General features: G+C 76.4%; 16 protein-coding genes and 1 pseudogene (2 of these 17 only partly in view). 1 reads left to right on the forward strand and 16 read right to left on the reverse strand.

Annotation, left to right across the window (positions count from 1 at the left end):
* From ACLWS4_RS02945 to ACLWS4_RS03020, 16 genes are all read right to left on the reverse strand, one after another.
* Nucleotides 1-9072, reverse strand: partial view of a type I polyketide synthase gene (locus ACLWS4_RS02945; protein ID WP_416873302.1) — the beginning only. Its footprint begins 9237 nt before the window's first position; only the first 9072 of its 18309 coding nucleotides appear in the window; its start codon is at nt 9070-9072; its stop codon lies beyond the left edge, outside the window.
* Nucleotides 9072-18479, reverse strand: a complete 9408-nt coding sequence (locus tag ACLWS4_RS02950) for a type I polyketide synthase (protein WP_416873264.1) — start codon at nt 18477-18479, stop codon at nt 9072-9074. Before ACLWS4_RS02950 ends, ACLWS4_RS02945 begins: the two co-directional genes overlap by 1 nt.
* Before the next feature lie 82 nt (nt 18480-18561).
* Nucleotides 18562-32496: an SDR family NAD(P)-dependent oxidoreductase gene (locus ACLWS4_RS02955; protein ID WP_416873265.1), complete on the reverse strand. Its 13935-nt coding sequence runs from the start codon at nt 32494-32496 to the stop codon at nt 18562-18564.
* A 319-nt stretch (nt 32497-32815) separates the two neighbouring features.
* Nucleotides 32816-33091 (reverse strand): hypothetical protein, encoded by a 276-nt coding sequence (locus ACLWS4_RS02960; RefSeq protein ID WP_416873266.1) that lies wholly within the window; start codon nt 33089-33091, stop codon nt 32816-32818.
* A 190-nt stretch (nt 33092-33281) separates the two neighbouring features.
* Nucleotides 33282-33821: a hypothetical protein gene (locus ACLWS4_RS02965; protein WP_416873267.1), complete on the reverse strand. Its 540-nt coding sequence runs from the start codon at nt 33819-33821 to the stop codon at nt 33282-33284.
* Between the two features lie 446 nt (nt 33822-34267).
* Nucleotides 34268-36154: a hypothetical protein gene (locus ACLWS4_RS02970; RefSeq protein ID WP_416873268.1), complete on the reverse strand. Its 1887-nt coding sequence runs from the start codon at nt 36152-36154 to the stop codon at nt 34268-34270.
* Nucleotides 36151-38223: a hypothetical protein gene (locus tag ACLWS4_RS02975; protein ID WP_416873269.1), complete on the reverse strand. Its 2073-nt coding sequence runs from the start codon at nt 38221-38223 to the stop codon at nt 36151-36153. Before ACLWS4_RS02975 ends, ACLWS4_RS02970 begins: the two co-directional genes overlap by 4 nt.
* On the reverse strand, nt 38220-40778 hold the full coding sequence (locus ACLWS4_RS02980; protein WP_416873270.1) for a hypothetical protein: 2559 nt from the start codon (nt 40776-40778) through the stop codon (nt 38220-38222). The genes ACLWS4_RS02975 and ACLWS4_RS02980 overlap by 4 nt, the downstream gene beginning before the upstream one ends.
* Nucleotides 40775-44335, reverse strand: coding sequence for a tubulin-like doman-containing protein (locus ACLWS4_RS02985; protein WP_416873271.1), 3561 nt, complete (start codon nt 44333-44335; stop codon nt 40775-40777). Before ACLWS4_RS02985 ends, ACLWS4_RS02980 begins: the two co-directional genes overlap by 4 nt.
* Nucleotides 44336-44432: 97 nt before the next feature.
* Nucleotides 44433-46802, reverse strand: a complete 2370-nt coding sequence (locus ACLWS4_RS02990) for a choice-of-anchor X domain-containing protein (protein ID WP_416873272.1) — start codon at nt 46800-46802, stop codon at nt 44433-44435.
* Between the two features lie 129 nt (nt 46803-46931).
* A complete protein-coding gene (locus ACLWS4_RS02995; protein ID WP_416873273.1) occupies nt 46932-47501 on the reverse strand; it encodes a Pycsar system effector family protein in 570 nt (189 codons plus the stop codon).
* Between the two features lie 6 nt (nt 47502-47507).
* A complete protein-coding gene (locus ACLWS4_RS03000) occupies nt 47508-48755 on the reverse strand; it encodes a hypothetical protein (RefSeq protein ID WP_074004768.1) in 1248 nt (415 codons plus the stop codon).
* Entirely contained in the window at nt 48752-51430 is a 2679-nt protein-coding gene (locus tag ACLWS4_RS03005; protein ID WP_198959455.1) for a hypothetical protein, read from the reverse strand. Before ACLWS4_RS03005 ends, ACLWS4_RS03000 begins: the two co-directional genes overlap by 4 nt.
* Nucleotides 51423-52262, reverse strand: a complete 840-nt coding sequence (locus ACLWS4_RS03010) for a hypothetical protein (protein ID WP_416873274.1) — start codon at nt 52260-52262, stop codon at nt 51423-51425. Before ACLWS4_RS03010 ends, ACLWS4_RS03005 begins: the two co-directional genes overlap by 8 nt.
* Nucleotides 52263-52353: 91 nt before the next feature.
* Complete coding sequence (locus ACLWS4_RS03015) at nt 52354-53091, reverse strand: Crp/Fnr family transcriptional regulator (RefSeq protein WP_074004765.1); 738 nt, start codon at nt 53089-53091, stop codon at nt 52354-52356.
* 267 nt (nt 53092-53358) lie between these two features.
* Nucleotides 53359-54117, reverse strand: coding sequence for a thioesterase II family protein (locus ACLWS4_RS03020; RefSeq protein WP_049660158.1), 759 nt, complete (start codon nt 54115-54117; stop codon nt 53359-53361).
* A gap of 286 nt (nt 54118-54403) precedes the next feature.
* Between ACLWS4_RS03020 and ACLWS4_RS03025 the strand changes: the two are divergent.
* Nucleotides 54404-57671 (forward strand): annotated as a pseudogene (locus ACLWS4_RS03025) (SDR family NAD(P)-dependent oxidoreductase) (its annotated part continues 13541 nt past the right edge of the window); the annotation flags it as partial.

A 57671-nucleotide genomic window follows, 5' to 3' on the forward strand; every position in this document is an offset into this window, starting at 1 on the left:
GTAGTCCGCGACAGCGGCGGCGTTCGGGTGGTCGAAGACCATCGTGGAGGCCAGCTTGACACCGACCTCCTTGGAGAGGCGGTTCCGCAGCTCGACGGCTCCGACGGAGTCGAAGCCCAGCTCCTTGAACGCGCGTTGCGGCAGCACGTCCTCCGCCGACTCGTGACCGAGGACCGCGGCCGCGTGACCGCGCACCAGGTCGGTCAGGACCTGGCGCTGCTCAGCGACCGGCATCCCGGCCAACCGGCTTGCCCACGCGCCGACTTCCTCGGTGGTGGACTCGACGGCGGCCTCGGCGGCCAGGACCGCGCGGACCTCGGGCAGGTCCGCCAGCAGACGGCTCGGCCGGTGCAGGGTGTAGGTCGGCACGAACTGCGGCCAGTCGAAGCCGGCCACCACCATCGCACCCTCGCCCGCGTCCAGGACCTGGCCCAGCGCCAGCATGCCCCGACGCCCGTCGATGCCCTCCATGCCGAACTCGCGCAACCGCTCGCCACCGGAGCTCGCGGCCATCCCGACACCGGCCCACAGGCCCCAGGCGACCGAAGAAGCCACCAGGCCCCGGGAGCGGCGGTCCTCGACCAACGCGTCCAGGTGCGCGTTCGCCGCCGCGTAGCCGCCCAGGCCACCGCTGCCCCACACACCCGCGCCCGACGAGAACAGCACGAACGCGTCGAGATCCCGACCCGCCGTCAACTCGTCCAGCACCACAGCACCGCCGACCTTCGCCGACAGCAGCCAGGACAGGTCCGAAGGCTCGATCTCCTCGACCGGCCTACGGTCACCGACACCCGCCGAGTGGACCACCGACGACAACACCGGGCCCGCCGCATCGATACGGTCCAGGACCTCCGCCACAGAAGCGCGGTCGGCGATGTCACACGCCACCACCTCGACTGCCGCACCGCGAGCCGCGATCGACGCCGCCAGCTCCGCCACACCGGCGGCACCCGGACCCGAACGGGACGTCAGCACGACCCGCGAGGCGCCACGATCCGCCACCCACTGGGCGGTGATCGCACCCACGCCGCTCGTGCCACCCGTCACCAGGACCGAGCCACGCGGCGACCACGCCTCACGGACGACCGGACGACCGGCACGCACCAACCGCCGCGCCACCACACCGCCCGCACGCACCGCGACCTGGTCCTCATCCCCGACCAGGACCGACGCCAGCCGCGCACCCGTACGTGCGTCCACGGCAGCCGGAAGGTCGATCAGCCCGCCCCAGCGGCCCGCCAACTCCAGCCCCGCCACGGCACCCAGACCCCAGACCTGCGCCTGCACCGGCCGCACCACATCACCCGCGACCGCACCCACCGCACCCCGCGTGACCACCCACAGCGGGGCCACAACCCCGGCACGATCGAGCGTCCGGATCAGCGCGAGCGTGTCAACACCACCACGCGACACCCACGGGAACGCCTCCTGCGGCGACTCGTCCAGCGCCAGCAGCGACAGCACTCCGCTCAGGTCGGAGCACGCGGCCACCGCCTCACCCACGGCATCCACCGCAGTACGGACCACGGTTGCCCCGTGGGACTCCAGCGCCGCCACGACCGCAGCGGCATCCGGGGACTCCCCCACCAGCAGCCACGTCCCGGTCAACACCCCGCCGGACTCGCTCACCGGCGCCCACGACACCCGGTACCGCCAGTCCGCGACCGCCGACCCGGCCAGGCCACGGCGCCGGTAATCGGCCAGCGCCGGCAACACCTCGCCCAGCCGGTCACCGTCGATGTTCAACGCCGCCGCCAGGCCGTCGGCGTCCCCGCCCTCGACCGCCGCCCAGAACTCGGCATCGATGACGGAGCCCTCGGCAACCTCGGCCACCGCCTCGGGCCAGTAGTGACGGTGCTGGAACGCGTACGTCGGCAGGTCCACCGTCGAACCACCGGCGAGGACCGACACCCAGTCCACCGTGGCGCCCTGGACGTAGGCCTCGGCGAACGACGTCAGCAGGCGGTCCGCACTGCCCTCGTCGCGCCGCAACGTGCCCACCACGACCGGGGACAGCGCCTCCAGGGCGTCACCGATCGCCGGCGTCAGCACCGGGTGCGGCGACACCTCCAGGAACACACCGTGCCCGGACTCACCCAGCAGACGAACCGCCCGCTCGAACTCGACGGTCTCCCGCAGCGACGCGTACCAGTACGCCGGGTCCAGCTCGGAACCCGCCAGCCACTCGCCCGTCAGCGCGGAGATCATCGGGACCTGCGCCTCACGAGGCCGGATCCCCTCAAGGACGGAGAGGATCTCCTCGCGCAGCTCGTCCACATGGGCGCTGTGCGAGGCGTAGTCCACCGGAATCATCCGGGCGCGCGGCGAATCCCCGCACGCCTCGGCGAGTTCACGCAGAGCATCCGCGTCACCGGAAACCACCGTCGCCGACGGACCATTCACCGCCGCCACCGACAACCGGGCACCATACGGGGCGATCCGCGCCCGGACACCCGCCACCGGCTCCGCGATCGACAGCATCCCACCGCGACCGGCCAGGGCCTTCAGGGTCCGGCTGCGAAGAGCAACAACCTTCGCCGCATCCTCCAGCGAAAGAATCCCCGCGACAGCAGCCGCCGCGATCTCACCCTGCGAGTGACCGACCACGGCGTCCGGAGCGACACCGGCCGCCTCCCAGACCGCCGCGAGCGAGACCATCACGGCCCACAGCGCCGGCTGCACCACATCGGCGGCCTCGAAACCGTGCCGACCGGCCAGCACATCGTCCAACTGCCAGTCCACATAAGGCGCCAGAGCCTCGGCGCACTCCGCCAGCCGCGCCGCGAACACCGGCGACGAAGCGGCCAGCTCACGCCCCATCCCGACCCACTGGCTCCCCTGACCGGGGAAGACGAACACCGTCCGCCCCACCCCACCGGGAGCGAGTCCGCCGGTCACGACACCGGGCGCGGGCTGCCCCGTGGCCACCGCCGCGAGACCCGCCGCGAGCTCACTCCGCTCGCCGCCCAGCACCACCGCACGCTGCTCGAACACCGAACGCGTCGTCGCGAGCGACCACGCCACATCTCCGACCGACAACTCCGGCCGCGCCAACACGTGTTCACGCAGTCGACCGGCCTGACCGGCCAGCGCCACCGCACTACGACCGGAGACCCGCCACACCGACGTCCCGCCGGTCAGCACCGGAAGCTCCGGGAGCTCCGGGAGCTCCGGGAGCTCCGGGAGCTCCGGCCCAGGCTCGGACGCCGCCTCGACGGCCGCCGGGGCCTCCTCCACGATCACGTGGACGTTGGTGCCGCTGATCCCGAAGGCCGACACGCCCGCCCGGCGCGGCCGCTCGCCCGCCGGCCACTCCACCTGCTCCTGGAGCAGCCGGACGTTGCCCAGGTCCCAGTCGACGTGCGAGGACGGCTGCTCGGCGTGCAGGGTCTTCGGCAGCACGCCGTGCCGCAGCGCCATCACCATCTTGATCACACCGGCCACACCGGCGGCCTGCTGGGCGTGCCCGATGTTGGACTTCACCGACCCCAGCCACAGCGGCCGGTCCCCGGCGCGTCCCTGGCCGTAGGTGGCCAGCAGCGCGCCGGCCTCGATCGGGTCGCCGAGCGTGGTGCCGGTGCCGTGCGCCTCGACCGCGTCGACGTCGGACGCCGACAGCTGGGCGTTGGCCAGCGCGGAGAGGATCACGCGCTGCTGCGAGGGGCCGTTGGGCGCGGACAGGCCGTTGGAGGCGCCGTCCTGGTTGACGGCGCTCCCGCGGAGCACGCCGAGCACCTGGTGCCCGTTGCGGCGGGCGTCCGACAGCCGTTCCAGCACCAGCATGCCGACGCCTTCGCCGATGCCCATGCCGTCCGCGCCGTCGCCGAAGGCCTTGCAGCGGCCGTCGGAGGAGAGCGCGCGCAGCCGCGAGAAGCCGACGAACTCGCCGGGGTCGGCCATCACGGTCACACCGCCGGCCAGTGCCACCGTGCACTCGCCCGACCGGAGCGCCTGGGTCGCCTGGTGCAGCGCGACCAGCGAGGAGGAGCACGCGGTGTCCACGGTCATCGCCGGGCCGACCAGGCCCAGGGAGTAGGCGATCCGGCCGGAGAGCACGCTCAGCGCGTTCCCGGTGATCAGGTGGGCCTGTACGCCGGCCTCGTCGCCGACCGCGCCGAAGTAGCCGGACGGGGCCGCGCCGATGAAGACGCCGGTCGCCGAGCCGTGCAGCGTCCGCGGGTCGATGCCCGCGCGCTCGACGGCCTCCCAGGAGGTCTCCAGCAGCAGGCGCTGCTGCGGGTCCATGGCGAGGGCCTCGCGCGGGCTGATGCCGAAGAACCCGGCGTCGAACTCCCCGGCGCCGCTGAGGAATCCGCCCTCCACGACGTAGGTCGAGCCCTCGGCGTCGGCGTCCGCGTCGAACAGCGCCTCGGCGTCCCAGCCGCGGTCGGCCGGGAAGCCGCTGATCGCGTCCCCGCCGGCGGCGATCAGGTCCCACAGCTCCTCGGGCGAGCGCACGCCGCCCGGGTAGCGGCAGGCCATGCCGACGATCGCGATCGGCTCCGAGGGCGCGGCGGCCACCGCGACCACCTGGCCGGGGCCCTCCGCCCCGAACAGCGCGCTCAGGATCTCCTCGGCCAGCACGGACGCGCTCGGGTGGTCGAAGACGACGGTGGACGGCAGGCGCAGGCCGCAGGCGGTGTTCAGGCGGTTGCGCAGCTCGACGGCGGTCAGCGAGTCGAAGCCCAGCTCGCGGAAGGCCCGCGTCGCGACGATCTCGTCCGCCGAGTCGTGGCCGAGGACCGCGGCGGCGTGCGAGCGCACCAGCTCCACGACGCTCCGGCGCCGCTCGGCCGCCGACAGGCCGGCCAGCCGCGAGGCGAACTCGCCGCGCTCGTCGGCGGCCGTCGTGGCGGCCGTCTCGGCCCGGGCCTCGGGGATGGTGTCCAGCAGCGGGCGCGGGCGCGCGGCCGTGAAGACCGGCGCGAACTTCTGCCACTCGACGTCCGCGAGGGCGATGAAGGTCTCGTCGTCGGCGAGGACCTCGCCGAGCGCGGTCAGCGCCCGCTGGGTGTCGAGGAAGTTCATGCCCTGCCGCAGCAGGCGCTGGGGCGTCACCCGGCCGGGTGCCTGGTCCATCACCGCGTCGACGGCGTCCCAGTCGCGGGTGTTCCAGACGCCCCACGCGATCGAGGTGCCGGGCAGGCCGCGGGCCCGGCGGTCCTCCGCCAGCGCGTCGAGGAAGGCGTTGCCGGCGGCGTAGGCGCCGTGGTCGTTGCTGCCCCAGGTCGCCGAGATCGACGAGAAGAGGACGAACTCGTCGATGCCCAGGCCGGCCGTGGCCTCGTCCAGGTGGACGGCGCCGGCCGCCTTCGCGCCGAGCGCGGCGACCAGGCCTTCGCGGCTGGTGTCCTCCACCCGGGCCAGGTAGGGCGCGTTGGCGGAGTGCAGGACGGTGGACAGGCCGGGGCCGGAGGCCTCGATCCAGGCCACCAGGCCGGTCGCCTGGCCCCGGTCCGCCAGGTCGCAGCTGACGACCTCGACGGCCGAGCCGCCGTTCGCCACGGCGGCGGCCAGTGCCGCCACGCCGGGCGCCGACGGGCCGGAGCGGGAGGTCAGAACCACCCTCGGCGCGCCGTGCTCGGCAAGCCAGGGGCCGATGCAGACGCCGATCGACCCCGTGCCGCCGGTCAGCAGGACGGTGCCGCGCGGCGACCAGTCAGCCGACTCGACGCGCCGGGCCTCGGCCCGCACCAGACGGCGCAGGAACACACCCGACGGCCGCACCGCGACCTGGTCCTCCCGGCCGTCCGCGAACACACCGACCAGACGAGCGGCGGCCTCGGCGTCCAGCACCGGCGGCAGGTCGACCAGACCGCCCCACCAGTCCGCGTGCTCCAGGCCCACGGCCCGGCCCAGACCCCAGACCTGGGCCTGCACCGGACTGGTCGTCACCTCGCCGGCGCCGACCGCCACCGCGCCACGGGTCAGCACCCACAGCGGGGCCGTGACCCCGGTCTCGACCAGCACCCGGACCAGGTCGACCGTCCCGGCCAGACCGCCCGGAACCGACGGGTGCTCCGCCAGCGGCGCCTCGTCCAGGGCCAGCAGCGACACCACACCGGCCACGCCCTCGGCCAGTGCCGCGTCGACGTCCTCCGGTCCCGCGACGGCGACGACGCTCGCACCGCGGGCCGTCAGCGCGTTCGCGACCGCCTCCCGGTCGGGGCCGTCGCCGACCAGCAGCCAGGTCCCCGACGGCGTGGCGGCCCGGTTCGCGTCGGCCGCCTGCCAGACGATCCGGTAGCGCCAGTCGTCCACCGAGGTGGCCGGGCCGGCGGCCTGGACGGAGGCCACGGCGCCGAGCCAGTAGCGCCGGCGCTGGAAGGCGTAGGTGGGCAGGTCCACGACCGTGCCGCCGCCCAGGAGCGCGGCCCAGTCGACGGGGAGGCCCCGCACGTAGGCCTCGGCGAGCGAGGTCAGAAGACGCCCGGCGCCGCCCTCCTCGCGCCGCAGGGTGCCGACCACGGCCGAGCCCTCGACGTCCTCGACGACGTCGCCCACCGCGCCGGTCAGCACCGCGTGCGGGGAGACCTCCACGAACGCCCCGTGCCCGGACTCGGCGAGGATGCGGACCGCCCGCTCGAACTCGACGGTCTCGCGGAGCGAGGCGTACCAGTAGTCGGGGTCCAGCTCCGGGCCCGAGAGCCAGGCGCCGGTCAGCGCGGAGACCATGGGGATCCGGGCCTCGGTCGGAGCGATGCCCTGGAGAACCGAGAGGATCTCCTCGCGCAGCTCGTCCACGTGGGCGCTGTGGGACGCGTAGTCCACCGGAATCATCCGGGCACGCGGCGAATCCCCGCAGGAGTCGGCGAGTTCGCGCAGCGCGTCAGCGTCACCGGAGACGACCGTCGCCGACGGACCGTTCACCGCCGCGACCGACAGCCGGGAACCGTACGAAGCGATCCGGGCGCGGACACCCGCCACCGGCTCGGCGATCGACAGCATCCCACCGCGACCGGCCAGCGCCTTCAGGGTCTTGCTCCGCAGAGCAACGACCTTGGCAGCGTCATCGAGGGAGAGAATCCCGGCCACAGCGGCGGCGGCAATCTCGCCCTGCGAGTGACCGACCACGGCATCGGGAGCGACACCAGCCGCCTCCCAGACCGCAGCCAGCGAGACCATCACGGCCCACAGCGCCGGCTGCACCACATCAGCGGCCTCGAAGCCGTGAAGCCCGGCCAGAACGTCGTCCAACTGCCAGTCCACGTACGGAGCGAGAGCCGCAGCGCACTCCGCCAGCTTCGCCGCGAACACCGGCGACGAAGCGGCCAACTCACGCCCCATCCCGACCCACTGGCTCCCCTGCCCCGGGAAGACGAACACCGTCCGCCCCACACCCGCGGCATCCACCGAGCCCGTGACCACGCCGGGCGCGGGCTGCCCCGCGGCGACGGCCGTCAGCCCCGCGGCGAGTCCGTCCCGGTCCGGGCCGAGCACGACGGCCCGGTGCTCCAGCGCCGACCGCGTCGTGGCCAGCGACCACGCGACGTCGCCGACCGACAACTCCGGCCGCTCCGTCACGTGTTCACACAGCCGACCCGCCTGACCGGCCAGCGCCGCGGCGCTCTGCCCCGACACCACCCACGCGGGAAGGCCCTCGCCGGACAGGACGCGCGGCGCGGCGCCCGCCACGACCTCCGGGCGTCCCGAGCCCGCCGGCGCCTCCTCCAGGATCAGGTGCGCGTTGGTGCCGCTGACGCCGAACGCGGACACGCCCGCCCGGCGCGGCTGCTCGCCCGCCGGCCACGCCACCGCTTCGCTCAGCAGCCGGACGTTGCCCGAGGCCCAGTCCACGTGCGGCGACGGGTTCCCGGCGAAGAGGGTCTTCGGCAGCACGCCGTGCTGCAATGCCAGCACCATCTTGATCACACCGGCGACACCGCTCGCGCAGCCGGAGTGGCCGATGTTGGACTTCACCGACCCCAGCCAGAGCGGCCGGTCGGCGGCGCGGTCCTCGGCCTGCCCGTAGGTGGCCAGCAGCGCCTGCGCCTCGATCGGGTCGCCCAGCGTCGTGCCCGTCCCGTGCGCCTCGACCACGTCCACGTCCGCCGCGGTCAGGCCGGCGTCGGCCAGTGCCGAGTGGATGACGCGGTACTGCGAGGGCCCGTTGGGGGCGGTGATGCCGTTGGAGGCGCCGTCCTGGTTGACGGCGCTGCCGCGGATCACGCCGAGCACCTGGTGGCCGTTGCGGCGGGCGTCGGAGAGGCGCTCCAGCGCGATGATGCCGGCGCCCTCGCCCCAGCCGATGCCGTCGGCCTCGGCGGCGAAGGACTTGCACCGGCCGTCGGCGGCCATGCCGCCCTGCTGGGAGAACTCGATGTACGCGTCGGGCATGACCAGCACCTCGACGCCGCCCGCCAGGGCGAGGGAGCACTCGCCCGAGCGCAGCGAGCGCACCGCGAGGTGGAGTGCCACGAGCGAGGAGGAGCAGGCGGTGTCGATCGTCACGGCGGGGCCGGTCAGGCCCAGCGTGTAGGAGATGCGTCCGGAGACGACGGCGGTCAGGCCGCCGGTCATCTTGTAGCCCTCGGCGCCGCTGCCGTTGCCGCCCACGCCCGAGCCGTACGCGGTGCCGCTGGCGCCGACGAACACGCCGGTGTCGGAGCCCTTCAGGGACATCGGGTCGATGCCGGCCCGCTCGACCGCCTCCCAGGCGGTCTCCAGCAGGATCCGCTGCTGCGGGTCCATCGCCAGGGCCTCGCGCGGGCTGATCCCGAAGAACCCGGGGTCGAAGTCGGCCACGTCGTAGAGGAATCCGCCGACCCGGGCGTACTCCTCGCCGGCGCGCGCGTCCGGGTTGCCGTAGGCGCGCTCCCACTCCGCCCAGCCGCGGTCGGTGGGGAAGCCGCCCATGGCGTCCGTCCCGGCGGAGAGCAGGTCCCAGAACCGGTCGGGGCCGGTGATGCCCCCGGCGTAGCGGCAGCCGAGGCCGACGACGGCGATCGGCTCGCGCTCGCCGGCTTCCAGTTCCTTGACGCGCTCGCGGGTCCGATACAGGTCGGCGGCGAGCTTCTTCAGAGTGTCGAGCAGCTGCTTGTCGCCGCCCGCCGCCTGCGCACCACCGGTCATCACGAAAGCCCCAATTCCTTGTTGATGAAGTCCAGGACCTCGCCGGCGTCGGCGTCGTCCAGTCGCCCGGCCAGCGTCTGCTGCTCCTGCTCGTCCTGCCGTGGTTGCTCGGTGTCGCCCAGCCAGCGGGAGAGCACGTTCCTCAGCCGCAGGGTCACGTCGCGCCGGGCGCCGCTGCCGCCGGGCACCGCCGCGAGCGCGGCCTCCAGGCGGTCGAGCCCGTCGAGCACCGGGTCGGTGCCGGGGGCGGCCCGGGTGTCGTCGGCGGGCGCGGCTCGCAGGCCGAGTTCGCCGTGCAGGTACTCGGCGAGTTCGGCGGGGGTCGGGTGGTCGAAGACGAGGGTGGCGGGCAGCCGCCGCCCGGTGGTGTCGGTGATCCGGTTGCGCAGGTCGACGGCCATCACGGAGTCGAAGCCGAGGTGGCGGAACGGCCGGCCCTTGGGCAGTGCTCCGGCGGTGTGGCCGAGGACGGCGGCGGCCTGGTCGCAGACGATCTCCACGAGTCGGCGCAGCTGCTCCGCGTGGGGCAGGCCGGCGAGTCGGTCGGCCAGGCCGGTGCCGTCCGGTCCGTCGCTCCCGGTGCCGGGGCCGGAGTCCGCGGGTTCCGGTCGGGTCCCGGCGTCGGGCAGGTCGGCGAGGAGGCGGCTGGGACGGCGCAGGGTGAACGTCGGGCCGAACACCGACCAGTCGATGTCCGCGACGGTGACGGCGTCCTCTCCTCCGTCCAGGGCCTGGCCGAGGGCGCGGACGGCGAGTTCGGGCGCCATGGCCCGGACGCCGTAGCGGGTCAGCCGGGTGGTCACGCTGCCGCCGCCCATGCCGCCGCCGTCCCACAGGCCCCAGGAGAGCGTGGTGGCGGGGCGGCCGGCGGCGCGGCGTTCGGCGGCGAGGCCGTCGAGGTAGCCGTTGGCGGCGGCGTAGCCGGCCTGGTCGCTGCCGCCCCAGACGGCGGCGCCGGAGGAGAACAGCACGAAGTCGTCGAGGCCGCGGTCGGCGGTCAGCTCGTCGAGCCAGCGGGCGCCGCCCGCCTTGGGGGCGCAGACCTCGGCCAGCCCGGCCGCGGTGGTCTCGCCGACGGTGCCGCCCTGGCCGACGCCCGCGGTGTGCAGCACCGTGGACAGGGCCGGGCCGCCGGTGGCGTCGATCCGGGCCAGCAGGGCGGCGACCTCGGCGCGCTCGGCGACGTCGCAGGCGACGACGTCGACGCCGGTGCCGCGGGCGGCGAGTTCGGCGGCGCGGGCGGCGACGCCCTCGGTGGCCGGGCCGCGACGGCCGGTCAGCACGACGCGCCGCGTGCCGCGGTCGGCGAGCCAGCGCGCGACGTGCTCGCCGATGGCGCCGGTCCCGCCGGTGACCAGGACGGTGCCGCGCGGGGTCCACGCGGCGCCGTTCGCCGGGGCCTGCGGCTGCGCGGCGCGCACCAGCCGTCGTCCGTACGCGCCGGACGGGCGCAGCGCCACCTGGTCCTCGCCGTCGCCGCCCGTGAGGACGGCGGCCAGGCGCCGCAGGGCGAGGCCGGTGTCCTCGGGACGCTGCGGCAGGTCGATCAGGCCGCCCCACAGGTCGGGGTGGGCGAGGGCGGCCGTCCGGCCGAGGGCCCAGATCTGGGCGTGGACGGGCGGGCCGGCCGGCTCGCCGTCGGTGGCGGCGGCCGCGCCCCGGGTCAGCACCCACAGCGGGGCGGCGGGCGTGTCGTCCCCGTCCCCGCGCCGGTCGGCGACGGCCTGGGCCAGGGCCAGGGTGGCGGCCAGGCCGCGCGGGACGCCGGGGTGGGCGTCGAGCGGCGCGGCCGCCTCGTCGTCGAGGGCGAGGGCGGAGACGATGCCGGAGAGGTCGGCGACACCGGTGGGCAGCGCGGCGGCGAGCGCCTCGCGGTCGGTGGTGTCGATACCGTCCCCGGGCACCGTGAGGACGCGGGCGCCGGCGGCCGTCAGGGCGTCGGCGACGTCCGGCGCGGAGCCGACGAGCAGCCAGGTGCCGGTCAGCGCGGTGCCGTGCTCGGGCAGGGCCGACCAGGCGATGCGGTAGCGCCAGCCGGCGACGGCCGACTCGGCGCGTTCGCGGTGGCGCCAGCCGGTGAGCGCGCCGAGGGCCGGGTCGGCCGGGTCGACGCCGAGCAGGTCGGCGAGAGCATCGGCGTCACCGCGCTCGACGGCGTTCCAGAAGCCCGCCTCGGCGGGCGTGCCCGCGGTGACCGGCACGGTCGGGGCCTCGGTGGGCTCCGGCCAGAACCGGTCCCGCCGGAAGGCGTAGGTGGGGAGGTCCACAACCGTGCCGCCGCCCAGGAGCGCGGTCCAGGCGACGGGCAGGCCCCGGACGTACGCCTCGGCGAGCGAGGCCAGGAGACGCCCGGCGCCGCCGTCCTCGCGGCGCAGCGTGCCGACCACGGCCGGGGTCCGGTCCGCGAAGGCGTCGCTGATCGCCGGGGTGAGCACCGGGTGCGGGGACACCTCGACGTACGCCCCGTGGCCCGCGTCGGCGAGGATCCGCACGGCGCGGTCGAACTCGACGGTCTCGCGGAGGGACGCGTACCAGTAGGCCGGGTCCAGCTCCGGGCCGGACAGCCACGCGCCGGTCATGGCGGAGACCATGGGGATGCGGGCCTCGGTCGGCGTGATGCCCTGGAGGACGGCGAGGATCTCCTCGCGCAGCTCGTCCACGTGGGTGCTGTGCGAGGCGTAGTCCACCGGGATCATCCGGGCACGCGGGAACTCCCCGCAGGAGTCGGCGAGTTCGCGCAGCGCGTCGGCGTCACCGGAGACGACCGTCGCCGACGGACCGTTCACGGCCGCGACCGACAGCCGGGAACCGTACGGGGCGATCCGGGCGCGGACACCGTCCACCGGCTCCGCGATCGACAGCATCCCGCCACGACCCGCCAGCGCCTTCAGGGTCTTGCTCCGCAGAGCCACCACCTTGGCGGCATCGTCCAGCGAGAGAATCCCCGCGACGGCAGCCGCCGCGATCTCGCCCTGCGAGTGACCGACCACGGCGTCCGGAGCGACACCTGCCGCCTCCCACACCGCAGCCAGCGAGACCATCACCGCCCACAGCGCCGGCTGCACCACATCAGCAGCCTCGAAGCCGTGAAGCCCGGCCAGAACGTCGTCCAACTGCCAGTCCACGTACGGAGCGAGAGCCTCGGCACACTCGGCCAGCCGCGCCGCGAACACCGGCGAGGCCTCCGCCAGCTCGCGACCCATCCCGACCCACTGGCTGCCCTGCCCTGGGAAGACGAACACCGTCCGCCCGACCCCGTCCGGGGCGACCTCGCCGGTGACCACGCCGGGCGCGGGCTGTCCGGTGGCGACGGCCGAAAGCCCCGCCTCCAGTTCGTCCCGGTCCGCTCCCAGCACCACCGCGCGCTGCTCGAAGGCCGACCGCGTCGTGGCCAGCGACCACGCGACGTCACCGACCGGCAGCTCCGGCCGCTCCGCGACGTGCTCGCGCAGTCGGCCCGCCTGACCGGCGAGCGTCTGCCCGTCACGGCCGGACAGCACCCACGCCGGGAGGGGACGCGACAGGACCGGCGCGAGGTCCTCGGCGGCGTCCTCGGGGACGGTCTCCGCCTCGACCGGGGCCTCTTCGATGATCACGTGCGCGTTGGTGCCGCTGATGCCGAACGCCGAGACACCCGCCCGGCGCGGCCGCTCGCCCGCCGGCCACTCCACCGCGTCCTGGAGCAGCCGGACGTTGCCCGTCTCCCAATCGACGTGCGAGGACGGCTCGTCCGCGTGCAGCGTCTTCGGCAGCACACCGGCTTGCAGGGCCAGCACCATCTTGATCACACCGGCCACACCGGCGGCCTGCTGGGCGTGCCCGATGTTCGACTTCACCGACCCCAGCCACAACGGCCGGTCCTCGAACCGCTCCTGGCCGTACGTGGCCAGCAGCGCACCGGCCTCGATCGGGTCACCCAGCTCCGTGCCCGTCCCGTGCGCCTCGACCGCGTCCACGTCCGCCGCCGAGATCCGGGCGTTGGCCAGCGCCGCGCGGATGACGCGCTGCTGCGAGGGCCCGTTGGGGGCGGTGAGGCCGTTGGAGGCGCCGTCCTGGTTGATGGCGCTGCCGCGCACCACGCCGAGCACCCGGTGCCCGTTGCGGCGGGCGTCGGAGAGGCGTTCGAGCACCACGATGCCGACGCCCTCGCCCATGCCCATGCCGTCGGCGCCCTCGCCGAAGGCCTGGCAGCGGCCGTTCGGCGACAGGGCACGCAGCCGCGAGAAGCCGACGAACTCGCCCGGGTCGGCCATCACCGTCACGCCGCCCGCCAGGGCGACCGAGCACTCGCCCGACCGCAGCGACTGCACGGCCTGGTGCAGCGCGACCAGCGAGGAGGAGCAGGCGGTGTCCACCGTCATCGCCGGGCCCACCAGGCCCAGTGCGTAGGCGATCCGGCCGGACAGCACGCTCATCGCCGTGCCGGTCATGCGGTGTCCTTCGGACCCGGCGGTCTCCTCCACCACGCCGAGGTAGGTCGACCGGGCCGCGCCGACGAACACGCCGGTCGCGGAGCCGTGCAGCGACTTCGGGTCGATGCCCGCGCGCTCGACGGCCTCCCAGGAGGTCTCCAGCAGCAGCCGCTGCTGGGGGTCCATCGACAGGGCCTCGCGCGGGCTGATCCCGAAGAAGGCGGCGTCGAACTCGGCGGCCCCGGTCAGGAAGCCGCCCTCGGCGACGTAGGTCTTGCCCTCGGCGTCCGGGTCGGGGTCGAAGAGGCCCTCGGTGTTCCAGCCGCGGTCGGTCGGGAAGCCGCCGATCGCGTCCCCGTGCTCGGCCAGGAGGGCCCAGAGCTCCTCGGGGGTCCGGATCCCGCCGGGGTAGCGGCAGGCCATGCCGACGATCGCGACCGGTTCGGCGGGGGCCGCGACCACGGCGGGCACCGGCCCGGCGCCGGCCGCCGCCTCGGCCCCGAAGAGCCGGGAGAGGATCTCCTCGGCCAGGGCGGCCGGGTTGGGGTGGTCGAACACGACCGTGGCGGGCAGCCGGACACCCGCGGCGCCGCCCAGCCGGTTGCGCAGTTCGACGGCGGTCAGCGAGTCGAAGCCGAGCTCCCGGAAGGCGCGCGTGGTCGGGACCTCGGCCGCGGAGCCGTGGCCGAGGACGGCGGCGGCGTGCGCGCGGACCAGCTCGACCACGGCGCGGCGGCGCTCGGCGGCGGTCAGGCCGGCGAGGGCGCGGAACAGTTCGCCGGTGGCCTCGGCCGGCCGGTCCGACCCGGCGGCGTCCGGGCCCCGGTCCTCCTGCTCCCGGGCCTCGGGGATGGCGTCCAGCAGCGGGCGCGGGCGCGCCGCGCGGAACACCGGCGCGAACTTCTCCCACGTCACGTCGGCGAGCGCGATGAAGGTCTCGTCGTCCGCGAGGGTCTGGTCCAGCGCCGTCAGCGCCCGTTCGGTCTCGAGGAAGTTCATCCCCTGCCGGCGGAGCCGTCGGGGCGTCACCCGGCCGGGGCTGTGGTCCATCAGGTCGTCGACCGCGTCCCAGTCCCGGGAGTCCCAGACGCCCCAGGCGATCGAGGTGCCCGGCAGGCCCCGGGCCCGGCGGTCCTCGGCCAGGCCGTCCAGGAAGGCGTTCCCCGCCGCGTACGGGCCGTGGTCGTTGCTCCCCCAGGTCGCCGAGATCGACGAGAACAGCACGAACTCGTCCACGTCCAGCGCGGCCGTCGCCTCGTCCAGGTAGGTGGCCCCGGCGGCCTTGGCGCTGAGCGCCGCCGCCAGGCCCTCCCTGGTGGTGTCCTCGACCCGGGCCAGGTAGCCGGTGTTGGCCGAGTGCAGGACCGTGGACAGGCCCGGTCCGGTGGCCTCGATCCGGGCGACGAGGTCGGTGACGTCCCGGCGGACGCCGGTGTCGCAGCTGACGATGTCGACGGCCGTCCCGGCGGTCGCCATCGCGGCCGCGAGTTCCACCGCCCCCTCCGCGGACGGGCCGGAACGGCTCGTCAGCACGACGCGCGGGGTGTCCCGCTCGGCGAGCCAGCGCGCGACGCAGGCCCCGATCGAGCCGGTGCCGCCGGTCAGCAGCACGGTGCCGCGCGCCCGCCAGGGGGCACGGCCGGCCGGCCGCGGCTCGGCCCGCACCAGGCGGCGGGCGAGCGTGCCGGAGGGGCGGAGGGCGACCTGGTCCTCCGTGCGGTCCGCGAGGACCGCGACCAGCCGGGCGCCGGTCCGCGCGTCGAACTCCGGCGGGAGGTCGACCAACCCGCCCCAGCTGTCCGGGAGTTCCATGCCGATGACGCGGCCCATGCCCCACAGCTGGGTCTGCACGGGAGCGGTCGTCACCTCGTCCGGTCCGGTCTGCACCGCGCCCCGGGTCAGCAGCCACAGCGGGGCGTCGACACCGGTCCGGCGCAGCGCCTGGACGAGGTCGACCGTCGCGGCGGTGCCGCGCGGGATCCACGGGTACGCCGGGTCGTGGCCCTCCTCCAGCGCCAGCAGGGACACCACGCCGGACACGGGGCCGGTGACGGCCTGGTCGAGCGTCTCGACGCCGGTCCGGACGACCTGCGCGCCGTGGTCGGCCAGGGCGCGGGCGCACGCGTCGGCCACGTCCCCCTCGCCGACGAGCAGCCAGGTGCCGGACAGGGCCGGTACGGCGGCCGGGTCCGCGTCCGCGGGCTGCCAGCGGATCCGGTAGCGCCAGTCGTCGACGCCCGCCGCGCCCGCCGGCCGGGCCGGGGCCGCCGGCCAGTACCGCTGGCGCTGGAAGGCGTAGGTCGGCAGCTCGACCGCCGTCCCGCCGCCGAGCACCGCCGCCCAGTCGACGGCCGCGCCGCCCGTGTACGCCTCGGCGAGCGAGGTCAGCAGGCGCTCGGCGCCGCCCTCGTCGCGGCGCAGGGTGCCCACCACGGTCGGGGAGCGGTCCTCCAGGCTGTCGGCGATCGCCGGGGTCAGCACAGGGTGCGGGGAGACCTCCAGGAACACGCCGTGTCCGGCCTCGCCGAGGATGCGCACGGCGCGGTCGAACTCGACCGTCTCGCGCAGGGAGGCGTACCAGTACGCCGGATCCAGCTCCGGGCCGGACAGCCACTCGCCGGTCAGCGCGGAGATCATCGGGACCTGCACCTCGCGGGGGGCGATGCCCTGGAGCACGGCGAGGATCTCCTCGCGCAGCTCGTCCACGTGCGCGCTGTGCGAGGCGTAGTCCACCGGGATCATCCGGGCACGCGGGGACTCCCCACAGGAGTCCGCGAGTTCACGCAGCGCATCCGCGTCGCCGGAAACCACCGTCGCCGACGGACCATTCACCGCCGCCACCGACAGCCGGGAACCGTACGAAGCGATCCGCGCCCGGACGCCGTCCACCGGCTCCGCGATCGACAGCATCCCGCCACGACCGGCAAGGGCCTTCAGAGTCTTGCTCCGCAGGGCGACGACCTTCGCGGCATCGTCGAGGGAGAGAATCCCCGCGACGGCGGCCGCCGCGATCTCGCCCTGCGAGTGACCGACCACAGCGTCCGGAGCGACACCGGCCGCCTCCCAGACCGCGGCGAGCGAGACCATCACGGCCCACAGCGCCGGCTGCACCACATCGGCGGCCTCGAAGCCGTGAAGGCCCGCCAGGACATCGTCCAACTGCCAGTCCACATAAGGCGCCAGAGCCGCAGCACACTCCGCCAGCCGCGCCGCGAACACCGGCGACGAAGCGGCCAGCTCACGCCCCATCCCGACCCACTGGCTGCCCTGCCCCGGGAAGACGAAGACCGTCCGCCCGGCGCCGCCGGAGGCCACCGACCCGGTCACCACACCCGTCGCGGGCTGTCCCGTGGCCACCGCCGCGAGACCCGCCGCGAGTTCATCGCGCTCGCCGCCCAGGACCACCGCGCGCCGCTCGAAGGCCGACCGCGTCGTGGCCAGCGACCACGCGACGTCGCCCACCGGCAGCTCCGGCCGTGCCACCACGTGCTCGCGCAGCCGGCCCGCCTGACCGGCCAGCGCGGTCGCGTTGCGGCCCGACACCACCCAGGCCGACGCCGCCGCCGGCAGGACGGGCGCGGGGCGCTCCTCCTCCGGCGTCGGCTCCTCGTTCACCGCCGGTTCCCCGGCCGTCGGCGCGGGCGCCTCCTCCAGGATCACGTGGACGTTCGTCCCGCTCGCGCCGAACGCCGACACACCTGCTCGGCGCACCCGCTCGCCCGCCGGCCACTCCACCGGTTCCTGGAGCAGCCGGACGTTCCCCGAGGCCCAGTCGACGTGCGAGGTCGGCTCCCCGGCGTGCAGGGTCCTGGGCAGGGTGCCGTGCCGCAGGGCGAGCACCATCTTCATCACGCCGCCGACGCCGGCGGCCTGCTGGGCGTGGCCGATGTTGGACTTGAGCGAGCCGAGCCACAGCGGCCGGTCCTCGTCGCGGCCCTGTCCGTAGGTGGCCAGCAGCGCGCCGGCCTCGATCGGGTCGCCCAGCTCCGTGCCCGTCCCGTGCGCCTCGACCGCGTCGACCTCGGAGGCCGTCAGGCGGGCGTCGGCGAGGGCGGCCCGGATGACCCGGCGCTGTGCGGGCGCGCTGGGCGCCGTCAGGCCGTTCGACGCGCCGTCCTGGTTCATCGCGCTGCCGCGGATGACCGCCAGGACGCGGTGGCCGTTGCGGCGGGCGTCGGACAGCCGCTCCAGCAGGACGAGTCCGGCGCCCTCGCCCCAGCCGGTGCCGTCGGCGTCCTCCGAGAACGGCTTGCAGCGCCCGTCGGAGGCGAGGCCCTGCTGGCGGGCGAAGTCGGCGAACATCACCGGGGTGGACATCACCATCACGCCGCCGGCGAGGGCGAGCGAACACTCGCCCGTGCGCAGCGAGCGGGCCGCCAGGTGGACGGCGGCCAGCGAGGAGGAGCAGGCCGTGTCGACGGTCACGGCGGGCCCGTTCAGGCCCAGGGTGTAGGAGACCCGGCCGGAGAGCACGCTGATCGCGCTGCCGGTGACCAGGTGGCCCTCGTCGTGGCCGTGTTCGCGCGCGTACCAGTCGTAGCCGGACGCGCTGGCGCCGACGAACACGCCGGTGTGCGAGCCGCGCAGGGCGCGCGGGTCGAGTCCGGCGTGCTCCAGGGCCTCCCAGGCGACCTCCATCACGAGGCGCTGCTGGGGGTCCATCGCGAGGGCCTCGCGCGGGCTGATGCCGAAGAAGCCGGGGTCGAACTCGGCCGCGTCGGGGAGGAAGCCGCCGCGGGTCTCGTAGCCGTGGGCGGCCGCCTCGCCCGGGTCCCAGCCGCGGTCGGCGGGGAAGTCGCCGACCGCGTCGGTGCCGGTGGCGACCAGGTTCCAGAGCTCGTCCGGCGTGCGCACGCCGCCCGGGTAGCGGCAGCCCATGCCGACGACGGCGATGGGCTCGCCGGTCACGGTCTCCAACTCGCGGACGCGCTCGCGGCTCTCGTGCAGCTCGGCCGTGACGCGCTTCAGGAAGTACCGGAGCTTGTCCTCGCTCACGCGTTCCACCTCGGGGTGCTCGGGCTGTGGGTACTCGGTCTGGGCAGCGCTCGGGCGGCCCGCGGGAGGGTCGGCGGTACGGTCATTCGATGCCGAACTCCTTGCCCAGGAGGTCGAAGACCTCGTCGTCGTCCGCGGCGGCGAGGCGCTCGGAGACGTCCTGGCCGGCGGCGGTGCCGGCGCCGTTGCCGCCGCCGGTGGCGGGGCCGCCGGCACGGCGCTGGAGTCGTTGCCACTTGGCGCTCAGTGCGGCGAGCTGCGCCGCGACGGCCTCCTCGTCCCCGTCCGTCCCGTCGCCGTCCTCGCCGAGCCGGTCCAGCAGGCCCGACAACGAGGCGTCCAGCCGGTCGAGTTGGGTGCGTACGGAGTCCGGGCCGGCGCCGAGCTCGCGCAGCAGGTGCGCGGCGAGGGCGGCGGACGTCGGGTACTCGAAGACGACGGTGGAGGGCAGGGTGACGCCGGTGGCGGCGGCGAGCCGGTCGCGCAGTTCGATGGCGGTCAGGGAGTCGAAACCGAGGTCCCGGAAGGCGCGTTCGGCGTCGATGTCGGCGGTGCTCCCGTGCGACAGCACCAGGGCCGCCTGGGCGCGCACCAGGTCCGTCACCGCGGCCGGCCGGCGGGCGACGGGCAGGGCGAGGACGGTGCGGGCGAACTCGGGTGCCGTGCCGCCGTCGGCCGGGCCGGCCGGTTCGGCCGCCGGGGCGGCCGCTTCCGGCAGGTCGGCGAGGAGCGGGCTCGGGCGGTGCAGGGTGAAGGCGGGCGCGAAGGTCCGCCAGTCCACGTCGGCGATGGTGACGAGCGCGTCGCGCCCGTCCATGGCCTGGCCGAGCGCCCGGACGGCGGTGCCCGGGTCCAGGACGCCCAGGCCGTGCCGGACGGAGGACCGGGCGCCGGCCCCGCCGTCGGCCCAGGGGCCCCAGGCGACCGAGGTGGCGACCTGTCCGCGGGCGCGGCGCTGCTCGGCGAGGGCGTCGACGAAGGCGCTGCCCGTGGCGTAGCCGGGCACCAGGGCGCTGCCCCAGGTCGCGGCGACGGAGGAGAACAGGACGAAGTCGTCCAGGTCGAGGTCGGCGGTCAGTTCGTCGAGCCAGCGGGCGCCGGCGGACCGGGCGCCGGCGACGTCGGCGAGTTCCCGTGCCGTGGTGTCGGCGACGGCGGTGGCCTGTCCGGCGCCGACGGCGTGCACGACGCCGCGCAGGGCGGGGCCGCCGTCGGCGGTGATCTGCCGTAGCAGGCCGCCGAGTTCGGCGCGCCGGGTGGTGTCGCAGGCGGCGATGGACAGGGCGGCGCCGGAGGCGGCGACGTCGGCGGCGAGCCGGGCGACGTCGGCGGTCAGCGGTTCGCCGGCGGCGAGGACGACGCGTTCGGCGCCGCGCCCGGCGAGCCAGCGGCCGACCTCGGCGCCGATGGCGCCGGTGCCGCCGGTGACCAGGACGGTGCCGCGCCCGGGCCGGGGGGTGGCGGCGGCCGCGGCGGCGCGGACCAGGCGGCGGGCCAGGATGCCCTGCGGGCGCAGGGCCGTCTGGTCCTCGGCGACGGCGCCGGACAGCAGGGCGGCGAGCCGGCTGCCGGTGCGGTCGTCCCAGGCGCCGGCGGGCGGCAGGTCGACCAGTCCGCCCCAGTGCCCGGGGTGTTCGAGGCCGGCGACCCGGCCCAGTCCCCAGACCTGGGCCTGGGCGGGGCTGCCGCTCTCGCCGGGGCCGGTGGCCACGGCGCCGGAGGTGAGCACCCACAGCGGGGTGCCGGGGGCGCCGGCGCCGAGCTGCTGGATGAGGTCGAGGGTGGCGGCCACGCCCCGGGTCATGGTCGGGTGCCCCTGGTCCGGGGACTCGTCCAGGGCGAGCAGGGAGACCACGCCGGCGGGCGCCGGGTGGGCGGCGAGGGCGGTGCGGTCGGCGTCCGGCAGGGTGCGGACGTCGGTGGCGCCGTGCTCGGCCAGGGCGCGGGCGACCTTCCGGGCGGTCTCCGGGTCGGCGGCCGCGCCGACCAGCAACCAGCTGCCGGTCAGTTGCGGGGGTGCGGGGTTCTCGGCGGTCCGGGTCCAGGTGATCCGGTAGCGCAGGCCGGTCAGCGCGTCGTCGGGCTCGGGGGCGGCGGGCCGGGCCGGTTCGGGCCAGTAGCGGCTGCGCTGGAAGGCGTAGGTGGGCAGGTCGACGAGGGTGCCGGGGCCGTGCACGGCCGCCCAGTCGACGGGTGCGCCGGCCACGTAGGCGGTGGCGAGCGAGGTGAGCAGGCGGCGGGCGCCGCCGTCCTGGCGCCGCAGCGTGCCGGTGACGACCGCCGCCTCGCCGAGGGTGTCCCGGACGGCGCCGGTCAGCGCGGGGTGCCCGGACACCTCGACGAACACCCGGTGCCCGCTGTCGCCGAGGGTCCGTACGGCCCGTTCGAACTCGACGGTGCCGCGCAGGCTCGCGTACCAGTAGTGGGCGTCCAGCTCCCGGCCGTCCTGCCACTGCCCGGTGTACGCGGAGACCAGCGGGACGTCGGCCGCGCGGGGCTCGATGCCGGCGAGGGCGGCGAGGATCTCCTCGCGCAACTCCTCCACCTGGGGGCTGTGCGAGGCGTAGGCGATCGGGACGCGGGTGGTGCGGCAGGTGGGCGGGCAGGCGGCGGCGAACTCGTCGAGCGCGTCGGGGTCGCCGGAGACCACGCAGGAGCGGGGGCCGTTGACGGTGGCGAGCGCGAGCCGTCCCTCGAAGCCGGCGAGCCGTTCGCGCACCGTGTCGGCGGGCTCGGCGACGGAGAGCAGGCCGCCGCGTCCGTCCAGGGTGCGCAGGGCCCGGCTGCGCAGGGCGGCGACCTTCGCGCCGTCCTCCAGGGTGAGGGCGCCGGCGACGGTCGCCGCGGCGATCTCGCCCAGGGAGTGGCCGACGACCGCGTCCGGGGAGACCCCGGCGGCCTGCCAGACGGCCGCCAGCGCCACCGAGACCGCCCAGACGGCGGGTTGGAGCACGTCGGCGGCGAGGAAGTCGTGCTCGCCGGCCAGCACGTCCGCGAGGTCCCAGTCGACGTACGGGCTCAGGGCCCGCGCGCACTCGTCCAGCCGGTCGCGGAAGACCGGTGAGACCTCGGCGAGTTCGCGGCCCATGCCGATCCACTGGCTGCCGTGGCCGGGGAAGACGAACACGGTGCGGCCGGTGCCGCCGGGCGCGACGGAGCCGGTGACGGCGTCGGGCGAGTCCTGTCCGGTGGCCACCGCCGCGGCGGCGGGCAGCAGTTCGGCGTGGTCGGCGCCCAGCAGCACGGCGCGGTGGTCGTGCGGCGGGCGGGTGGTGGCGAGCGACCAGGCCACGTCGCCGACCGGCAGGTCGGGGCGGGCCAGCGCGGACTCGCGCAGCCGGCCCGCCTGGGCGGCGAGGGCGCGCGGGTCGCGGGCGCCGACCGGCCAGGCGACCGGTCCGCCGGTCAGCACCGGGGCGGGGCCGGCGTCCGGCGTCGCGTCCGGCGTCGCGGGCGCGGGCCGGGCGGGGGCCTCCTCGATGATGACGTGGGCGTTGGTGCCGCTGACGCCGAAGCTGGATACGCCGGCCCGGCGGGGCCGCTCGCCCTCCGGCGCCCAGGCGACGGGCCGCTGCAGCAGGGCGACGTGCCCGGCGGTCCAGTCGACGTGCGGGGTCGGGGTGTCGGCGTGCAGGGTGCGCGGCAGCTGTCCGTGCCGCAGGGCCAGGACGATCTTCATGATCCCGGCGACGCCGGCGGCGGCCTGGGTGTGGCCGATGTTGGACTTCACCGAGCCCAGCCACAGCGGCCGGTCGGCGGGCCGGTCCTGGCCGTAGGTGGCGAGCAGGGCCTGGGCCTCGATCGGGTCGCCGAGTTCGGTGCCGGTGCCGTGCGCCTCGACGGCGTCCACGTCGGCGGCGGTGAGGCCGGCGCCGGCCAGCGCGGCGCGGATCACCCGCTGCTGGGAGGGGCCGCTGGGGGCGGTGAGCCCGTTGGAGGCGCCGTCCTGGTTGACGGCGCTGCCGCGGACCACGCCGAGCACCTGGTGGCCGTTGCGGTGGGCGTCGGAGAGCCGTTCGACCGCGAGGACGCCGACGCCCTCGGCCATGCCCATGCCGTCGGCGCCCTCGCCGAAGGCCTTGCACCGGCCGTCGGCGGCCAGGCCGCGCTGCTGGGAGAAGCCGACCAGGTCGCGCGGGGTGGGCATCACGGTGACGCCGCCGACCAGGGCGAGGTCGCACTCGCCGGCCCGCAGCGCCTGGGCGGCGGAGTGCAGGGCGACCAGCGAGGAGGAGCAGGCCGTGTCGACGGTGAACGCCGGGCCCTCCAGGCCGAGGAGGTAGGAGACCCGGCCGGACAGCACGCTGGTGGCGGTGCCGATCATGGCCTGGCCCTCCAGGCGGTGGTCGGCGTGGCCGGCGGCGCGGACGGTGAGGTGGTCGTAGCCGGAGCCGAAGCCGCCGACGAACACGCCGGTACGGCTGCCGCGCAGGCCGGTGGGGTCGATGCCGCCGCGTTCCAGGGTCTCCCAGACGACCTCCAGCAGCAGCCGCTGCTGCGGGTCCATGGTGACCGCCTCGCGCGGGCTGACGCCGAAGAACCCGGCGTCGAACTCGGCGGCCTCGTGCAGGAACCCGCCCTCGCGGGCGTAGAAGGTGCCGGGCCGTTCGGCGGTGGGGTCGTAGAGGGCGGCGAGGTCCCAGCCCCGGTCGGTGGGCAGGCCGGTGACGGCGTCCTGTCCGGCGTCGAGCAGCTGCCACAGCTGCTCGGGGGTGTGGATGCCGCCGGGCAGGCGGCAGCCCATGGCGACGATCGCGACCGGGTCGGCGAGCGGGTCCGCGCCGGTGGCGCGCGGTGCGGCCGGGGCGGCGGTGTCCGGTCCGCCGCCGACCAGCCGGGTGCGCAGGTGCGCGGCGAGCACCTGCGGGTCCGGGTAGTCGTACAGCAGGGTGGCGGGCAGCGGCAGGCCGGCGGCGGTGCTGAGCCGGTTGCGCAGTTCGACGGAGGTGAGGGAGTCCAGGCCGAGTTCGCTGAAGGCGCGGCCGGGCTCGACGTCGGCGGCCGAGGCGTACCCCATCACGGTGGCGGCCTCGTCCCGGACCAGGTCGCAGAGCAGCCGGTCCTGCGCCTCGGCGGAGGTCAGCGCCGACAGCCGGACGGCCAGCGGGTGCTCCGCCTCGGCGGCGCGCGGCGCCGGGTTCGCGGCGTCGGCCGCGTCGGCGGCCCGGATCTCGGGCAGGTCGCGCATCAGCGGGGCGCGGCGCAGCTGTTCGGGGCCGCGGGCGGTGGCCATCGCGGCGAAGTCGACGGCCATCAGCGACAGTACGGCCAGCCGGGGGTCGGGGTCCTCGACGGCGGCGGCGAGGGCGCGGACCGCGTCCTCGGGCTCCATCAGGACCTCCCACTTGTTGCGGGCGAGCCGTCGGCGGGCGCCTTCGCTGGCCTGGCCGACGCCGCCGCCCGCCCACGGGCCCCAGGCCAGCGAGGTGGCGGGCAGGCCGCGGGCGCGGCGCTGCTCGGCGAGGGCGTCCAGGTAGGCGTTGGCGGCGGCGTAGTTGCCCTGGCCGCCGTTGCCGAAGGTGGCGGAGATGGAGGAGCAGAGGACGAAGGCGTCGAGGTCCAGGTGGGCGGTCAGCTCGTCGAGGTGGGCGGCGCCGCCGGCCTTGCCGTCGAAGGTGCGGGCCAGGCGGGCGGCGTCCAGGCGGTCCAGGACGCCGTCGTCCAGGGCGCCGGCGGCGTGCAGCACGGTGGACAGGGCCGGTCCGGTGGCGGCGACGCGGTCGAGCACGGCGGCGAGCGCGGGGCGTTCGGCGGTGTCGCAGGCGAGGACGTCCACGGCGGCGCCGGCGGCGGCGAGTTCGGCGGCGAGCGCGGCGGTGCCGGCGGCGGCGGGGCCGGAGCGGCTGGTGAGGACGAGGCGGCGGGCGCCGCGCTCGCGGGCGAGCCAGCGGGCGGCGTGGCCGCCGATGTGGCCGGTGCCGCCGGTGACGAGGACGGTGCCGCGGGGGGCGAGCGGCCGTCGGTCGGCGGGGCGGGGCGGCCTGGGGGCGTGGGCGAGGCGGCGGGGCCGCAGGCCGTCGGCGCGCAGCGCGACCTCGTTCTCGTCGCGGGCGGCGAGGACGGCGGCCAGGCGGGCGGCGGCCCGCTCGTCCCACTGCCCGGGCAGGTCGACCAACCCGCCCCAGCGGTCGGGGTGTTCGGCGGCGACGGTGCGGCCCAGGGCCCAGACGGGGGCCTGCTGCGGGTCGGCGGCGCCGGTGCCGGGGTCGGTGGTGACGGCGCCGGCGGTCAGCAGCCACAGCGGGGCGGGGACGGCGGCGTCGCCGAGGGCCTGGACCAGGGCCAGGGTGGCGGCGAGGCCGCGGGCCACGGCGGGGTGGGCGGCGAGCGGGGCGGTGTCGAGGGCGAGCAGGGAGAGCACGCCGGCGGGCCGGGCGCCGTCCAGTGCGGCGGTGAGCCGGCGCGCGTAGTCGGCGCGGTCGGCCTCGGCGGTGTCCAGCTCGACGGTGACGGTCCGGGCGCCGCGCTCGGCGAGGGCCGCGGCGCAGGGGTGGACGGGGTGTCCGGCGGGGGTGAGCACCAGCCAGGTGCCGGTGAGCAGCGCGGGGGCGGGCTCGGGGGCGTGGGCCCACTCGGCGAGGAAGCGCCAGTCGTCGGTGGGGTCGGCGGCCGGGCCGTGGGCGGCGGGGGCGGCCGCGGCCGGGCGGGCCGGCGGCCAGAAGCGGCGGTGCTGGAAGGCGTAGGTCGGCAGTTCGACGCGCCGCGCGGCGTCCCGGACGTCGGCGGGGGCGGGCAGCACGGCGGTCCAGTCGACGGGCAGGCCGTGGACGTGGGCGGTGCCGATCGAGCGCAGCAGCCGGTCGGCGCCGTCGTCGTCGCGGCGCAGCGTGTCGATCACCAGCGGGTCGGGCAGGTCGGTGCGGGCGGCCAGCGTCTCCTGGACGGCGGGCAGCAGCACCGGGTGGGCGGAGACCTCGACGAAGGTGCGGTGGCCGGTGGCGGCGAGGGCTTCGACGGCCTCGGCGAAGCGGACGGTCTGCCGGACGTTGGCGTACCAGTACCGCGGCCCCAGCTCCTCGCCGTCCACCAGCCGTCCGTGGACGGTGGAGAACAGCGGGACGGCGGCGGGGCGCGGCCGGATGTCGGCCAGCAGTCGCGGCAGGGTCTCCGCCAGCGGCTCGCACAGCCGGGAGTGCGCCACGAAGTCGGTGACGGGCACGCGCCAGCGCATCGCCTTGCGCTTGCGCAGCACGCGTTCGAACTCGACGAGCGCGTCGGGTTCGCCGGAGACGACGGTCGTGGCGGGGGCGTTGACGGCCGCGACGGCGAGCCGGTCGCCGAAGGGTTCCAGGAGTTCGCGCACCAGCTCGACGGGCAGCACCACGGAGAGCATGCCGCCCTCGACGCCGAGGCCGGTCAGCGCGGCGGCGCGGACGGCGACGATCCGGGCGGCGTCCTCCAGGGTGAGCGCGCCGGCGACGGTGGCGGCGGCGATCTCGCCCTGGGAGTGGCCCACCACCGCGTCGGGGACGACGCCGGCCGCCTCCCAGACGGCGGCGAGCGAGACCATCACGGCCCACAGCAGCGGCTGCATGACGGCGGCGCCGTCGGGCGCGGGGGCGTCGGGCTCGCCCGCGAGCACGGCGTGCGGGTCCCAGTCGACGTACGGGCGCAGGGCCCGCGCGCACTCGGCGAACCGGGCGGCGAACACCGGCGACTGCGCGGACAGCCGCCGGCCCATGCCCTCCCACTGGCTGCCCTGGCCGGGGAAGACGAACACCGTCCGGTCCTCGCGGGCGGCGCTCTCGCCGGTGAGGGCGTGCTCGGTGTCCTGGCCGGTCATCAGGGCGGCCAGACCCCGGCCGAGTCCGGCGGGGTCGGCGCCGACGACGACGGCGCGGTGCTCGAAGGGGCTGCGGGTGGTGGCGAGCGCCCGGGCCACGGCGGCGGGCGGCGGGGTGTCGGCGGCGAGGGCGTACGCGTGCAGGCGGCCGGCCTGCGCGGCCAGGGCGTCCCGGCCGCGGGCGCTGACCGGCCAGGCGGTGACGTCCGTACCGGCGGCGAGCAGCGGCGGTCCGGCCGGGGCGGCCGGGTCGTCCTGCGGCGGGTCGGCGGGGGCGGGGAGGTGTTCGGGGGCCTGTTCGATGAGGACGTGCACGTTGGTGCCGCTCATGCCGAACGCGGAGACGCCGGCGCGGCGCGGCGCGTCCTGCGGGGTCGTCCAGGGCCGCTGCTCGGTCAGCAGCCGTACGGCGCCGGACTCCCAGTCGATCTCCCGGGACGGCTCGTCCGCGTGCAGGGTGCGCGGCAGCGTGCCGTGCCGCATGCCGAGGACCATCTTGACGAGGCCCGCGAGGCCGGCGGCGGTCTGGGTGTGGCCGATGTTGGACTTGGCGGAGCCGAGCCACAGCGGCCGGTCGGCGGGGCGGTCCCGGCCGTAGGTGGCCAGCAGGGCGTGGGCCTCGACGGGGTCGCCGAGGGGGGTGCCGGTGCCGTGCGCCTCGACCGCGTCGATCTGGTCGGGGGTCAGGCCCGAGGCGTCCAGGGCGGCGCGGATCACGCGCTGCTGGGAGAGTCCGCTGGGGGCGGTGAGGCCGTTGGAGGCGCCGTCCTGGTTGATGGCGGTGCCCCGTACGACGGCCAGCACGGGGTGGCCGAGGCGCCGTGCGTCGGAGAGCCGTTCGACGGCGATGGTCGCGGCGCCCTCGGACAGGCCCATGCCGTCCGCTCCGGCGGCGAAGGGCTTGCAGCGGCCGTCGGGGGCGAGGCCGCGCTGCCGGGAGAAGCCGACCAGCTGGCTGGGGGTGGACATCACCATCACGCCGCCGACCAGGGCGAGTTCGCACTCGCCCGCGCGCAGCGCCCGGCCGGCCAGGTGCAGGGCGACCAGGCCGGAGGAGCAGGCGGTGTCGATGGTGAGGGCGGGGCCCTCCAGGCCGAGGGCGTAGGCGACGCGGCCGGAGATGATGCTGCTGGAGTGGCCGGTGACGAGGTACCCCTCGGCGGCCGGGTCGCCGTCGGCCAGGCCGTCGCCGTAGCCGGTCAGGGTGGCGCCGGCGAAGACGCCGACGGGGGTGCCGCGCAGCGATTCGGGGGCGATGCCGGCGCGTTCGAGGGCTTCCCAGGAGGTCTCCAGCAGCAGGCGCTGCTGGGGGTCCATGGCGAGGGCCTCGCGCGGGTTGATGCCGAAGAAGGCGGCGTCGAAGTCGGGGGCGTCGTGCAGGAAGCCGCCGCGGTGGGTGACGGACTTGCCCTGGCGGGCGGGGTCGGGGTCGTAGAGGTCCGGGTCCCAGCCGCGGTCGGTGGGCAGGCCGCCGATCACGTCGGCGCCGGAGGCCAGCAGGCCCCAGTACTGGTCGGGGGTGGTGACGCCGCCGGGGAACCGGCAGCCGATGCCGACGATGGCGAGCGGCTCGTCGGGGTCGGCGGCGGCGCCGTCCCGGGCGGGCGCGGCGGCGTCGGTGCCGGCGCCGGTGCCGGTGCCGAGGGCCGTCGCGGCGAGGTGGGCACCGAGCGAGGCCGGGGTGGGGTGGTCGAAGACGATCGTGGACGGCAGCCGCAGGCCGGTGGCCGTGGCCAGCCGCTTGCGCAGTTCGACGGCGGTCAGCGAGTCGAAGCCCAGGTCGCGGAAGGCGCGGTGGCCGGCGATGTCGCCCGCGTCGCGGTGGCCGAGGACGGCCGCCGCGTGGGAGCGGACCAGGTCGGTGGCCAGGCGCTCCTGCTCGGGGGTGCCGGCGGCGCCGGCCAGGGCGCGGGCGAAGTCGTTCCCGCTGGTGTCCGCGCCGTCGGCGGCGGCCGTGGGCGCCCCGGTGGCGGCCGCGCCGCCGTCGAGGGCCCGGCGGGCGGCGGGGATGCGGTCCAGCAGGGCGCTGCGGCGGGCCGCGGTGAACACCGGCGCGAAGTCGTCCCAGGCCATGTCGGCGAGGGCGAGGTAGGGGCCGGTGGCGCCGGCTCCGTCGGCGAGGACGCGGCCGAGCACGTCCAGCGCGCGGTCCGGGTCCAGGAACCGGGTGCCCTGGCGGCGCAGCACGTCGCCGGTGATGGTGGCGGGCCCGTGCGGGCCGAAGGCGTCCGGCGCGCTCCAGTCGCGGGTGTCCCACACGCCCCAGCCGAGCGAGAGCGCGCCGGCGCCGCGTGCCGCGCGCCGCTCGGCGAGCGCGTCGAGGTGGGCGTTGGCGGCGGCGTAGGCGCCGTGCTCGGCGCTGCCCCAGGCGGCGGCGATCGACGAGAAGAGGACGAACTCGTCGGCGTCGGCGACCAGTTCGTCGAGGTGGTCGGCGCCGGCCGCCTTGCCGGCCAGGGAGGCGGCCAGGCCCTCGGGGTCGGTGTCGTCGAGGCGGGTGAGGTGGAAGGCGTTGGCCGCGTGCAGCACGGTGGACAGCCGCGGGCCGGTGGCGGCGACGCGGTCGAGCAGGGCGGCGAGCGCGGAGCGGTCGGCGAGGTCGCAGGCGAGCACGTCGACGGCGGTGCCGGCCTCGGCGAGGGCGGCGGCGTGGGCCGCGAGCCGCGGGCCCGGCCCGGAGCGGGTGGGCAGCACGAGGCGCGCGGCGCCGCGGCCGGCCAGCCAGGCGGTCAGGTGCGGGCCGATGGAGCCGGTGGCGCCGGTGACGAGCACCGTGCCGCGCGGGGACCAGCCGCCGTCCGGCCCGGCCGGGCCGGGGGCGGTGCGGGGTGCGTGGACGAGCCGCCGGGCGAAGGCCCCGGCGCGGCGCAGCGCCACCTGGTCCTCGGCACCGTCGGCGAGCACGGCGGCCAGCCGGGCGGCGGCCCGCTCGTCCCACTGCTCGGGCAGGTCGACCAGTCCGCCCCAGCGGTCGGGGTGCTCCAGCGCGGCGACCCGGCCGAGCCCCCAGACCTGGGCCTGGACGGGGGCGGGCGGGGCGTCGTCGGCGGCGACCCGGACGGCGCCGCGGGTGAGCGCCCAGAGCGGGGCGTCGACCGCGGCGTCGCCGAGGGCCTGCACCAGGGCCAGGGTCGCGGCGGTGCCGTGCGGGACGGCGGCGGTTGCGGGCGGGGCAGCGGGTGCGCCGGGCAGCGGCCGGGGGTCCAGCGCGAGCAGCGACAGCACGCCGGCCGGCTTCGCGGGCGCCCCGGGGAGGGCGGCGAGCGCGGCCGTGAGCTCGGCGGCGAGCGCCTCGCGCAGCACCGCGTCGGTGCGCAGCACGACGGCTTCGGCGCCGTGCGCGGTCAGGGCCTCGACGTGCCGGGCCGGGTCGCCGTCCTCGCGGGCGACGACCAGCCAGGTCCCGCTCAGGGCGGGGGCGGTGGGGCCGAGCGGCTCCCAGGCCGTGCGGTAGCGCCAGCCGTCCTCGGCGGTCGTGACCGCCGCCTGCGGCGCGGCCTCGACCCGGCGGGGCCAGTAGCGGCCGCGCTGGAAGGCGTAGGTGGGCAGGTCGGCCCGCTCGGCGCGGGGCAGGACGGCGGTCCAGTCCACGGGCGCGCCGTGGGCGTACGCCTCGCCGAGGGAGGCGAGCAGCCGCGCGGCGCCGCCGTCGTCGCGGCGCAGCGTGCCGACGACCACGGGGTCGCGGTCCGCCAGTTCCTCGCCGACGGCCATGGCCAGCACGGGGTGCGGGGACACCTCGACGAAGGTGTCGTAGCCGTCGTCGCCGAGCGTGCGCACGGCACGGGCGAACTCGACGGTCTCGCGCAGGCTGGCGTACCAGTAGGCGGGGTCGAGCTCCGGCCCGGCGAGCCGGCGGCCGTCCATCGCGGAGACCATCGGGATCCGGGCCGTGCGGGGCTCGATCCCCTCCAGGGCGGCGGTGATGTCCTCGCGCAGCTCCTCGACGTGGGCGCTGTGCGAGGCGTAGTCCACCGGCAGGACGCGGGTGCGCACGTCGGGGTGGAGCGCGGCCAGCTCGTGCAGCGCGTCCGGGTCCCCGGCGACCACCGTGGCGGACGGGCCGTTGACGGCCGCGACCGACAGGCGCTCCCCGAACGGCTCCAGCCAGCCGCGGACGGTGTCGGCCGCGCCGTCGACGGCCATCATCCCGCCGCGCCCGGCGAGGGCGGTCAGGATCCGGCTGCGCAGGGCGACGACCTTGGCGGCGTCCGCCAGGGACAGGCTCCCGGCGACGACGGCGGCGGCGATCTCGCCCTGGGAGTGGCCCACCACCGCGTCGGGGACGACGCCGGCCGCCTCCCAGACCGCGGCCAGCGAGACCATCACGGCCCACAGCGCGGGCTGCACGACGTCGGCGGCCTCAAAACCGTGAAGGCCCGCCAGCACATCGTCCAACTGCCAGTCCACGTACGGCGCGAGGACCTCGGCGCACTCGGCCAGCCGGGCCGCGAACACCGGCGAGGCCTCGGCCAGCTCGCGGCCCATCCCGACCCACTGGCTGCCCTGGCCCGGCAGGACGAAGACCGTCCGGCCGGTGCCCTCGGCGCGGGTCTGCCCGGTCACGACGTCCGCGGCGGGCTCCCCGGCGGCGAGCGCGGCCAGGCCCCCGGCCGACTCCGGGTCCAGCAGCACGGCGCGGTGCTCGAAGGCGGTCCGGGTGGTGGCGAGCGACCAGGCCACCTCGGCGGCCCGCGCCCCGGGGCGGGTGGCGAGATGGGCGGAGAGCTTGCGGGCCTGCGCGGCCAGCGCCTGCGGGGTGCGCCCGGACAGCACCCAGGCGCTCGACCCGGGCAGGACGGCCGGGGCGGCGGCCCGCACCGGCTCCGCGGCCGGGGCCTGCGGCTCGGGCGCGTCCTCCAGCACCAGGTGGGCGTTGGTGCCGCTGATGCCGAACGCCGAGACGGCCGCGCGCCGGGGGGCGTCGTCCGCGGGCCGGGGCCAGTCCACCGGCCGCTGCAGCAGCCGCATCCGGCCGGCCGTCCAGTCGACGTACTCCGAGGGCCGCTCGGAGTGCAGGGTGCGGGGCAGCACGCCGTGCCGCAGCGCCATCACCATCTTGATCACACCGGCGACACCGGCCGCGGCCTGGGTGTGGCCGATGTTGGACTTCACCGAGCCCAGCCACAACGGCCGGTCGTCGGCGCGGCCCGCCGCCTGCCCGTAGGTCTCCAGCAGGGCCTGGGCCTCGATCGGGTCGCCGAGCCGGGTGCCCGTCCCGTGCGCCTCCACGGCGTCCACGTCGGCCGCCGTCAGCTGGGCGTTGTCCAGGGCGGCCCGGATGACGACGCGCTGCGAGCTGCCGTTGGGCGCGGTCAGCCCGTTGGAGGCGCCGTCCTGGTTGACCGCGCTGCCGCTGATCACCGCCAGGACGGGGTGCCCGTTGCGGCGCGCGTCCGACAGCCGCTCCAGGACGACCATGCCGGCGCCCTCGCCCCAGCCCGTGCCGTCGGCGTCCGCCGAGAAGGGCTTGCAGCGGCCGTCGGCGGCCAGGCCCTGCTGGCGGGAGAACTCGCGGAACAGCACCGGGGAGGACATCAGGGTCGCGCCGCCCGCCAGGGCCAGGTCGCACTCCTCGGCGCGCAGCGCCTGCACCGCCAGGTGCAGGGCGACCAGGGAGGAGGAGCAGGCGGTGTCCACCGTCACGGCGGGGCCGACCAGGCCGAGGGTGAAGGAGATCCGGCCGGAGAGCACGCTGTTGGCGGTGCCGGTCAGCAGGTGGCCGGTGGCCTCCGCGAAGTCCAGTCCGGCGTCGCTCCCGTAGGCCGCGGCGGAGGAGTAGACGCCCGTGAACACGCCGGTGCGGGAGCCGTGCAGGGTGGCCGGATCGATGCCGGCGCGCTCGACGGCCTCCCAGGAGGTCTCCAGCAGCAGCCGCTGCTGCGGGTCCATGGCGAGGGCCTCGCGCGGGCTGATCCCGAAGAAGGCGGCGTCGAACTCGGCCGCCTCGTACAGGAAGGCGCCCTCACGGGTGGTGGAGCCCGGCAGGTCGGGCGAGTCGTAGAGCCCCGCGGTGTCCCAGCCCCGGTCGGCGGGGAAGCCGGCGACGGCGTCGGCGCCGTCCGCGACCAGCCGCCACAGCGCCTCGGGGCTGTCGACGCCGCCGGCGTAGCGGCAGCCCATGCCGACGACGGCGATGGGCTCGTGCCTGAGCCGGTCCAGTTCCGTCCGGGTGCTGCGCAGTTTGGCCGTCACGACCTTGAGGTAGTCGCGAAGCTGCTGTTCGTCGGCCATGGCGGCCCTGCTCCCCCCGTAGTGAACTGCGAGTCGACGTGCTGACCGCGCGCGTGCACGACGAGCGCGGCCCTGCCACTGGAGTACGTGTTCTTCACGGTGCTGCCACCGCACCGCTCCCGCCGGGCGGGCGGGCACGCGGAAGACCGCGGCCGACCGCTCCTCGCGGCGGCCGCGCTCCTCCCCCGGTGCCCGGCGGTGCTGCGGCGCGGATCCCGCTCGCCTGCCGCGGGATCACTGTCCGGCTCCCGCGCGGTTGCTGCTCGGCGCCCGCGCAGGAGTCGGCCTCAGTCCCCGCGGGGCGGGGACGTGCGTGCCGTCAGGAGACGGCCTCGGCCGCCTCGTTGGCGGCCTCCTCGCCGCCCTCGGCCGCGGCCGGCTGGGCGGGCACGCTCAGGCCCGGGACGGACAGGTCCGGGACGGCCTTGACGGCCTCGAAGCCGGCCTCGATGGCCTCGGCGAGCGTGGCCGTGACCCCGTCCTCGAATTCGATCCGGGTGACCGGGACGTCGGCGTTCGTCGGGAGGGTGTCGTCGACGAACGCGATGTCGGCGCGGCTCGCCTCCTTCAGGGTGACCTTCTCCTGATCGTTCACTTCTCGGTTCAGGACAAGCGAGAATCGGTGCGTCATGATTGGCCGCTCCTCTGGTGGATGCGAGATTATATTTCAGGCAAGGCGCAGGAATACTGCAGGCCGACTTCGACTTTATCGGCGGTCCGACAAAGGCACAAGATCCGACCGGAATTACGGCGGGGATTAGAAATCGATTAACGCCGACGGGAAATCAGCCGGTCCGGCCGAAACCCCCCGCGAAGCCATTCCCCCCGGCCGGCGCGGCACCCTTCGGGGAAACCCCCGGCGCAATGGCGACCCGCTTCACCGGGACGGGCTCCTCACCGCGCTCCAGCCGCCGCCGCACATCGAGCGCCGTCGCGGGCGACACCCCGGCCGTCCTGGCCAACTGGCGCAGCGAGGCCTTCGGGTTCTCCCCGAGGAGCTCCGCCACGCGCAGCCGGCCGGCCGCGCCGTTCAACGGGCGGGACTTGCCGTCCCGGCCGATCCGGAATCCGGATTCCGCCACGGATTCCGACAGGCGCCGCAGCTCGGCAACGGTTCGCGCGCCAAGGCCGGTCGACTCCGCGACCGCCCGGTCGGACAGCGAGGGATGGGCCTGGAGGATCCGCAACGCCGCCTCGGCGCGCGCGGCCCGCTCCGCCGGCCGGCCGCCCCCGGAGGCCGTTTCGGATGCTCCGACCGGACCTCCCGGACCCCGGCCGCCATCCGCACCGACCGGAGTCGGAGCGGTGCGCAGGCGCTCCCCCATGCTGAACTCCCCCTTCAGAACACGCCGACCCAAGTCCCCATCGCGCCGGTACGACACCACCCGCGGAATCACCGGCAAATTGATTGCTTCATTCGCGGAACCCGGAAGCGGGATTCAGAGCCCAATCCTTCCGCCCCTATCCCCGCCCACCCCTCCGCGGCCGACCGGTGTTCAACTGCGAAGCGACATCAGTTGAACACCCGACTGGCCCCCGCCGTCCAAACACCCCCCCGGGGTTCGATCAATATCGAAGCTTTCCGTTGATCATAGGCGCGGCTGTCACGGAAACGCAACACTTTCCTGACCCACCAGTTCACGCCATTCCCTGCACTCACATCCATCACAAGAGTCACGCAAGTCACAGAAGTAACAGAAGCGGAATCCGACATGTCGGATTCCGCTTCGTGGCAGACCCGGCCACCCGGTGCCGGCGGGCGGCCGGCGCGTCAGCTCCGGACGATCCAGATCGTGCCGATGGCCACGAGCGCGGCCAGCAGGAAGAAGAGGACGATGGCGATCAGGTCCCTGTCGTCGCCCTGGTCGGGCTTTCGGGGGTGCCGCCGGCCGCGCGGGGGGAGGAGCGACGGGCCCGCCGGTGCCGGGGCCGGCGGGGGTTGCGGTGGGGGCGGGTCCTCCGGTCGGGTCGGCACCGGGAGGGCCGGGGCCTCGGCCGGTCCTTCCACGGCCGCCTCCTCCGGCGGGGCCGGCCGGGGCGGCGGGCTCGGCGGGGGCGGGGCCGGAGGCGTGTGCGCCCGCACCGGCGCGACCGGTGGGAGTCCGTGGAGCAGCCGCTGCCAGAGCACGGGCGGCAGGTCGGGCGGGAGGCCCTCCGGGGACGGCCCGCCCGGCGGGGGCACCAGGCCGCGGAGCAGTTCGGTCTCCAGGGCGGAGCTGGAGACGAGGAGTCCCGTGAGCCAGCGGTCGAGCGCCGCGGCGTGGCGCTCCTCCCGGACGTACGGCGAGACGGCCCAGGCGAACACCCAGACGGAGCGCCGGGAGAGTTCGCCGTCGTCGGCGCGGGAGCCACCGCCCTGGTCGGGCCCCTCGCGGAAGAGGTAGAGCCGCTGGCGCAGGACCTCCGTGCAGAGTGCGGCCGCCGCCTCGGCGTTCCGGTGCCCCCGGCCCCGGTGCAGGTGACAGAGCAGCTCGGTGGTCGCCCGGTAGGAGAGGTCCTCCTCCCGGAGCAGCAGGAGTGCCTCACGGCCGGTCAACCGGCGGATCCAGCCGTCCAGTTCCTCGGCTTCGGCCGGGTCGGGGCGGGGGTTGCGCAGGACCGCCTGCAACCGTCCGGACGCGGGCGAAGGGGCGGGTGGCTCAGGTGAGGACGGTGCGGCGGACGGCGGCCGGGGCTCCGTGTACACCGACCCCCCGTCGTCCCCCGGCCCCTCGCCGGGATCGCGGGACTCCGGGCGGCGGTTCGCGTCGAGGACGCGCGCGAGCCTCCGCAGCCGCTCCTCCGCCGGCAGGCTCGCGCCGTCCCGCAGTCCGTCCTTCAGTTCCGGCAGGCCGGCGCCGCCGGGCCCGCGCTCGACCGCGGCCAGGCAGCGGCCGACCAGGCGGGCCGCGAGCTCGTGCGCGCGGTCGTCCTCGGGCCGCCTCGGGTCGACGCGGTAGCGCGCCCGCTGCCGGCCGCCGTCGGTCGACCAGTCGGAGACCCAGGTGGCCAGCAGATCGTGGCGATCCGTCATGTCGTGGGTGGCGAAGGTCCAGGGGCGGCCCAGCCACAACCCGAAGATCTGGAGAAGGCCCGCGACGACCACGCCGGACCGGTTCTGCTCCGGCCACCCCGGCAGGGCGTCACTGCGCAGCGAGAGGCGGCACTGCGGGTGGCGCAGCAGGGCGGCGGTGGCGGCGGTGAGCGTGTCACGGACGTCCGGCAGGAGGGCCAGGGTGTCGGCCCAGGCCGGCACCACGGTCGCCTCCAGGTCCGCCATCGCGAGCCGGGGCTGCCCACCGTGGGCCTGTTCGGCGAACTCCTGCCCGCTCCACGTCCAGTCGCGCAGGGCCAGGCAGGTGCGGGGGCCGAGCAGGCCGGTCGGCCCGACCAGGACGTGGGCGGCCGTGTTGGGCCGCCCGCCCGGGTCGGCCGTGGGCCAGCGCTGGACGAGGGCGGCGCGATCGTCCCGCAGCCGGGTGCGGACCACGCTGGGGCACGGCGCGCCGTCGACCCGCAGGAACGGGGCGAGCTCCTGGCCGAGCTCCTCGGCGTCCTCCTCGGGGCAGGACCAGGCGGCGGCGGTCAGGCCGGCGCTGCGCCGGCCCTGGTTGCCCTGCCAGCGGAAGACGATCTGGTCGACGGCGTCCCGGTCGGAGCCGGGGCCCTGAGCACTCATCGGTCCACCTCGTCGACGGGTCGGCCCTCGGGGAGTTCGACGATGCCGTGCATCGCGAACAGCGAGAGCAGGGGTTCCAGGACCCGCTGGGCACGGACGCCGCGCGGGTAGCGGCTGTCCTCCTGCCGGCCTCCGGTCGCCGAGGCCACGTGCAGGGTGCAGTGCAGAGCGGTGTCGAAGGGGCGCAGCCAGGCCTTTCCGGCATCGCGGTCGAGCAGTGCGTACACGTCGCGGCTCTCCTCGTGGAGCCGTCGGCGGCTCAGCGCGGTGTGGCCCGGTTCGCCGAGCCAGCGGTCGACGGGGGGTTCGGACCGCAGCAGGTCGGCCTTGGCGACGACCACGGCGGACGGGACGGTCAGGTAGGGGCCGGTGCGGGGGACGCGGTCCAGGACGGTGGCGAAGGCCGGGTCGCCGTCCCGGTTGACGTGCTGGTCGAGCGTCGTGCGGACCTCGTCGAGCTGGGCGAGCGGCATGGCGATCGTGGGGTCGACGACGAAGATCAGGGCGTCGATGCCCAGCAGGAACCGCAGCAGGGCGTCCGTGCGCAGCAGGTCCTCGCCGGCGAGGTCGAAGAACGCGAGCGGCCTGGTCCGTCCGGACGCGTCGGTGATCAGCAGGGACTCGACGAACCGGGCGGTCTCGTCCTGGCCGAGGCCGGCGGTGTGGGCGAGCACCCGGCCGTCGCGCAGCGGCACCACCCGGCTGTTCAGGAATCCGGCGTGCTGGCGCGGGTTGACGGACTGCCAGCTGATGCCGTAAGGCTTCAGCCGGTCGTCGGCGATCTCGGCCACCATCTGGGTGAGCAGGTGGCTCTTGCCGGTGTTGGACTGCCCGATCATGGCCACCGTCAGCGGGCGGCCGTTGGTCAGGTAGGGGACGGGGATGTGGTGCTCCCGGACGGTGCCGTTGCCCGGGCAGAGCTGGAAGGCGCCGCGCAGTTCGTCGGCGAGCAGTCGCGGGTTGGGCTGGGCGTGCGGGTTGTAGGGGCGGAGCTCCTGGACGGCGTCGGGGGTGTGGAGGGCGGTCGGGTCGTAGCGGATCGGCTCCAGGCAGTACGGGCAGAGCACCTCGCCGGTCGGAGCACCGGCCGGGTGGCCGACGGCCTCGCCGACCGCTTCGCCGGGCGCCACCGCGCCGGCCGGGCGCTTCGACGCCAGCGCCCGGTCGTACCCGGCGCGGTGCGCGGCGAGCCCGTCGGCGGGCAGCCGGTCGGCGGCGGGGGCCCGGTCGGGGGCGAGCAGGGCGAGCAGGGCGGCCGGGGTGGGGCGGTCGGCGGCGCGCGGGGCGAAGGAGGAGCCCATGGTGTGCGCGAGCGAGCGGTGGTCGGCCAGGTCGGGCGGCGGCCGGTCCGGGGCGCCGGGCCGGCCGGTGACCAGGCTGTACATCACCTGGGCGGCGCTCCACAGGCCGTCGCGGGGGTCGCTGCGACCGGCCCCTTCGCGCACCTCCGGCGGTGCGTACGGCGCGGCGCCGCGCGGTGTGCGGGGGCGGCCGGTGTGGGTCACCGCGTCGAGGCCCCAGAGCTGGATCCGCCGGCCGTCCCAGCGGACCGTCTCCGGGGCGATCCCGTGGTGGACCAGGCCGAGCTCGGCCAGCACGGCGAGGGCGTCCACCAGCTCCTGTTCGATGACGCGCAGTTGGGCGCCGGGCAGCCCGTGCATCCGCTCGACGGTCCGGCCGCGCGGCGGCCGGTAGAGCGCGAACGGCTCGGCCGCGTCGAGCTCGTAGCCGATCAGGACCGGGAACGGCCCGCTCGCGCCGGGGGCTCCGAGCGCGCGGTGCAGCCGCAGCGCGACCGCGGTCTCGGCGTCGATGGCCGCGCAGGAGGCGAAGGCCGCCTGGGCGCCGCCGGGCGCGTCCGTCCCGGCGGCCCGGACCTGGACGCACTTGACGGTGTTGTTCAGCAGCGTGTTGCGGGTCCGGACCGGGCCGCGGGAGAGCGGGCCGGAGTCGGGGCCGAACCGGGCCCAGGTCCGGTTCCGCCGCCCGTCGGGGGTCAGGAAGGACAGCTCGACGTGTTTCGCGCGGGCGGGCTCGCCGGACCGCGGACCGGGCCCCGGGGTGGTCACCACTCGTACTCCTCGCTCTCCGGTGCTTCGTCGTGCCACTGCCGGACGGTCCTGACGACACCGGGTTTCAGGCCGGTCAGCCGCAGCAGGCCCGCGTACCGGCCGGCCGCGGTCAGCACCTCCCGCTCCCCCCGCGGGCCCGGCGCGCCGCCGAAGTGCCCGTCACCGTAGGGCGTGTCGGGTCCGACGGTGTCGCGGGCCGCCTCCGGGCCGAAGCGGATCAGCGCGACGGCCGACGGATCGCGGCTGAGCAGGTCGAGCTGCTCCGACGCGTTCAGCTGGACCACGGTGTGCCCGTCGGGGTCGAGGGCGGTGGAGTCGGCGGCCCGTCGGGCGTCGATGCCCAGCAGGCCGACCGGCCCGCCGCGGTCGCGGTGCGGCGAGGCGAAGGGCGGGGCGGAGAGCACGTCGTTGTGCCGCAGGTGGTCGCGGGCCACGCCGAGGAGCTCCCGGACCCGCTGGGCGATCCGTTCCTGGGCGGCGTCGCCGACGTGGCCGCGCTCGACCGCGCCCCAGTACGGTTCCAGCGCGGTCAGGGCGGCATCGGTCAGATCGCCGGTCAGCACCGTGACGAGGTCGGGGCCGCCCTTGGCCTCGCCGCGCTCCAGCCAGGGCGGCACGACCGCGGTGGGCCCGGGGTCCGCCCCGGCGCCGGACCCGTCGGCCTCGAAGTCGGCCCCGAAGTCGGAGCCGCCGTCGCCCGCGGCGCCGAACTCCCCTGCGGACCGCGGCGGTTCGAGGTTCCAGTCGTAGTCCTCCGTCCACGACGGCTCGTCGAACTCGGGCCCTTCCTCACCGGACTCGTACAGCCAGAGCTCGGCCCCCTCCTCGGAACTCTCGGCTCCCTCGGCCGCCTCGGGCCGGTCGGCGGCGAGGCCGCGCGCCGCCTCCTCCTCCGCGGTGTCGGCCGTCGTCCGCAGCACCCCGACCACGGCCAGCGCGGCGTCCGCGCAGTAGCGCCGCTCCTCGACGGCCCAGAACTCGCGCAGCGCGCGGGTCAACAGGGCGTCCAGGCCGTCGAGTTCGCCCCGCAGCGGGACGACGCCGCGCTCCCGGCCCCAGCGCTGGGCGTAGCCGTGCCACAGCCCCAGCAGCAGCCGGCCCCAGCAGCCGAGGGCGAGCAGCAGGGCGAGCGCGGCCGCCCAGACCGGCAGACCGGTCAGCCAGGCGCCCGCAACGCCCCCGGCGGCGCCGACGAGCGCGGCCACGCCGAACCACGACGCGTACACCGCCCGCGCCGAACCGCCCGGCAACCGGCGGGCGACCAGCAGCACGCCCAGCAGGACCAGCACGGGGACGGTCAGCGCGGCCGGCAGGGCCGCCCCGCTCCACAGCCCGCCGAGGACGCCGGTCAGCGCCGTGAGGGCGAGGACGCCGGCCCCCGGCGGGTCGGGCTCCGGGCGCCGGCCGTCCGGTCCGCCCGCGCGCAGCCCGTCGAGGGCGGCGAGCAGCGGCGTGTTGGACAACGGCTGCACCTGTTCGGCGAGCTGGGCGAAGCGCTGCGCCACCGCGCGCAGCGGCAGCCCGTCGCGCAACAGCCCCAGAGCGAGGCTGCGCAGGCTGTCGCCGATCCGCTCGCCGCTGGTGGCGGCGGGCGCCACGGCCACCCCGAGCCGGGCGAGCCGGGCCGCGGACTCGGCGGCGGGCTGCGCACCGGCCGTCCCCCCGTCGCTGCGCAGGACCTGTCCGACCACATCGTGGTAGCGGTCCAGTGCCTGCCGGGCGCGGCCGAGCGCCGACTCCAGCTCGGCGCGGCCCGCGCCGGTGAGCAGGCCGGCGGGCCTGCCGAAGGCCAGCAGTCCGGCGTCCGCGTCGGCAAGGGCCTCGGCCGCCGCGTCGTGGGCCCGGGCGGCGTCTCCGCCCTCCTCCCGCCGGCCGGGGCTGCCGGAGGCGGCGCCGACGGCCAGCGTGGAGAGGGCGGGCGGCAGGTCGGCGCCGGTGTGGGCCGCCACCCCGGCCGGGGCGGCGGTGCGGGAGCCGGCGAACCGCAGCAGCGCCTCGCTCCACGCCTGGCTCCGGACCTCCGGGGCCAGGCCGTGCTCCAGCACCCGCAGACCGGGCGCGGCCACCCCTTCGGGCAGCGCGCCCAGCACGTCCAGGGTCTCGTCGAACACCTCGGGGAGTCCGAGCAGGTCGACCAGGACGGCCAGCGCGTGCGGGTCGTCGGGCGCGGCGGCCCCGGGCCGGCCGTCGCCGGCGTGGAGGTCGCCGGCCCAGATCAGCCCGGCCTCGGGGCCGCGCAGGGTGTCGGGACGGACCAGTCGGCGCTCGGCCGGGTGGCCCTCGGGGGGATGGGCGGTCAGGTCGCCGACCAGCAGGCAGAGCACCCGCACCCGGCCGGGCGCGGGGTACCCCATCAGCTGCTCGTACCTGGTGCGGTGTCCGACCAGGCCGGCGGGGGTGTCGACGACCAGGAAGCGGTGGTCGTGCGGCCGCGGCCGGGGGAGCCGGGCGGTGACGGCGTTCCGCAGGTCGGCCGGGTCGGTGCCGGCGAGTTCGGCCGTGCGGAGGTCGAGGTGGACGACCGGGGCGTGAGGACGGATCGACTCACTCATGCCGATTCGCCTCCGTCACGGCCGCCGGCCTGTCCGTCGAGGTCGTCGTAGTACCAGGACGGCGGCTCGGCGGGCCCGTGGTGCGGCTCGGCCGGCTTGCCGTACGGCTCGGCGGGCTTGCGGTACGGCCCGCCGTTCTCGTGCCGGTGGTCGGGGGCACCCCGGCGCTCATCGTCGCGGTCGCGGTCCTGCTCCGAGGCCCGACCCCGTTCGGGCTCACGCTCCCACCTGCCGTCCCGCTCCCGCGCCCGGTGCCGGTCCTGTTCGGGCCCGCTCTCCCGCTCCCGGTCCGGACCGGTCTCGCGCCGGCCACCGCCGTCGGCGGGACGGACGGTGCCCCAGTCGTTCTCCTCGCCGCGCGAAAGCCGCGCGGGCCCGTCGTCCTCGACCTCCTCGATCTCCTCGACCGGACGCGACGACAGCTCGCCGCGCTGGATCGCCTCCAGGAGCCGGCCCAGGTTCGGCTCGACGGCGCGGTGGTCGGGGAACTCCGCCTTCAGCGCCTCCGGCAGGGTCTCCGCCCAGAACTCCCACAGCGGGCGGAACCAGCCCTCGACGCGCTCCCCGCCCGACTCCCGGCGGGACGCGAGCAGGCGCAGCTGCTGCGGCGCGATCTGCTCGACCAGCCGGACGAACAGCGGGTCGGGACGGCCGACCGACCGGGTCAGCCCGACCGGACGGGCCTCCATCAGCTGCTCGCAGTAGTCCCAGACCGTCCGCTCGTCGTCCAGCACGGTCCAGCGCTCGTAGGCGCGCAGCAGCTCGGCCCAGCTGGAGACGCCGTCGTGCTGCGCGCCGAGGCGCAGCCGCACACCCGGCGCGTCGGTGCCGCGCTCGCGGTGCAGCCGCAGCCGGATCACCCGGGGCGAGTCCTCGGAGCCCTCCAGCACATCCACCTGGCCGTTCCACAGCAGGCAGAGCAGCCGGTGCAGCACGTGCCGGCGGTCCGCCTCGGTGGACACCAGCCAGTCGTCCCGGTGGCCCAGGCGCTGGCGCCAGCGCAGGACGTCCTCGGCCTGCTCCCCCTCCCTCGCCTTGGCCCACTGGCGCAGCACCTTGCGGACCTCGGGCACCTCGGTGAGGCTCATCTCGCTGCGGAACAGCACGACCGTGATCGACTCCGTCTCGACGCCGCGGAACTCCGCCCGCGCGTCCCCGGGCAGCCGCAGCGCCCGGCGCAGGTAGTCCACTGCCTCGTCGACGTTCCCGACCTTCGGGTAGGTCACCAGCGCCTTGAGCGGCCCGGTGCCCTCCGGCACGAAGCCGGCCGGCAGCAGGCCGGCCACCTTGCGGCCGAACTGTTCCAGGGCCTCCCTGCTGACCTGGTCGCCGGCCTCGGCGCTGCCCGCCGCCGCGGCCAGCAGGACCCCCATGGACGGCAGCAGCGGACGCTCCTCCAACTGCTCGCCGCCATCCGCGAAGAGCCGCTTGACGCCGGCCTCCACGATCGCCTTGACCCCGCCGACCGCGCCGTCGGGGTCGCGCCGGCTCGCGGCGTGCGCCGTGCGCCACTCGTCACCCCCGACCAGCCGCAGCAGCAGGGCGGCCTGGTCCCCGCTGTCGGCCAGGCCCTGGCTGGTGGCGAGCCTGGCGACCAGGTCGTCGTAGAAGTGCCGCAGGTCGCGCTGCGGCGGCAGCAGGTAGGAGACGCCGGTCCGGTCCTCGTACAGCACCCGGGACTGCTCGGCGAAGGCCTTCGGCTCCTGCGCGGAGTGCCGGTGCAGGGCCTCGACCAGGCGGGTGACCTCCCGCTCCAGGGCCCGGGCGGCCGGCTCCCAGCGCTGCTGCTGGTCCCGCCAGCCGTCGTGCCAGATCTGTCGGCCGCGCCAGCGGTACCAGGCGTCCTGCTCGCGCAGCACGGTCTGGACGTCCTCGTCCCCCCAGCGCGGCTGGGCGAGCCCGTAGGCCCGGCGCCTGATCCGGGGCACCGGCGGCGGCTGGTCCGGGGTGCCCGGGGGCAGGGCCGGGCGCCGGGTGCGGTTGTCGAGCAGGCCGAGGAAGCCGAGGCGGGCGAGGTCGTTGGCCTCCTCCGGCACCCCTTTGACGATCCGTTCGACGGTGAACGGGTCGACGGTGGCGAGCAGTTTGTCCACCGCCCGCCGGGGCGCGAAGTTCTGCGCCATGTCCGCGGTGCGCTGCGCCACCCGGCGGGCCAGGTCGGCGAGGGCCTGCTGCATGTCGCCCTGTCGGGCCATCAGCGCGGCCTCGATCGCCGAACCACCGCGCGGCTCCGAGGCGAACGGCTGGAGCTCCAGCGCCCGGCGCTCCAGGAGTTCCTCCAGACCGGAGTCCGCGAACATCTGCTTCACCAGCTCCTCGGCGGGCCGGTGGGTACGGCGGGAGCCGCTGCTCAACTGCTCGACCGAGGCGCGCAGGAAGCGGCCCGAGACCAGGGACGCCAACTCGTCCACGGGCGCGGTCATCGAGGCGACCAGGCTGGTCGAGACGCCCTTGCGGCCGATCCCGGCGTCGGACACGATCGACCGGGACACCCCGCGGTTGATGAAGCTCTGGGCGAAGGTCTGGTAGTCGTCGTCGGCCCGGGACCGCCCGTTCTCCCGGCCGTCGCCGAGCTCGGTGCCGATCAGCGACATCACCAGCGAGACCATCGAGCGGCGCAGGTCGTCCTGGCGGATGCCGGCGGTGCGGCTGAACAGGAAGGCGGTCGGCAGGATGCCGCTGCGCAGCCGGATCGGCGCGGTGTGCGGGTAGCGGATCCGCAGCGTCAGGTCCTTGTCGAGGTCGCCGAGTTCGGCCCCCTCGATCGGCGCGTTCTGCTCGTCCACCAGCCGGAACAGGTCGACCAGGGCACGGGCGGAGTTCAGCTCCGCCTCCCGGCCGCCCCCGCGCGCCGCCGGGAACGCGGAGGGCATCACCACCAGCGGGTGGATCTTGACACCGTCGAGGCGCTTCTCCTGGAAGGCGTGGTTGATCAGGTGCAGGTAGTCCAGGAAGATCCCGGCGCCGGTGCCACCGGCGACCGAGAACGCCACGAAGACGTCGCAGCCGGTCACCTGGCCGCCGCCGAGCTGGCTCAGGACACCGCCGGCGCGCGCGAGCACGTCGATGGCGTCGGTCAGCGGGGCCAGCACCGGGTCCAGCCCGTCGCGCAGGGTGCCGAACAACCCGGCGCGGCCGACCGTCGGCAGCTGCCCGGCGCCGTTCTTGAGCGGGACGACCCTGGGCTCGTTGGCGCGCGGCGGCAGCCAGGAGGCCGTCTCGTCGGAGAGGCTGGCCCGCAACATCTTGGTGATGTCGGGCGAACTGTCGTAGTTCGGCAGCAGGTTGGGGGTGGCGCGCGAGGTGCGGCTGTACGCGGCACGCAGCGCCGGATCGGCGGTGGCGAGCGGTAGGTGGGCCAGGTCCGCCTCGCTGAAGTCGGCGTAGACGAACTGCAGGCAGTCCGGCAGCTGGTGGGGCGCCATGCCGCCGATGTGGGTGAGCGCGGTGCCGTCGGGGCCGCACAGTTCGGCGCGCAGGCGCCGCTCCAGTTCGGCGCCGACGAGGCCGCCGGTACCGCCCAGGCCGACGAACAGCATCGGCTGGAAGATCTTCATGGGTTCCGCCTTCATCCGGCCGCGCGGGCGCGGCCGGCTCGGGTATCGACCGGCACGGGTCAGGGGTGGTGGAACGGGTGCTCGGGGACGGGGGAGCTCAGATGTAGTCGTCGACGACGGTCTGCGCGCCGGCGTCGGGTGGTGTGGGACGCCCCGCGGGACGGGTCCTGCCGCGCCGTTCGTCCCGGATCCCCACGGCGAGCCCGCCCGCGAGCGGCACCGGCCGGTCCGGCTGGATCCGGGCCCTCGCCTGCCCACGCCGCTCCAGCACCACTCCGCCGTCCAGGCTGCGCTGCACCCGGTACGGTCCGCCGGGCTGCCGGACGAGCCGGGGGTCGGGGCCGCCGAGGCCGTGCACGTCGAACGCGTACCAGCGCTTGGTACCGGAGTCCGCGGCGATGTCGGCGACTTGGCGGCCCTCCGGGTCCAGCAGGAGCAGCCTGAGCCCCGCCGGGTCCTTGCCCAGCCGCGCCCGCAGGCGCAGGGCCAGCGCGGCCAGGACGGCCAGCACCGCCACCAGGCCGCCCAGCAGCAGCGCCCACCACCAGGTCTCCCAAAAGGTCGGCGCCCGGGTGATCGTCAGCGACAGGGGGCTGTCGACCAGGACCCGGTCCCGGTCGGTGGTGTCGACCACGGTGACCTTGCCGCCGAGCCGCAGGTCGCCGCCGTCGAGCAGTCCGTGGAACGCGCCGGGCCGGGCCGCCGTCACCGCGACGTCCACCCGGCGGGACTCGCCGGGCGCCAGGGTGATCTCCTCCGGGGTCACGGCCAGCAGGCCCGGGGCGGTGTCCCGGAGGGCCGGCCGCAGCGTGTGCGGGGCGCCGTCCGCGTTGTGCAGGGCGAGGCTGCCGGCCAGCTCGTCCCCGGGGTGGAGCCGCCGCCCGGCGCCGTCGTCGAGGGTGAGGGCTGCGGTCACCAGCGGCACCGCCGGGGCCACCAGGGTGCCCTGCGAGCGGTCCTCGTCGGCCGTCAGCCCGGACGCGGCGAGGGTGCCGGAGACCTTGATCCGGCCGGTCGCCGCGGCGGGTACGGTCACCGTCCCGCTGAACGCGCCGTCGCCGGCCCTGCCGTCCGGGGCGGAGCCGTCGTCGGCCAGCTTGACCGGCACGGGCGCGAACCCCTCGCCGCTCAGGACGGCGCTGACCCGCAGGTCCTTCAGGTCCTGGGGATCCGTCACCTCCACCCCCTGGCGGGTCTGGAGCCTGAGTGTCACCACGGCCCGCTCACCGGCCCGCGGCGAGGGCGGCGCCATGGTGATGGAGCCGCGCAGCGCGCCGCGCCACAGCACGTTGACGGTGGCCAGCTGCGCCCGGTGGTCCGCCGGGGCGTCCAGGTGGACCCGCCACTGGCCCGGCTTGGGGTCGGTGATGCGCAGCGACTCGACCGTCTGGTCGCGGGGCGAGAGTTCGAACTTCGAGACCGGGTCGGTGGTGGTGCCGGTGATCTCGCGGCCGTCGGGGTCGACGTAGGTGGCGGTGACGAGGGGGTCGCCCTTGTCGACGACGATGCTGCCCACGGTGGTGAGCGGGGAGATCCGCACCTCGATGTCGATCGGCGGGTGGCCGGTGCCGCCTGCGGTGGCGCGCAGGCAGTGGGCGGCGGCGAAGGCGGTCCGCATCGCGTCGGCGACGGCGGTGGCGTCCGGTACCACGGTCGCCCGGGGCTGGGCGTCGGGCAGGTCGACGCAACCGCCCTGGAAGCCCGCGGCCGCCATCCGGTCCAGGGCGGCCCGGTCGATGTCCGAGCCGAAGCCGAGCGGCCAGACCTGGATCCGGGCGGCCTGAGCGGCGGCGAGGGCACGGGTCAGCGCCTCCTCGCCGGCGGCGGCGCGGTGGGCCGGGTCGCCGTAGGCCGGGCTGTCGCCGACGTCGAGCCTGCCGTCGGTGAGGAGGAACAGGACCCGGGGCGTGGCCGGGTCGGCCCCGGCGGCGAGCCGGCTGACCCCTTGGAGGACGGCGTTCGGGAAGTCGGTGCCCTGTCCCTCGTCGGGCCTGCGGCTGCGCAGGCCGCTGATGCACCTGCCGATCCGGTCGCGGCCGGCGCCGTCCAGGACGGTGGGCGGGCAGACCTCGTCCACCGGGTGCTGGGACTCGTTGTCCGCGCTGGCGAAGCCGAGCACGGTGACGGTCGACTTCGGGTGGACCTCGCCGAGGGCGATCCCCGCGGCGGCGGCCCGCTCGCGGTCGACCTCGGCGGGCTTGAGGCTGCCCGACTCGTCCACGGCGATCGCGTAGTCGACCGGGCCGACGGCGGCCGGCGGTGCACTCGTCGGCGCGGGGGCCGTCGTGGGGGCCGCCGTGGGGCTCGGCTCGGCGGAGGCCGGGCCGGGCAGGAGGCCGACGGTCAGCAGGGACGCCGCGGTGAGGGCGGCGGCCCGCCCGAGTCCGCCGGTGGCACGCCGGCGTCCACGAGCCCGTGCGCCGGTCGGGCCGCGCCCGGGAGGGCGTGCGAAGAGCAGGTGTGGCACCGTCGTCTCCTCTGGATCGGGGGTGCGTTCCACCGGTCGGCGGACGGACAGGCGTCGGCCGGTGGCAGGCGGTCGGGGTCTGGCGGTCGAGGTAGGGCGGTCGAGGTGGGGCGGTCGGGGCCGGGCGGCTCAGGTGAGCAGGATTCCGGCGGTGGCGAGGACCGAGCCGGGGGCCAGGCAGGCGACGCCCCAGCGGATTCGGCGGTACTTGGCGGCCAGGATGGTGCTGACGTCGACGGCTTGGACGAGCAGCCAGTCGAGCGGGTCCCGGCCGGCCGCGACGATCTGTTCGGTGAGCGCGGGCCGGCCCTCGGAGGTGAGCAGGTCGCCGAAGAAGGTCACGCCGTCGTGGTCGCGCAGGGTTCCGGTGCGGGGCAGGATCGCCCGGACCAGCGCGACCGCCCCGGCGGCCCAGAACACGCCGCCGAGCGCGAGCAGGACGGCGGCGAGCGTCCCGGGCCGGCCGTCGGCCCAGTTGCGGTCCAGGAGCAGGGCGGGCAGGCCGAGGGCGGCGGTGAGCAGGATCGAGGACTTGGTGTCGGCCCGTCCGATGTCCTCGCGGACGACGCACAGGAGGCGGTCCGCGACGAAGCGGGCCTCGTCCGAGCAGGGGACGGGTTCGGGGGCGGGTTCGGGGGCGGGCGCGGGGGCGGGTTCGGGGGCGGGCGCGGGTGCTGGGGCGGGTCCGGTAGCGGTCATGAGCGGTCAGCTCCTGTCACCGGGGGACCACGGGCGGCGGTCCCGGTCGTCGTCGTGGTCGTCGTGGCGGTCCCTGCGGCGGTCGTCCTCGGAAGCGGCGTGGTCCTGCGGTGCGGTGTCGGAACCGGTGCGGCCCCAGTCGTCGAAGGCCTCGCTGGGCCGGCGCGCGGGCGGAGCCTGCGCGGGGATCCGGTCCCGGGGGGCGGGTTCGGCCTGCACCCACATAGGGGTGAACGCCGGACCGCCGTCCCGGCGGTCGTCCCGGCCGCCGTGGCCGCTCCCCGGGAGCTCGGGCCTCGCCGCCGGCTCCCGGATCGGCGGCCGGCCGAAGGAGCCCTCGATGCGATACGCGGGCGTGCCCAGCAACTCCCGCACCTGCGCCTCCAGTTCGGCCGACTGGATAACGCCCTTCTCGACCAGCCGCAGGGTGTGCTCCAGCAGCTCGTGCTTGTCCGCGCGGGACTCCTGGCGCAGCAGCTCCATGAAGGCGCGCGCCTGGTCCGGGTTGTCCGAGAGCATGAAGCAGATCTGGTTCCACTCACCGCCGTCCAGCATCGCCCGGAAGGTGCGCATGCGGATCTGGAGCAAACCGGTGCGGTGGTGCTCCGCCGCCACCTCGCGGTCGTAGTCCCGGGCCGTCGTGCGGTCCTCGTAGGCGGAGTTCCGGTCCGCGTCGGCGTGCCGGATGGTCGTGCTGTCCACCGCGACCCGCACGTAGACGTCCGCGTGCAGCCCGAGGTCGTAGCCCAGGTCGTTCCACTGCCCGGTGCGGCAGGCGGAGTTGGCCGCGCGGTCGACCTCGGCGGCGGCGGTCACGGGGTAGCCGGAGCAGATCGCGCGCAGGCGCTCCAGCAGCGGCCCCTTCAGGCGCTCCGCGACGTTCCTGACCTGGCCGTCCACCACCTTGCGGTAGTCGACGACCGACCAGTGCACGTCCACCTCCACCTCGAAGAAGGTGGCGCTGCCGACCGCCGGGATCTGGAGGGACAGCTGGCAGAGGTGGGTGCCCCGGGCCACCTCGCAGATCGTCACCGGCCGGGCGAAGCGCGGGCGGTCGACGTGCTCGGTGCCCATCGCGGTGACCACGCTGTGGCCGCCGTTGCGGTAGAAGTGCACCAGGGCGACCTCGGCGCTCGGCTTGCGGGTGCACTCGGCCGGGCTCCCGTACTCCTTCAGCAGCGGTCCGGCCGGCCGTTCGGGCCGGCCCGCCTTGGCGAGGGCCGGTGGGCCGGCGGCCTGTGGATCGTCCGTCATCGTCGTTCCTCCGTTTCCCTGGTGCCCTCGCCCGGCCGCCCGTCCTCACGGCGGTCCGAGGGCCGCTCCGGTCCGCCGCGCCGGTCGCCGTCAGGGCGGCCGCCGGTGGCGAGGTCCCACAGCTCGCGGGCCCGCGCCGTCGGCAGCGGCTCGTCCGGGTCGCTCATCATGCGTCGCAACAGCCAGTCCAGGAGCCGCCGTTCGCGGTCGGTGCCGACCAGGGCCGGGAGCAGTGCGGCCAGGCCGGCCCTGGTGTCCGGGCCGTCCTCGTCGACGGCGGTCCGCAGCCAGAACTCCAGGCAGTCGGTGGCGGCCTCGTAGGAGCGCGGTGTGCGCAGCGCCGTCCACAGCAGGTCGGCCAGCGGGACGGCGCGGTCGGGGCGGGTGGCCGCGAGGGCCAGCGGCAGCGGCCACTCCAGGTACCGGCCCAGGTCCGGCCAGGCCTCGCCGTCCCACACCTCGCCGACCGTGGTCACCGCGAGCCGGACGACCGCCAGCAGGCCCAGGTCCTGGTAGGGCACCCGCTTGTCGGCGGTCCATTCGGCGAGGCGGCGCAGCACGGCCCGGTCGTCGGGGCCGGCGAGCAGCCGGACGATGCCGTGCGAGGCGATCGGCGCCTTGTCACCGTCCTCGTGGGTGCCGATCCGGGCCAGGCCGTCGAGCGCGGCCTCCACGGGCGAGGCGTGGCCGAAGCCGAGCACCAGCGCGGCGGTCCAGCGCAGGTGCGCGGAGGGCGACCTGCTCCAGTCGCCGACGAGGGCGTGGACGGCCGGCCGGTGGCTCTCGTGCCGGGCCGCCTGGTCCAGCACGGTGGCGGCGAAGGCCCGGCGCCGGGCGGCGCGGGCGGTCGCCATCGGCCGGACCAGCTTCTCGTAGCCGGTGGCGAAGTCGCGCGCGCAGAGCTCGCCGGAGGCGAGCGCGGCGCGCACCCAGATCTCGGGCCGGGGGTCGTCGGCGAGCAGCCGCATCCAGCGGACCACCGGCTCGCGGGCCGGGTGGTGCCGGTCCCAGACCTCCGCGAGCACTGCCCCGGACAGGGCCGAGCCCCGGTAGCGGACGATCCGGGCCGGCGCCCGGATGCCCGCCGTCTCCACCTCGCCGTCGGTCAGCTCGGCGCGCAGGGAGGCGAGATCGGAGACCGGGTCGTCGCAGAACAGCGGGCGGGCGGGCGTGTTGCCGGGGTCGCGGGCCACCGCGAGCTCCCAGGTCAGCAGGCGGGCGGCCTCGGCCACCGCACTGTGGGCGGCACCGTTGAGGACCGCCAGGGCGATCCGGGAGGCGGTCGGGTGCAGGACGGCGGCGGCCGACTGCCCGGAGGCCCGGCGGGTGGACGGGCCGGGGGAATCGACCGGGTCGGCGATCTCGCGGTCCGCGCCCGCGAACCACTCCTGGGCCTGCTGCGGGGCCAGGCTGGCGCAGCCCGCGAGGAGTTCCGCGAGGGTCAGCCGGCCGAGCACGTGGGCGGCGGTCAGGTCGGCGAGCAGCTCGGCCTCGGCGGGTCGGAGGTCCTCCAGGCCGACCGCGGAGCGCAGTTCGGCGTCGTCGACGAGCTCGTCGGCCCGCGCGACGAGGTCCTCGGGGGACTCCGCGGCGGCCGCGGCCCCGTCGGCCAGGTGGACGGCGATCCTGGCCCGCAGCAGTTCCTCCGTGGGGGCCGGCGGGCAGATGAGGCCGTACCGGCCGGACAGCAGCGGGGTCGCCGTCGGACCGGCGGCCACCACCAGCACGGCGAAGGAGTCGGAGGCGGAGAGCGCCGTGGCGAGGGCGTCCAGTTCGAACTCGCCCGGGGGCTCGGCGACGCCACCGCGGACGAAGGGGAGTTCGAGCAGGTAGCCGTGCCCGCGCCGGGCGTCGTCGGACACGGTGGCGGCCAGCTGCCGTACGGCGGTCTCCGGGGAGACCCGGGAGACCCGGGACGACGGCTCCGCGACGGCGCCGGCCGCGGGGCCGTCCGTCGGAGCGTCCTGCGCGGCGCCCTCGGCGGACGGCCGGTGCTGCGTCAGCTCGTCGAGCAGGGCGAGCGCGGTGCAGGTCCGCCCGGTGCCGGGGGCGCCGGCGAGCACCAGGACCCGCTGCCGGCGCAGCGTCCGCTGGAGCTCGACGTAGCCCGCCGGCTCCCGGTAGATCCGGCGGACCCGCCGCAGCTCCGCCTCGGGGACCGGTCCGCCGACCCCGCCGACCGCCTGCCGGCTGTCCAGCCGCAGGTGGATGTCGCCGATGTGGGCCTGGTGGAAGACGGTGCGGTCGAACAGGTTGTGGTCGCCGGCCACCCGGTAGGAGCCGCGGGCCTCGCGGTGGGCCCGGGAGGTCGCCCCCAGGCCGGCGGCGGGCCCGCCCTCGTCGTCCTCCTCGTCGAGCAGACTGTCGCGGCTGCGCTCGCGGAACCGGCCGGCGGCCTGCTCGCGTTCGGCGCGCTCCTGCTCCTCGGGGTCCGGACGGCGGCCGTCCCCGACGTGGCCTTCCGGCTGCGGAACGCCGGCTCCGGCGCCCGGCCCGGCATTCGCCCCCGCGCCCGCTCCCCCGCCGACGGGGGCGGGGCCCTGGTCGGCGGGAGTCCGCGGACGGCCGGCGTCGGAGCCGTTCGGGTCGGAGCCGGCCTCGGGGCGGTCGTCGCCCAGCGGCGGCTTCCACAGGCTCACTTCGGGGGCCTTGACGACGTTCAGCGGCTTAGGCACGGTACGTCCCCCTGACGGTGCGGCCGATGTGCACCGGCCCGTGGTAGACGTTGCCTTCGTTGTTCGACGCATCACCCCCCACGTACACCCCGCCCGGCGCGTGCGGGGCCGCGAGGGTGTCGTCCGCCCCGCCCGGCACGGGGCCCGGCGGGCCGGCGGGCCGGTTGTCGGGCGGGCCGTCGGAGCCGGGCTCCTCCGGCCCCCCGTCGTCCGGCAGCGGTGCCGGCCGGGGCCGGCCGGGCAGCCGGACCCAGGCCGGCGTGGCGCCGTCCTTGAGGCGCAGCCGGGCCGGGGCGTAGTCCTCTGGGTCGACGAAACGGCCGCCGTGGCAGACCACCTCGCGGTAGAGCGAGTCGGAGACGACCACGACCAGGTCGGCCCGGTCCCGGTCGAGCAGCCGGCGGGCCGCCTCCGCGTCGGCGAGCCGGCAGGCGAGGTCGACGGCGTGGCCGCTGATGCCCTGGGCGTCGTGCGTCACCGGGCCGACGTGCAGGGCGATGCGCAGCCCCAGCCGCGTCGCCAACTCCGCGTTCAGCTGACGTAGTTGCTCATGCACCTCGGTGACCCAGACACCGAGGATCCGGGCCGGCGCGATGCCGGGGCCGAGGGCCGCCAGGATGCCGTCGCCCCGGTCCTCCCGGTGGACGGCGCCGGCCGGCACTGCGGCCTCGGTGAACGCCTGGTCGATCACGGCGTACAGCCGCCGGCGCATCCGGGTCTTGCTGGCGTCGTCGTAGGCGCCGGACCTCCGGACGTCCACGCTGACCACCAGCTTGTACACGGCGTCGACTGCGTGGTCGAGCACGGTCACCCCCGCGGTTGTCTTCGACATGCCGCCAGAATCCGGCGCCGCATGCCGGGTTGTCTGTGATGCTTTACATGCGGGCCGGAGTCCCTCCACACCGGTCCCAGGCGTTCGGGTCTCAGGTGTTCGGACGGCCCCCCGGTCCCGGCCCGTACGGCCCCTGGGCGAGCAGCAGGAGCGGGGCGGGGTCGAGGATCTCGACCATCCGGGTGCCGGTGCGCACCAGTCTCTGGTCGCGGAGCAGTTTCAGGGCCTTGGCCACCGCTTCGCGGGTGGCGCCGACGGTGGCCGCGAGGTCGTCCTGCGCCAGGTGCACGACGGCGGTCGAACCGCCGCAGGGGCCACGGGAGTCGGCCGTCCGGGCGGTGGCGCCGGTGGCGGAGAGCTCGACGAGGCGCCTGGCCAGGCGCTGGACCACGGTGAGCGAGGCGAAGGCCGAACGCTCGCGGTCGGACTCCCTGAGTCGCGAGGCGAGTTGGGACATCACCTGACTGCCGACCCGGGGGGTCTCGGCCAGGAACCGCCGGAACCGGTCGCCGGGGATCACGAGCGCCTGGACCGTGCCGAGCGCCTGTGCGGTCGCGCTGCGCGGCCGCTCGTCCAACGCGGCCAGCTCGCCCACCAGTTCGCCCGGGCCGCGCAGGCCGAGGACCAGCCGGGTGGCCCCGCGGTCGGTGGCCACGTAGACCATGGACCAGCCGGCCAGCACCAGGAGGACGTGGGTGGTGCGGTCCCCCTCGGAGACCAGGTGCCGCCCGGGAGCGTAGGTCTTCGGGGCTCCGAGTGCGAGAAACGCCTCATGGTCGTGCGCGCTCAGGGTACGGGCGAACGGCAGGTCATCGCCGAGCAGGCCCATGTCACCCCCCAAAGATCGTCAACGGCCTTGGTTCGGTCCGACGTTGGGAGATCGTAGACCTGCCGGAGGCGAACTTCGGCCAAAGCCGCCACAACGCACCCAAGATGGTGCGCAGGGGGTGAATGAGTCTCCTGGGACGCGCGGGGGAAGGGCCCCGGACCGCTCGCGGAGGCGCCGGCTCCGCAACCCCGGCGCCCTCACGGCGACATACCGGCGCGGCGGCGTACCGGCGCGGCGGCGTACCGGCCGCGCCGCGGCCCGCCGGGTTCAGGAGACCGGCGGCAGCAGGCGGTCGGTGACGATGCGGACGATCTCGCCCTGGTGGTGGGCCAGGTAGAAGTGGCCGCCGGGGAAGACGTGCAGGGCGGAGCCGCCGGTGGTGTGGTCGCGCCAGGACCCGGCCTCGTCGACGGTCGCCTTCTCGTCGCTGTCGCCGACCAGGGCGTCGACCGGGCAGGAGAGCGGCGGCCCCGGCCGGTAGCGGTAGGTCTCGACGGCCTTGTAGTCGGCGCGGACCGCGGGGAGGATCATCCGCAGCAGCTCCGGGTCCTGCAGGGCCCGCGGGTCGGTGCCGTCCAGCTTGCGGAGTTCCGCGACGATGCCGTCGACGCCCCGGAGGTGGACGTCCTCGTCCCGGTGCCGGGAGGGTGCGCGGCGGCCGGAGGCGAACAGGGCGACCGGCGGGGTGCCGAGGTCCTCCAGGCGCCGGGCGACCTCGAAGCCGACGACCGCGCCCATGCTGTGGCCGAACAGGGCGAGCGGCAGGTCGCGGTGGGGCAGCAGCGCCTCGGTGACCTGCTCGGCCAGCGCCTCGACGGTCTCGACGCAGGGTTCGTGGCGCCGGTCCTGCCGCCCCGGGTACTGGACCGCGAGGACCTCGATCCCGGCCGCCGTGGCGGCGGACATCGGGTACCAGTAGCTCGCCGACCCTCCCGCGTGGGGCAGGCAGACCAGGCGGACGCGGGCGTCCGGGGCCGGGTGGAAGCGGCGGATCCAGCTGTCGGCCGCGCCGTCGGTGAGCGTCATGGTGTTCCGGTGGTCCCTTCTGGACGGGGTCCTCGCCCCGCCGGCGGGTCCTCCCCACTCCGAGCCTGGTGCAGGCCGGACGGCCGGACAACCCCTCACCACCACCCCCCTTCTCCCGCGGCGGAGCCGGCCGGGACAAGGGCCCGTAGGGGAACCGTAGGGGTGCGGCCCCCGCGGACGGCTGGACGAGACTGCCACGGGATACCGAATGATGCGTCACCCCTCTCTGTTCTCCGGGAGCCCCCAGCCTCCCGTGCTGTTTCCGCGTGCCCAAGGAGCCGTTGACATGCCGCGTACCGAGCTGATCAGGCCGCTGCCCGAACTGCTGCGCTCCCAGGCCGCGTCGCTGCGCGACAAGCCGGCCTTCCGGGACGGCCGCCGGTCCGTGGGCTACGCCGAGCTGGAGCTCCGGACCGGACGGCTGGCCGGCCACCTGGCGGCCCTGGGCCTGGGCCGCGGCGGGCGGGTGGCGATCCACCTGGACGCCGGTGTCGAGGTGGTGGAGGCCTACCTGGCCGCCGTCCGGGCCGCCGGTGTCGCCGTCCCGGTCAACCCGCACTCCAGCGACGAGGAGCTGGCCCACATCCTGGACGACAGCGGCGCCGCCGTGGTCGTCACCGACACCCGCCATCTGGACCAGGTGCTGCGGCTGCGGGCCGACCGGCCCGGGCTGCTGGTGGTCGTCTCCGGTCCGACGGCGCAGGCGCCGCAGGGGCCGCAGGCGGCGCGGGACCTGCCGTCGTTCGAGGCGCTGGCCACCGTCGAGCCCCCCGTGCCGCCGCGCGACGACCTCGGCCTGGACGAGACCGCCTTCATGCTCTACACCTCGGGCTCCACCGGCGCCCCCAAGGGCGTGCTGTCGACCCAGCGCAGCTGCCTGTGGTCGGTGGCGTCCTGCTACGCGCCGCTGCTCGGGCTCTCCCGCGACGACCTGGTGCTCTGGCCGCTGCCGCTGTTCCACAGCCTGGCGCACATCGTCTGCGTGGTCGGTGTCACCGCGACCGGCGCGACCGCGCACATCATGCCGGGCTTCTCCGCGGACGAGGTGCTGGCCGAGCTGCGCGGCGACGCGTACACCTTCCTCGCCGGGGTGCCCGCCCTCTACCACCACCTGCTGCGGGAGGCCGACGCCGGCCGGCTGGACATGCCGCGGCTGCGGGTCTGCCTGTCGACCGGCGCGGTCACCTCGGCCTCGCTGGCCCGGGACTTCGAGGACGCGTTCGGCGTCCCGCTGCTCAACAGCTACGGCTCCACCGAGACCTGCGGCGCGATCGCGACCGAGGCGCCGGGCGCCGAGCGGGTCTCCGGCTCGTGCGGCCTGCCGGTCCCCGGCCTGGAGGTGCGGGTGGTCGACCCGGAGACCGGGATCGACACCGACCCCGGGACGGAGGGCGAGGTGTGGGTGCGCGGGCCGAGCCTGATGCAGGGCTACCACAACCGGCCGGAGGCCACCGCCGAGGCGCTGCGGGACGGCTGGTACCGGACCGGCGACCTGGCGGTCCGGGCGGCCGGCGGCCAGCTGACGATCAGCGGGCGGCGCAAGGAGCTGATCATCCGGGGCGGGGAGAACATCCACCCGGGCGAGATCGAGGACGTCGTCCGCACGGTGCCCGGCGTGCTGGACGTCGCCGTGGCGGGCCGGCCGGACGAGGTGCTCGGCGAGGTGCCGGTCGCGTTCGTGGTCGCCGCGCCGGAGGGCGTCGACGCCGAGCTGGTCTTCGCCGCCTGCGCCGAGCAGCTGTCCTGGTTCAAGGTGCCGCAGGAGGTCCGGGCGATCGCCGCCGTGCCGCGCACCGCCTCGGGCAAGGTCACCCGGCACCGGCTGTTCGACCAGCCCGGCACCCTGCTCGGCGCCCGGGGCGTCCGGCAGGAGTCGCTGTACCGGATGGACTGGGCGCCGCTGCCCGCCGGGCCCGTGGAGCCGGTGCGCGCCGCGCTGCTGGGGAGCCCGTCGGACGGAGCCGCCCGGCTGAACGGACCGGACGGCCTGAACGGAGCGGACGGACTGGACGGCCCGGACGGACTGGACGGCCTGGGCGGACCGGACGGCCTGGCGGTCGACCGCTACGCCGACCTGGCGGAGCTCACCGCGGCCGGTGCGCCCGAGGTCGTCTACCTGCCCTGGCCCGCCGCCGGCGCGGAGCCGGTCGCGGACGCGGCCCGGCGGACCGCCCGCGAGGCCGCCGAGCTGCTGACCCGCTGGCTCGCCGACGACCGGCTGCGGGAGACCCGCCTGGTGGTGCTGACCCGGGGCGCGCTGGCCGTGCACCCGGGCGAGGAGGTCCCGGGGCTGGCGCAGGCTCCGCTCTGGGGGCTGCTGCGCGCCGCGCAGACCGCGCACCCCGGCCGCTTCACCGTGGCCGACCTGGACGGCGAGTCCGCCTCCGCGGCCGCCCTGCCGGCCGGTCTGGCCACCGGCGAGCCGCAGTTCGCCGTCCGCGGCGGGGTGCTGCGGGCGCCCCGCCTGGTGCCGGTCACCGCCGCCGCGTCCGGCCGCCGCCTCGACGGCACCGTGCTGGTCACCGGCGCCGGCGGGACGGCCGCGGCCGCGATCGCCCGGCGGCTGGTCGCCGAGCATGGCGTCCGGCACCTGGTGCTGGCCTCCACCACCCCCGACTCGGCCGCGCTGGCCGTGGAGTTGAGCGAGTCCGGCGCGGAGGTCACCCTGGCCGCCTGCGACGCCGCCGACCGCGCGTCCGTCGCCGAGCTGCTCGCGGGCGTCCCGGCCGAGCACCCGCTCACCGCGGTGGTGCACGCGGCCGGCTCCCCCGGGCTGGCCGCCGGCGGGCAGGCCGACCGCTGGGTGCGGACCGGCGTCGACGGCGCGGTGGCCCTGCACGAGCTCACCGCCGGGCTCGACCTGACGGCCTTCCTGCTGGTCTCCTCCACCGGTGCCCTGCGGGGCGCGGACGACGGCGACCACGGCGGCTGCGCCGCGTTCCTGGACGCGCTGGCCCAGCACCGCCGCGCCACCGGCCGGCACGCCGTGTCGCTGGCCTGGGACACCATCGACCCGGGCGCCGTGTCCGACGCCGAGCTGGGTGCGCTGCTGGACTCCGCGCTGGGCGGCGCCGACACCCCCGTGGTCGCCACTCGGGACACCACCGGCGTCCTCTTCCGCGACCCGGCCGCCGCCGACGGCGCGGCGGACACCGTGTTCGCCGCCCGGCTGCGCGCGCTGCCCCGGGCGGAGGCCCGGCAGACGCTGCTCGGCCTGGTGCGGGCCGAGGCGGCCGGGGTGCTCGGCCGGGGCCTGCCGCGGACGATCGCGCCCGAGCGGGCCTTCAAGGACCTCGGGGTGGACTCCGCCTCGGCCGTCCGGCTGCGCAACCGGCTGCGGACCGCGCTCGGCCTGCGCCTCCCGGCGACCGTGGTCTTCGACCACCCCACCCCGGCCCGGCTGGCCGGCTTCCTGCTCGCCGAGCTCCTCGACGAGGCACCGGCACCGGCCGCCCCCGCCCGTCCGGCGGTGGCGGCGGACGAGGACCCGATCGCGATCGTCGCGATGAGCTGCCGCTACCCGGGCGGAGCCATCACTCCCGAGGCCCTGTGGC

Source organism: Kitasatospora sp. SC0581 (assembly GCF_048159585.1).
Classification (GTDB): Bacteria; Actinomycetota; Actinomycetes; order Streptomycetales; family Streptomycetaceae; genus Kitasatospora.

Bases quoted from the DNA above. Each gene is read 5' to 3' on its own strand.
- ACLWS4_RS02955 (WP_416873265.1), bottom strand. From the start codon at position 32,496: ATGGCCGACGAACAGCAGCTTCGCGACTACCTCAAGGTCGTGACGGCC.
- ACLWS4_RS02965 (WP_416873267.1), bottom strand. From the start codon at position 33,821: ATGGGGGAGCGCCTGCGCACCGCTCCGACTCCGGTCGGTGCGGATGGC.
- ACLWS4_RS02970 (WP_416873268.1), bottom strand. From the start codon at position 36,154: ATGAGTGCTCAGGGCCCCGGCTCCGACCGGGACGCCGTCGACCAGATC.
- ACLWS4_RS02980 (WP_416873270.1), bottom strand. From the start codon at position 40,778: ATGAGTGAGTCGATCCGTCCTCACGCCCCGGTCGTCCACCTCGACCTC.
- ACLWS4_RS02985 (WP_416873271.1), bottom strand. From the start codon at position 44,335: ATGAAGATCTTCCAGCCGATGCTGTTCGTCGGCCTGGGCGGTACCGGC.
- ACLWS4_RS02995 (WP_416873273.1), bottom strand. From the start codon at position 47,501: ATGACCGCTACCGGACCCGCCCCAGCACCCGCGCCCGCCCCCGAACCC.
- ACLWS4_RS03000 (WP_074004768.1), bottom strand. From the start codon at position 48,755: ATGACGGACGATCCACAGGCCGCCGGCCCACCGGCCCTCGCCAAGGCG.
- ACLWS4_RS03010 (WP_416873274.1), bottom strand. From the start codon at position 52,262: ATGTCGAAGACAACCGCGGGGGTGACCGTGCTCGACCACGCAGTCGAC.
- ACLWS4_RS03015 (WP_074004765.1), bottom strand. From the start codon at position 53,091: ATGGGCCTGCTCGGCGATGACCTGCCGTTCGCCCGTACCCTGAGCGCG.
- ACLWS4_RS03020 (WP_049660158.1), bottom strand. From the start codon at position 54,117: ATGACGCTCACCGACGGCGCGGCCGACAGCTGGATCCGCCGCTTCCAC.